The sequence below is a fragment of the Halorientalis brevis genome (assembly GCF_023077655.1).
In genome coordinates this window covers 1-55567 of record NZ_JALLGV010000001.1, presented here as the reverse complement: position 1 = coordinate 55567, position 55567 = coordinate 1, and the positions used below count along the sequence as shown (strand labels likewise).

The 55567-nt window shown below is 64.2% G+C and carries 57 protein-coding genes, 2 tRNA genes and 1 pseudogene (1 of these 60 cut by a window edge); 36 read left to right on the top strand and 24 right to left on the bottom strand.

Translation table 11 applies throughout. The annotated features are described in order from the left end of the window. Both MU553_RS00300 and MU553_RS00295 read left to right on the top strand, forming a co-directional pair. Window positions 1-137 carry the 3' end of a hypothetical protein gene (locus MU553_RS00300; protein WP_247372870.1) on the top strand. Its footprint begins 391 nt before the window's first position, so 137 of the gene's 528 nt are visible here — the last part of the coding sequence; its start codon lies off the left edge, out of view; the stop codon is at window positions 135-137. After that, the gene (locus MU553_RS00295) at window positions 137-1651 is read left to right on the top strand and encodes a sodium:solute symporter family transporter (RefSeq protein WP_247372867.1); all 1515 of its coding nucleotides are present in this window, start codon (window positions 137-139) and stop codon (window positions 1649-1651) included. Before MU553_RS00300 ends, MU553_RS00295 begins: the two co-directional genes overlap by 1 nt. 114 nt (window positions 1652-1765) lie before the next feature. Here the strand turns inward: MU553_RS00295 and MU553_RS00290 are convergent, their stop codons facing one another. After that, window positions 1766-2527: a helix-turn-helix domain-containing protein gene (locus tag MU553_RS00290; protein WP_247372863.1), complete on the bottom strand. Its 762-nt coding sequence runs from the start codon at window positions 2525-2527 to the stop codon at window positions 1766-1768. Between the two features lie 141 nt (window positions 2528-2668). Here MU553_RS00290 and MU553_RS00285 point away from each other — a divergent pair, with 141 nt between their 5' ends. The 6 genes from MU553_RS00285 to MU553_RS00260 all read left to right on the top strand — a co-directional run bounded on the left by MU553_RS00285 (window position 2669) and on the right by MU553_RS00260 (window position 8641). Then, complete coding sequence (locus MU553_RS00285) at window positions 2669-3403, top strand: ABC transporter ATP-binding protein (protein ID WP_247372860.1); 735 nt, start codon at window positions 2669-2671, stop codon at window positions 3401-3403. Between the two features lie 6 nt (window positions 3404-3409). Further along, the gene (locus MU553_RS00280) at window positions 3410-4819 is read left to right on the top strand and encodes a hypothetical protein (protein WP_247372848.1); all 1410 of its coding nucleotides are present in this window, start codon (window positions 3410-3412) and stop codon (window positions 4817-4819) included. A 149-nt stretch (window positions 4820-4968) separates the two neighbouring features. Then, a complete protein-coding gene (locus MU553_RS00275) occupies window positions 4969-6336 on the top strand; it encodes an ATP-binding response regulator (RefSeq protein ID WP_247372844.1) in 1368 nt (455 codons plus the stop codon). A 74-nt stretch (window positions 6337-6410) separates the two neighbouring features. Further along, a complete protein-coding gene (locus MU553_RS00270) occupies window positions 6411-7196 on the top strand; it encodes an HAD-IIA family hydrolase (RefSeq protein ID WP_247372822.1) in 786 nt (261 codons plus the stop codon). Between the two features lie 97 nt (window positions 7197-7293). Continuing rightward, window positions 7294-7890, top strand: a complete 597-nt coding sequence (locus MU553_RS00265; protein ID WP_247372809.1) for a DJ-1/PfpI family protein — start codon at window positions 7294-7296, stop codon at window positions 7888-7890. 67 nt (window positions 7891-7957) lie between these two features. Next, window positions 7958-8641, top strand: a complete 684-nt coding sequence (locus tag MU553_RS00260) for a lysophospholipase (RefSeq protein ID WP_247372806.1) — start codon at window positions 7958-7960, stop codon at window positions 8639-8641. 4 nt (window positions 8642-8645) lie between these two features. On the opposite strand, the gene rocF is transcribed toward MU553_RS00260, so the two are convergent. Together rocF and MU553_RS00250 are read right to left on the bottom strand one after the other, a co-directional pair. Continuing rightward, complete coding sequence (gene rocF, locus MU553_RS00255) at window positions 8646-9566, bottom strand: arginase (RefSeq protein WP_247372803.1); 921 nt, start codon at window positions 9564-9566, stop codon at window positions 8646-8648. A gap of 58 nt (window positions 9567-9624) precedes the next feature. Further along, on the bottom strand, window positions 9625-10545 hold the full coding sequence (locus MU553_RS00250) for an NAD-dependent epimerase/dehydratase family protein (RefSeq protein WP_247372763.1): 921 nt from the start codon (window positions 10543-10545) through the stop codon (window positions 9625-9627). Between the two features lie 158 nt (window positions 10546-10703). Here MU553_RS00250 and MU553_RS00245 point away from each other — a divergent pair, with 158 nt between their 5' ends. The 3 genes from MU553_RS00245 (at window position 10704) to MU553_RS00235 (ending at window position 13008) form a co-directional block, all read left to right on the top strand. Next, a complete protein-coding gene (locus MU553_RS00245) occupies window positions 10704-11237 on the top strand; it encodes an Rrf2 family transcriptional regulator (RefSeq protein ID WP_247372741.1) in 534 nt (177 codons plus the stop codon). A 211-nt stretch (window positions 11238-11448) separates the two neighbouring features. Continuing rightward, the gene (locus tag MU553_RS00240; RefSeq protein WP_247372716.1) at window positions 11449-12612 is read left to right on the top strand and encodes an NAD(P)/FAD-dependent oxidoreductase; all 1164 of its coding nucleotides are present in this window, start codon (window positions 11449-11451) and stop codon (window positions 12610-12612) included. Window positions 12613-12789: 177 nt separating this feature from the next. Continuing rightward, complete coding sequence (locus tag MU553_RS00235) at window positions 12790-13008, top strand: hypothetical protein (RefSeq protein WP_247372713.1); 219 nt, start codon at window positions 12790-12792, stop codon at window positions 13006-13008. Here the strand turns inward: MU553_RS00235 and MU553_RS00230 are convergent. From MU553_RS00230 to MU553_RS00215, 4 genes are all read right to left on the bottom strand, one after another. Next, complete coding sequence (locus MU553_RS00230; RefSeq protein ID WP_247372710.1) at window positions 12994-13839, bottom strand: nucleoside phosphorylase; 846 nt, start codon at window positions 13837-13839, stop codon at window positions 12994-12996. The two genes, MU553_RS00235 and MU553_RS00230, sit on opposite strands and share 15 nt — an antisense overlap. Then, window positions 13836-14225 carry a cytidine deaminase gene (cdd, locus tag MU553_RS00225; protein ID WP_247372707.1) on the bottom strand — a complete coding sequence of 130 codons (390 nt, stop codon included), beginning with the start codon at window positions 14223-14225 and terminating at the stop codon, window positions 13836-13838. Before cdd ends, MU553_RS00230 begins: the two co-directional genes overlap by 4 nt. 76 nt (window positions 14226-14301) lie before the next feature. Further along, window positions 14302-15660, bottom strand: coding sequence for a phosphohexomutase domain-containing protein (locus MU553_RS00220; RefSeq protein WP_247372688.1), 1359 nt, complete (start codon window positions 15658-15660; stop codon window positions 14302-14304). 65 nt (window positions 15661-15725) lie between these two features. Next, complete coding sequence (locus tag MU553_RS00215; protein ID WP_247372680.1) at window positions 15726-16166, bottom strand: DUF5793 family protein; 441 nt, start codon at window positions 16164-16166, stop codon at window positions 15726-15728. A gap of 110 nt (window positions 16167-16276) precedes the next feature. Between MU553_RS00215 and MU553_RS00210 the strand changes: the two genes are divergently transcribed. The 5 genes from MU553_RS00210 (at window position 16277) to MU553_RS00190 (ending at window position 22009) form a co-directional block, all read left to right on the top strand. Beyond that, window positions 16277-16864 (top strand): DUF7549 family protein, encoded by a 588-nt coding sequence (locus MU553_RS00210; RefSeq protein ID WP_247372672.1) that lies wholly within the window; start codon window positions 16277-16279, stop codon window positions 16862-16864. A 110-nt stretch (window positions 16865-16974) separates the two neighbouring features. Continuing rightward, window positions 16975-18603 carry a type II/IV secretion system ATPase subunit gene (locus tag MU553_RS00205; protein ID WP_247372669.1) on the top strand — a complete coding sequence of 543 codons (1629 nt, stop codon included), beginning with the start codon at window positions 16975-16977 and terminating at the stop codon, window positions 18601-18603. A 1-nt stretch (window position 18604) separates the two neighbouring features. Continuing rightward, on the top strand, window positions 18605-21025 hold the full coding sequence (locus MU553_RS00200; protein WP_247372666.1) for a type II secretion system F family protein: 2421 nt from the start codon (window positions 18605-18607) through the stop codon (window positions 21023-21025). A gap of 63 nt (window positions 21026-21088) precedes the next feature. Beyond that, window positions 21089-21760, top strand: a complete 672-nt coding sequence (locus tag MU553_RS00195; RefSeq protein ID WP_247372663.1) for a class I SAM-dependent methyltransferase — start codon at window positions 21089-21091, stop codon at window positions 21758-21760. A gap of 178 nt (window positions 21761-21938) precedes the next feature. After that, window positions 21939-22009: transfer RNA gene (locus MU553_RS00190), tRNA-Gly, on the top strand. Between the two features lie 118 nt (window positions 22010-22127). Here the strand turns inward: MU553_RS00190 and MU553_RS23710 are convergent. Both MU553_RS23710 and MU553_RS00180 read right to left on the bottom strand, forming a co-directional pair. Continuing rightward, on the bottom strand, window positions 22128-24287 hold the full coding sequence (locus MU553_RS23710; protein ID WP_247372660.1) for an acetyl-CoA hydrolase/transferase C-terminal domain-containing protein: 2160 nt from the start codon (window positions 24285-24287) through the stop codon (window positions 22128-22130). 157 nt (window positions 24288-24444) lie between these two features. Then, window positions 24445-24894 (bottom strand): hypothetical protein, encoded by a 450-nt coding sequence (locus MU553_RS00180; protein WP_247372657.1) that lies wholly within the window; start codon window positions 24892-24894, stop codon window positions 24445-24447. Between the two features lie 79 nt (window positions 24895-24973). Here MU553_RS00180 and pdhA point away from each other — a divergent pair, with 79 nt between their 5' ends. Further along, on the top strand, window positions 24974-26122 hold the full coding sequence (gene pdhA / locus MU553_RS00175) for a pyruvate dehydrogenase (acetyl-transferring) E1 component subunit alpha (protein ID WP_379814330.1): 1149 nt from the start codon (window positions 24974-24976) through the stop codon (window positions 26120-26122). A 4-nt stretch (window positions 26123-26126) separates the two neighbouring features. Here the strand turns inward: pdhA and MU553_RS00170 are convergent, their stop codons facing one another. Continuing rightward, window positions 26127-27419, bottom strand: coding sequence for an MFS transporter (locus MU553_RS00170; protein WP_247372632.1), 1293 nt, complete (start codon window positions 27417-27419; stop codon window positions 26127-26129). 118 nt (window positions 27420-27537) lie between these two features. Between MU553_RS00170 and MU553_RS00165 the strand changes: the two genes are divergently transcribed. Continuing rightward, window positions 27538-27828, top strand: coding sequence for a hypothetical protein (locus MU553_RS00165; protein WP_247372629.1), 291 nt, complete (start codon window positions 27538-27540; stop codon window positions 27826-27828). Window positions 27829-27834: 6 nt separating this feature from the next. Here the strand turns inward: MU553_RS00165 and MU553_RS00160 are convergent, their stop codons facing one another. Further along, window positions 27835-28653, bottom strand: a complete 819-nt coding sequence (locus tag MU553_RS00160) for an HD domain-containing protein (RefSeq protein ID WP_247372626.1) — start codon at window positions 28651-28653, stop codon at window positions 27835-27837. Between the two features lie 60 nt (window positions 28654-28713). After that, on the bottom strand, window positions 28714-29187 hold the full coding sequence (locus tag MU553_RS00155; protein ID WP_247372605.1) for a redoxin domain-containing protein: 474 nt from the start codon (window positions 29185-29187) through the stop codon (window positions 28714-28716). A gap of 320 nt (window positions 29188-29507) precedes the next feature. Between MU553_RS00155 and MU553_RS00150 the strand changes: the two genes are divergently transcribed. Then, window positions 29508-29813 carry a twin-arginine translocase TatA/TatE family subunit gene (locus MU553_RS00150; protein WP_247372581.1) on the top strand — a complete coding sequence of 102 codons (306 nt, stop codon included), beginning with the start codon at window positions 29508-29510 and terminating at the stop codon, window positions 29811-29813. A 99-nt stretch (window positions 29814-29912) separates the two neighbouring features. Here the strand turns inward: MU553_RS00150 and MU553_RS00145 are convergent, their stop codons facing one another. Then, a complete protein-coding gene (locus MU553_RS00145; RefSeq protein WP_247372578.1) occupies window positions 29913-30386 on the bottom strand; it encodes a cupin domain-containing protein in 474 nt (157 codons plus the stop codon). A gap of 79 nt (window positions 30387-30465) precedes the next feature. Here MU553_RS00145 and MU553_RS00140 point away from each other — a divergent pair. From MU553_RS00140 to MU553_RS00125, 4 genes are all read left to right on the top strand, one after another. Then, window positions 30466-30538 (top strand) — tRNA-Arg (locus MU553_RS00140). A gap of 440 nt (window positions 30539-30978) precedes the next feature. Beyond that, a complete protein-coding gene (locus MU553_RS00135) occupies window positions 30979-31887 on the top strand; it encodes a DMT family transporter (RefSeq protein WP_247372557.1) in 909 nt (302 codons plus the stop codon). Window positions 31888-32010: 123 nt separating this feature from the next. Then, window positions 32011-32481, top strand: a complete 471-nt coding sequence (locus MU553_RS00130; protein ID WP_247372554.1) for a hypothetical protein — start codon at window positions 32011-32013, stop codon at window positions 32479-32481. 314 nt (window positions 32482-32795) lie between these two features. Beyond that, window positions 32796-33494 (top strand): DUF6517 family protein, encoded by a 699-nt coding sequence (locus tag MU553_RS00125; RefSeq protein ID WP_247372551.1) that lies wholly within the window; start codon window positions 32796-32798, stop codon window positions 33492-33494. 8 nt (window positions 33495-33502) lie between these two features. On the opposite strand, the gene MU553_RS00120 is transcribed toward MU553_RS00125, so the two are convergent. Continuing rightward, window positions 33503-34495, bottom strand: a complete 993-nt coding sequence (locus tag MU553_RS00120; RefSeq protein ID WP_247372548.1) for an MBL fold metallo-hydrolase — start codon at window positions 34493-34495, stop codon at window positions 33503-33505. Then, window positions 34492-34815, bottom strand: coding sequence for a ubiquitin-like small modifier protein 1 (locus MU553_RS00115; RefSeq protein ID WP_247372545.1), 324 nt, complete (start codon window positions 34813-34815; stop codon window positions 34492-34494). Before MU553_RS00115 ends, MU553_RS00120 begins: the two co-directional genes overlap by 4 nt. A gap of 125 nt (window positions 34816-34940) precedes the next feature. Between MU553_RS00115 and MU553_RS00110 the strand changes: the two genes are divergently transcribed. Further along, window positions 34941-35828: a haloalkane dehalogenase gene (locus MU553_RS00110; RefSeq protein WP_247372526.1), complete on the top strand. Its 888-nt coding sequence runs from the start codon at window positions 34941-34943 to the stop codon at window positions 35826-35828. A 3-nt stretch (window positions 35829-35831) separates the two neighbouring features. Here the strand turns inward: MU553_RS00110 and MU553_RS00105 are convergent, their stop codons facing one another. Next, entirely contained in the window at window positions 35832-36404 is a 573-nt protein-coding gene (locus MU553_RS00105; protein WP_247372522.1) for a halocyanin domain-containing protein, read from the bottom strand. Between the two features lie 118 nt (window positions 36405-36522). Here MU553_RS00105 and MU553_RS00100 point away from each other — a divergent pair, with 118 nt between their 5' ends. Continuing rightward, window positions 36523-38049: a cryptochrome/photolyase family protein gene (locus tag MU553_RS00100; protein WP_247372518.1), complete on the top strand. Its 1527-nt coding sequence runs from the start codon at window positions 36523-36525 to the stop codon at window positions 38047-38049. Here MU553_RS00100 and MU553_RS00095 read toward each other — a convergent pair. The 3 genes from MU553_RS00095 to MU553_RS00085 form a co-directional block, all read right to left on the bottom strand. Then, a complete protein-coding gene (locus tag MU553_RS00095) occupies window positions 38046-38450 on the bottom strand; it encodes a helix-turn-helix domain-containing protein (RefSeq protein WP_247372514.1) in 405 nt (134 codons plus the stop codon). The genes MU553_RS00100 and MU553_RS00095 overlap by 4 nt on opposite strands. A gap of 91 nt (window positions 38451-38541) precedes the next feature. Beyond that, window positions 38542-39141 (bottom strand): DsrE/DsrF/DrsH-like family protein, encoded by a 600-nt coding sequence (locus MU553_RS00090; RefSeq protein WP_247372489.1) that lies wholly within the window; start codon window positions 39139-39141, stop codon window positions 38542-38544. Continuing rightward, window positions 39138-39395: a sulfurtransferase TusA family protein gene (locus MU553_RS00085; RefSeq protein WP_247372486.1), complete on the bottom strand. Its 258-nt coding sequence runs from the start codon at window positions 39393-39395 to the stop codon at window positions 39138-39140. Before MU553_RS00085 ends, MU553_RS00090 begins: the two co-directional genes overlap by 4 nt. 247 nt (window positions 39396-39642) lie before the next feature. On the opposite strand from MU553_RS00085, the gene MU553_RS00080 reads away from it, so the two are divergent. The 7 genes and pseudogenes from MU553_RS00080 to MU553_RS00050 all read left to right on the top strand — a co-directional run bounded on the left by MU553_RS00080 (window position 39643) and on the right by MU553_RS00050 (window position 45917). After that, the gene (locus MU553_RS00080; RefSeq protein WP_247372483.1) at window positions 39643-40116 is read left to right on the top strand and encodes a YeeE/YedE family protein; all 474 of its coding nucleotides are present in this window, start codon (window positions 39643-39645) and stop codon (window positions 40114-40116) included. Then, window positions 40113-40571 carry a YeeE/YedE family protein gene (locus MU553_RS00075; protein ID WP_247372462.1) on the top strand — a complete coding sequence of 153 codons (459 nt, stop codon included), beginning with the start codon at window positions 40113-40115 and terminating at the stop codon, window positions 40569-40571. The genes MU553_RS00080 and MU553_RS00075 overlap by 4 nt, the downstream gene beginning before the upstream one ends. Window positions 40572-40807: 236 nt before the next feature. Beyond that, window positions 40808-40951 (top strand): annotated as a pseudogene (locus tag MU553_RS00070) (DUF7512 family protein); the annotation flags it as partial. Between the two features lie 65 nt (window positions 40952-41016). Then, window positions 41017-42057, top strand: a complete 1041-nt coding sequence (locus MU553_RS00065; RefSeq protein ID WP_345893335.1) for a sulfite exporter TauE/SafE family protein — start codon at window positions 41017-41019, stop codon at window positions 42055-42057. Between the two features lie 126 nt (window positions 42058-42183). Then, window positions 42184-43377, top strand: a complete 1194-nt coding sequence (locus MU553_RS00060; protein ID WP_247372456.1) for an MBL fold metallo-hydrolase — start codon at window positions 42184-42186, stop codon at window positions 43375-43377. A 206-nt stretch (window positions 43378-43583) separates the two neighbouring features. Then, a complete protein-coding gene (locus MU553_RS00055; protein WP_247372453.1) occupies window positions 43584-44339 on the top strand; it encodes a DUF2270 domain-containing protein in 756 nt (251 codons plus the stop codon). A gap of 99 nt (window positions 44340-44438) precedes the next feature. After that, window positions 44439-45917, top strand: coding sequence for an AMP phosphorylase (locus MU553_RS00050; RefSeq protein WP_247372450.1), 1479 nt, complete (start codon window positions 44439-44441; stop codon window positions 45915-45917). 82 nt (window positions 45918-45999) lie between these two features. On the opposite strand, the gene MU553_RS00045 is transcribed toward MU553_RS00050, so the two are convergent. Continuing rightward, window positions 46000-48597, bottom strand: a complete 2598-nt coding sequence (locus MU553_RS00045; protein ID WP_247372426.1) for a heavy metal translocating P-type ATPase — start codon at window positions 48595-48597, stop codon at window positions 46000-46002. 194 nt (window positions 48598-48791) lie between these two features. Here MU553_RS00045 and MU553_RS00040 point away from each other — a divergent pair, with 194 nt between their 5' ends. Continuing rightward, window positions 48792-51482: a cation-translocating P-type ATPase gene (locus MU553_RS00040; RefSeq protein WP_247372404.1), complete on the top strand. Its 2691-nt coding sequence runs from the start codon at window positions 48792-48794 to the stop codon at window positions 51480-51482. Here the strand turns inward: MU553_RS00040 and MU553_RS00035 are convergent. From MU553_RS00035 to MU553_RS23705, 4 genes are all read right to left on the bottom strand, one after another. Next, complete coding sequence (locus MU553_RS00035; protein ID WP_247372401.1) at window positions 51460-52032, bottom strand: VIT1/CCC1 transporter family protein; 573 nt, start codon at window positions 52030-52032, stop codon at window positions 51460-51462. The two genes, MU553_RS00040 and MU553_RS00035, sit on opposite strands and share 23 nt — an antisense overlap. A 1-nt stretch (window position 52033) precedes the next feature. Then, entirely contained in the window at window positions 52034-52321 is a 288-nt protein-coding gene (locus MU553_RS00030) for a DUF211 domain-containing protein (RefSeq protein ID WP_247372380.1), read from the bottom strand. 70 nt (window positions 52322-52391) lie between these two features. After that, window positions 52392-52988: a winged helix-turn-helix transcriptional regulator gene (locus tag MU553_RS00025; protein ID WP_247372358.1), complete on the bottom strand. Its 597-nt coding sequence runs from the start codon at window positions 52986-52988 to the stop codon at window positions 52392-52394. A gap of 63 nt (window positions 52989-53051) precedes the next feature. After that, entirely contained in the window at window positions 53052-53252 is a 201-nt protein-coding gene (locus MU553_RS23705) for a hypothetical protein (RefSeq protein WP_247372344.1), read from the bottom strand. A 58-nt stretch (window positions 53253-53310) separates the two neighbouring features. Between MU553_RS23705 and MU553_RS00015 the strand changes: the two genes are divergently transcribed. From MU553_RS00015 to MU553_RS00005, 3 genes are all read left to right on the top strand, one after another. Continuing rightward, complete coding sequence (locus MU553_RS00015) at window positions 53311-53805, top strand: metal-dependent hydrolase (protein ID WP_247372329.1); 495 nt, start codon at window positions 53311-53313, stop codon at window positions 53803-53805. Window positions 53806-53994: 189 nt separating this feature from the next. Beyond that, window positions 53995-54165 (top strand): hypothetical protein, encoded by a 171-nt coding sequence (locus MU553_RS00010; RefSeq protein WP_247372313.1) that lies wholly within the window; start codon window positions 53995-53997, stop codon window positions 54163-54165. A gap of 56 nt (window positions 54166-54221) precedes the next feature. Further along, a complete protein-coding gene (locus MU553_RS00005; RefSeq protein ID WP_247372310.1) occupies window positions 54222-55046 on the top strand; it encodes a hypothetical protein in 825 nt (274 codons plus the stop codon). Window positions 55047-55567: the final 521 nt, after the last annotated feature.

Sequence of the window (55567 nt, the reverse complement as noted above, 5' to 3'; positions counted from 1 at the left end):
ACTACCTCCCGGAAGGCCGCTGGGACGAGTTCATCGAAGAAGTCGAGGAAGCGAAAGCTGCTCAGGCCGACGAGGGCGACGTGGTCGAGGACGCGCCGACGCCCGGTGAGGCGCCGGACGGGGAGGTGACCAGCTGATGGTCGACGTGCTCGTCGTCGGCTTCGTCGTGGCGTTCATCATCTCGGTGATGGGCGTCGGCCTGTACAGCCAGCGCCTGATCGAATCCTCCGACCAGTACTACGGCGCGACCAAACTCTTCGGAGCGGCCGTCATCACCCTCGCGAGTATGTCGGGCATCATGAGCGCGTTCGGGTTCGTCGGCGGCCCCGGACTGGTTTACAGCATGGGCACGTCCTCGCTGTGGATGACGTTCGCCGCCGGCATCGGGTTCGCGATGGCCTACTGGGTCATCGGGAAACGCGTCCGCGGCATGGCCGACGTGGCCGACATCGGGACGCTCGGCGACGTGGTGGACGTGCGGTTCGACAGCGGGGCGATCCGCGGCCTGCTCGCGATCACGATCTTCATGGCCTGCTGGGCGTACCTCGCCTCGCAGGTTGCCGGCGGTGGCTACGTCCTCGCCGAACTGCTCGGCGTGAGCGTGGAAGTCGCCGTCTGGTTGGTCTTCGGCCTGATGATCCTCTACATCACGGTCGGGGGCATGGCGTCCGCTCAACTCGCCGGCGCGTACACCGGCGCGGTGATGCTGATCGGTGTCGTCGGCGTCGTCTTCGGGTTCTTCCAGGTCGCCACCGGCATGGAGAACCTGACTGTGACCGTCGCCTCGGCTGGCGAGGTCACCGCCGGTGACGTGACCAAGGCGTTCACGCCGCAACTGCTCGACGGCTGGGGGCTCGCCAAGGGCTCCGCGCCCGGCCTGCTGCTGATCTGGCCCATCGCGTTCTCGATCGGCGTCATGGGCCAGCCCCAGGTCCTCCAGCGGATGTTCTCCATCGACGATCCCGAAGGCCTGCGCACGGTCGGCCTCATCAGCGGCGTCACCTACGCCGTCGGGAGCCTACTGTGGATGCTCATCGGCTTCGTCGCGCTGTTCATGGTCGCGAACGGTGACGTCGCGGCCTTCGCGAACCCCGACCTCGCGGTGTTCAAGTTCGTCAACCGGCTCCACATCGTCCTGCAGATGATCATCTACGCGGGCCTGGTCGCGGCCATCATGTCGACGGCCGGGTTCTTCATGTCGCTGGCGTCCGGCGCCATCGCTCGTGACCTGACCCGCGCGATGGGCATCGACCTCTCGGACGGCTCGGAGACCTGGGTCGGCCGCGTGACCGTCGTCGTCATCGGCGTCGGCTCCGTGCTCTTCGGGCTGTACGGCGGGGAACTCGTGGCCATCCTCGGCAGCTTCGGCTGGGGGACGTTCATGAGCGGGACGCTCCCGGCGGTCATCATCGGCCTCCTCTGGCAAGGGGCCAGCCGCGAGGGCGTCACTGCCGGCCTCGTGGTCTCGATCGCCCTGAACGTCGTTTTGCTGGCGTGGACACAGATGGGGAACGCGCTCCCGCTCGGCATCGACTTCTACTTCGTGGCCACGGCCGCGGCCATCGTGACCACGATCTTCGTCTCGCTGGTCACGAACGGCGCCAGCGGCGAGAACGTCCCCGAACACGTCAAACCGGTGTTCGACCTATGACGGAGGTGATCTAGGATGATCTGGCTCGTCGGCTTCGTCGCCATGGTCGTGGCGACGCTGATCGTCCTGTTCAGCAAAATCTGAGCCCGTCGGTCGAGTGGCCGCCAGCTGGCGTCACCGACCGAGATTCGAGACGAGGTCGTCGAACGGTGAGACGCCCTTCGAGTCCGGGCCGCCGTCGGCCTCGTCGACGAGTGCGATCAACTGTTCGAGGACTTTGCGCTGGCTTCGCCGGAGGTTCTTCGAGGTGGCGTTTTTCGAGATGTCGAACTCGTCGGCGAGCTCGCCGAGATTCGCACCGCGCGGCGTCTCGAAGTAACCAGCTTCCATCGCAGCGAGCAGCGTCTCCCGCTCACGGTCCGTGAGGTTCCACAGCCCCCTGAGCAGGTCGCGGATCGAATCGAGGTTCTGCATGATCTCGTGGTAGTCCACGATGTCGATGCTCGTCTGCCCGTCCACCTCGAACTCGTTGTTCCGCTCCAGCTCCGAGAGCGCGTCGTCGGCGTCTTCCGGCCAGTCGAAGCCGATGTTCCACAGCTCGCTCCCGTCCTCGATGACGAACGGCCCGGTGACGTACCCGTTGTTGTCGAGGATCGTGCTCATCGCCTCCGTTTCGTCGATCCGGGAGTGGATCTGTGCCGCCCCGGCCTTCTTCCCCAGGACGTTCATCTCCTCCAGGTTGTCCTCGCCTTGCAGCTGTTTGAGCGCCTGCGTCAGGTCCTCGTTCGACTGCCCGGTGACGAGCATCCGCGACTCCAGCGCGCGACGATCGTGTCTGAACTCCCAGTGTTGCGTGTAGAACGTCACGTCGTAATCGAACGTGGTCCGGATGTACGGACAGTCGTACTGGATCATATCGAGCTGGAGGGACTGCATACTCAGCGCTTTCTCATTTAAGCACAAAAGGTATATGGAAGGCCTCCAGTAAATGGTGATTTTTAAATAAGAACGATTGTCAAAACGGCCGATTCGAAACCCCACGAACACTTTTCTCGGTCGGATTCGACCCCACGGAGGATGACTGCCATCGAGACTGTCGGGCTGACCAAACGCTTTGGCGACCTCGAGGCACTCGCCGACCTTTCCCTGACTGTTCCGGAGGGAGAACTGTTCGCGCTCCTGGGGCCGAACGGCTCCGGGAAGACGACGACCATCGAGATCCTGACCGGGCAGCTCGAGCCGTCCGCTGGTACGGCCAGCGTCCTGGGTCACGACCCCGTCTCCGATCCGCTGGCCGTCCGTCGCGCCGTCGGTATCCTGCCGGAACGGGAGGATCCGCCGAGTTTCCTGACGCCGCGAGAGTATCTCGAGTTCGTCGGGACGGTCAGGAACCTCCCGGACGTCACGGAACAGATCGACGAGTGGGCGGAGCGATTCGAGTTCCGCGAGAAGCTCGATACGCTGGCGACCGACCTCTCGGAGGGTGAACGCCAGCGCGTCATGCTCGCCGCCGCGTTCGTCCACGAGCCCGATCTGGTGTTTATCGACGAACCCCTCGTGAATCTGGACCCGCTCATGCAGGAACAGATCAAGGGTCACTTCCGGGAGTACTGCGAGCGCGGGAACACGGTCTTTCTCTCGACGCACTTCATCGAGGTCGCCGACGAGCTGTGCACCCAGGTCGCGATCGTCAGCGACGGCCGACTCGTCGCAGAGTGCAATCCCCAGGAACTCGACGACGAGCGGCTGCTCGACGTGTTCCGCGCGGAAGTGGGCGCTACTGAACCGGCCACCCAGCAGGTGTCCGACTGACCAGCGATGTCGCTCACGCTCCAGCTGTTTCGGCGGATGCTTCGCGAGGAGTGGCGACTCCACGAGGAACTGTTCGGCGGCCGCCGGTTCGGCTCGTTCCCCGTCGTCGTCCTGGCGCTCGCAGCCGGCGGCTTCGAGTTACTCCGGATCACTGGTACTGACTTCGACGCCGTCGTCGCTGGCCTCCACGGCCTCGTCTTCTTCTTCGGGCTCCAGGTGGGAACTATCGGACTCGTCGGTCGCGACGCACTCCGGGACGTTCTCGGCGACGTGACGCTGCTCGTGTTCTCGGCCCGGACGCTGCCAGTGTCGTGGAACCGCCTGTTGACCGTCTTCCTGCTCAAGGACCTGGTGTACTACGCGGCGTTCTTCCTCGCACCACTCGGCGTCGCTGTCGTCCCGAGCGCACTTGGTGCGGGCGTCTCACTGGCTCAGATTGCGCTCGTCTGGGTCACGCTCGTCGGGGCGTTCGCCCTCGGCGTGACGCTGAGCCTGACGCTCGCCGGCCTCGCCACGCGGAGCAAACTCGCTGTCGTCGCGCCGGTAGCGGCGGTAGCGGCTGCCACCGTCGTAATCGGGATCGACGTCCTCGCGTACACGCCGCTCGTCGCGTATCGAGAGCCGTCGCTGCTCGCGGCTGTCCGCGGCTTCGCACCGGTGGTCGTGTTCGGGGTGCTGGGACCACTGCTCTTCCGCCCGGCAGCGAGTCGCGCGCAACGGACCGCGCCGGACCGGTTCACCCGGGTGCGGACACTCCTCGGCGACGACAGCGGGCTCACCACGAGGGCGCTGCTCGACGTCACGAGATCCAGCGGCTCGGCCTGGAAGGTGCTGTTCTCCATGGGCGTGCTCTTCGGCGTGACCGCGCTCTTGCTGGACCAGATCACCGCCGCGACCGGTCTCGAACCGTCACCGGGGATCGCCTTCGGGACGCTCCTGGGGCTCGGTGCGTTCACCACGTACAGCTGGGTGATGCAGTTCGACGACGCAACCGAGTACCTCCGCTATCCCGTCTCGATACAGGCCGTCTTCGCGGGCAAGCGTCGCGCGTACGTGCTCCTGTCGCTCCCGGCGGGATTGGTCTATCTGGCGGTCGCAGCGCTGTGGTACCGGCCGGTAGAACTGGCCGTCGGCGTCGTCGTGTTGCCACTGATCGCGACCTACGTCTACGGCGTGACGGCCTTCGTCGCTGGACTCTCGCCGACGGAGTTACTGTTCGATACCGTGTTGTTCCTGGGGTTCGGGACGGCGCTCGCCGTCGTGGCGATTCCACTGTTGGTCGCAGCGCTCGTCTATCCGACCGCACCGACTGCCACGACGGTCCTCGCGTTCTGTCTGTCGCTCGGCGCTGGTGCGATCGGCTGGTGGTTGGCAGCGCGCGCCGGGCCGCGATGGGAGCGACGGTTACGACATTGATCCTGGCGAATTATAGATAGAACAAACACATGTTTCGCAGACTATTTGGATGGGGAACGAGTTCGTGGGAGTAGTGGTACCGGTGCATCCCGTCTCCGTCACGATTCCGGTTGCGCGTCGAGTCGTCCGTTCCCATCAGGCTGGTGACTATGTCTGAGGACATCCGTCTCCTGATGGTCGACGACAGCGAGTTCTTCGCCGAGATGACGGCCCAGACGTTACGCGAGGAACACGGGATGACGACCTTCTGGGAGACGAGCGCGGAGGACGCGCTGGCGTTTCTCGACGACACGGAGATCGACTGCATCGTCAGCGACTACGAGATGCCAGGCGCCAACGGCCTCGAATTTCTCGAGATGGTCACCGAGCGACATGGCGACGTCCCGTTCATCCTTCTGACCGGCCGCGGAACCGAAGAGATCGCGTCCAGAGCGATCGCCGCCGGCGTGTCGGACTACATCCTCAAGCTCGAAGTCGTCGAAGACCAACAGTATCAACAGTTGGCAAACCGCGTCAGGAGTGCCGTCACCCAGCGGCGAGCACAGCGCCGCTACGAACTGCTCGTCAACAACACGCCGGACGCCGTGGCACAGGTCGCTGCCGACGGCGAGATCATCGCGGCCAACCCGGCGATGGCGGAGTTCGCGTCGGTCTCGCGCGAGGAACTCGTCGGCCGAGACATCGTCGAGCAACTGCCAGATGGCATCGGCAACCAGTGGCTGACCGTCGGTCAGACGGTGATCGAGGAACGAACCGCCCAGCGCACGGAGACGGAGTTCGACGGTCGGCACTTCCACAACATCTTCGCGCCGGTCGACATTCGGACCGAACGCGACACGTTTCAGCTCATCGCCAGGGACGTCACAGAGCGCGTCGAGCGCGAGCGGGAACTGGAACGGCAGAACGAACGGCTCGACGAGTTCGCCAGCATGGTCTCCCACGACCTGCGCAACCCCCTCGACGTCGCCGAGATGAACCTCTCCATGCTGGCCGAGCAGTTCGACGAGCGACCGGCCGAATTCGACCGGATCGAAGCGTCCCATCAGCGGATGGCGACGCTCATCGACGACGTGCTGACGCTGGCCCGGCAGGGCGCGACCGTCGAGGACCCGGAACCGACGCCCCTCGAACAGACCATCCAGCAAGTCTGGCCCTACGTCGAGTCGGGCGAGACCGACCTGGTCGTGGACGCGACGGGGACCATCGAGGCCGACGCCGGCCGTTTCCAGGAACTGCTGAGTAACATCTTTCGGAACGCCGTCGAACACGGCGACGCCGCGACGATCACCGTAAACACCCTCGAGGACGGTTTTTACGTCGCCGACGACGGGCGCGGCATCCCAGAGAGCGAGCGGGACAACGTGTTCGACACTGGATACTCGACAGCCGACGACGGGACCGGGTTCGGGCTGGCGATCGTCGAACAGATCGCCGACGCCCACGGCTGGACAGTGTCGGTGACTGCGAGCGACGAGGGCGGTGCCCGCTTCGAGATCACCGGCGTCACCTATCTCTGAGCCGGATCGCTCGTTTCCGATTCGGCCTGCCGCATCCGAGGACGTTATCACCGCTCCGTCCGCCTTGAAAGCCAATGAGCTACCGCGGCGCAGTTCTCGACCTCGACGGCACAGTGTACCGAGGCACCGATCCCCTCCCCGGCGCGGTCGAGGCTATCGATTCGTTTCGGGCTGCCGACCTCTCGCTGCTCTTTTTCTCCAACAACCCGACGAAGACGCGCCGAGAGTACGTGAACCGGCTCGGCGAGATGGGCATCGCGATCGACGTCGAGGAGGTCCTGTCGGCCGGCACCGTCACGACGGACTACCTCGCGACCGAACACGCCGACGACGACCTCTTTCTCATCGGGTCGCCGTCGCTGCGCGACCAGTTCGAGGCTGCTGACCTCTCGCTCGTCGCGGACGCCGAGGCGGCCGACGTCCTCGTCGCGTCCTGGGACGGCGAGTTCGACTACGGGTCGCTGACCGCCGGCCTCCGCGCGCTCCAGGACGACGAGACGACGTTCATCGGGTCAGATCCCGACCGCGTCGTTCCCTCCGGCGACGACAGCCTCATTCCGGGCTCGGGGGCGATCATCGGGGCCATCGAAGCGACTGCCGACCGCGCCGTCGACCGCGTGATGGGGAAACCGTCTCCCGAAGCGGTCGACGCAGCGACCGCGGCACTCGATCTCCCGCCCGAGGAGTGTCTGCTCGTCGGCGACCGGCTGGACACCGACGTCGCGCTCGGCGAACGCGCCGGCATGACGACCGTGCTCGTGCTCACCGGCATCACGGAGCGAGCGGACGTTGCCAGGAGCGAGTTCGCGCCGGACCACGTCGTCGACTCGCTCGCTGACGTGCCGGCGCTGCTGGAGTGACCGGCCGACGCTGCCACTCTCCCGCCCAGCCCGGGTGGCTTTATCACATTGGCAATCGATAGCACACACTGCGTTCCAGTGCGGACGCGTGTATATCATGAGCGGCAAGCGAATCCTACTGATAGCCGGCGACTTCGTCGAAGACTACGAGGTCATGGTACCGTTCCAGGCGCTCCAGGCGGTGGGCCACGAGGTCGACGCCGTCTGTCCCGAGAAAGAAGCCGGGGAGTCGTGCAAGACGGCGATCCACGACTTCCGCGGCGATCAGACGTACGTGGAGTCACGAGGACACGATTTCGAACTGAACGCCACGATGGCCGACGTCGAGCCGGCGGACTACGACGCGCTCGTGGTCCCTGGTGGACGCGCGCCCGAATATCTGCGCACGTACGACGAGGTGCTCGACGCCGTCCGCCACTTCTTCGACGAGGAGAAACCAGTGGCGGCGCTGTGTCACGGCCCGCAGATCCTGGCTGCCGCGGACGTCCTCGACGGCTACGAGATGACCTCGTATCCCGCAGTCCAGGCGGAAGTCGAGGCGGCCGGCTGTTCGTGGGTCGACGGCGTCACGCGAGACCGCAACCTCGTCACCGGGCAGGCCTGGCCGGATCACCCCGAGTGGATCGCGGAGTTCCTCGACGTGCTCGGCACCGACGTCGAACACTCCGAGCCCGCCGTGGCAGCCGACGACTGACTCGGTGCCGTCGCGATAGCGACCGAACACGTCAACGTTTTTCCCATACGAGCCGTCGCCGGAACCGATGAAGTTCGAGACGTTCGGCGAGGGACAGGACCTCCTGTTCCTGATGGGGTGGGGAAACAAGCTCGACGGCGACAACGAGCGGTGGTTCGTGGATCGGCTCGTCGAGGCCGGCTATCGCGTCCACGCGGGGCAGTTGCCGACGAACATCAGCGACTTCGAGGCGCAATATCTGGCGCCGACTCGTGAGTACCGTGACGAGCACGCACTGCAACTCGCACCCGTTCTCAGCCACAGTACCGGTGGCCTCGTCGCGGCGTCCCTCCGACCGAAGGCGGCGATCTACATGAGTCCGTGGTGGGGATTCTACGGTGGAAAGCTCAGGAAGACGCAACTGCGGATCGTCGCGGCGCTCCCGACCGACAGGCGGCTTCTTCCCATCGACTTCGGCCGCGAGGAACTCGGGTCGCTCGTGACGGAAGCACAGTGGCAGGACCTCCCGTCGAAGGTCAGTCCATCGTTCATCCGTGAGATTCGCGATGCGCAGGCGTCGATGCCCGAAATCAGTGCCGACGCGCGAGTGTTCTGCTCGCTCGCGGACACCGTCGTCGGACTGCAGGCGATCGGGTCTCGGGTCGAGCCGACACAGGTCACCCTCTACGACGGCAAACACGAACTGTTCTCGTCGGCCGGCCGCGAGGACAACACCGAGGCCGTCGTCGACGCGCTCGACGAGATCGCGTGACCCGTTAGAGAATGATCTTCCCGAAGGCGCTGGCGACCAGTTCGACGGCGAGTTCCGCGGTCTGATTGTGCTGGTCCAGGATCGGGTTCACCTCGACGAGTTCGAAGCCGCGGAGGCGGTCCGGCTGTGAGAGGTGCTTGGCGATCAGTTCCATCGCAGCGTGGGCTTCGCGGTAGGAGACGCCGCCACGGACGGGCGTGCCGACGCCGGGGGCTTCCGTGGGGTCGAGCCAGTCGAGGTCGAGACTGACGTGGACGCCGTCGGTGCCGTCCGTCGCGACGCCGATCGCTTCCTCGACGATTTCGGTCACGCCGCGGTCGTCGATGTCAGTCATCGTGTACGCTGAGACCTCGCTGTCACGGATTGCAGGGCGCTCCTGCTCGTCGATGTCGCGCAAGCCGACGAGTGCGACGTTCTCCTCGGAGACGTTCGGCGACGGTGCCCAGTCCGTCTCGGCGAACTCGCCGATGCCCAGGATCGCGGCGAGGCTCATGCCGTGGACGTTGCCGCTCGGCGTCGTCGTCGGCGTGTTGAAATCGCCGTGGGCGTCGAACCAGATGACGCCCGTCGATTCGTCGCGGGCGACGCCGCTCGCAGTCCCGATGGCGATGGAGTGGTCGCCGCCGAGGACGAGCGGGAGGTCGCCGGCGTCGACCGCATCGGCCACCTCGTGTGACAGTCGCGTGCAGACCGTCTCGGTCTCGGCCAGGAACTTCGCGTCGCCGGCCACTGGCGCACCGGCGTCCGGATCGGTCTCTTCCGGCCGTGGGACGTGAACGTCGCCCCAGTCGAGACACGTCGTTCCCATCGCTTCCAACTCCTCGGCCAACCCGGCGTAACGGATGGCGGACGGCCCCATGTCGACGCCGCGCCGGTCGGCACCGAGGTCCATCGGTGCGCCGATGATCCGTACGTTCCTGTCCATCACTATCGAGACTCTCGCGAACGTACAAAAGTCGCCTGTCCCGCGATCCGTCTCCGGCTCAGTTGGTGTACTGCGCGCAGACGCGCTCGATGCCCTCGGCGAAGTCGATCTGGGGCTCCCAGCCGGTCGCCTCGTGCATCTTCGAGGGGTCGGCACACGTGTCGTGGACGTAGACGTCCTCGGGGATCGGATTCTCGACGTACTCGGGGTCGATGTCCGTTCCGAGTTCGTCGTTGAGCATCTCGACGACCGTATTGAAACTGTACGCCTCGCCGGTGCCGAGGTTGTAGATGCCGGTCAACTCGTGGTCGGCGGCCAGTTCGAGTCCCCGAACGATGTCGCTGACGTGCGTGAAATCTCGCGTCTGTTCCCCGTCGCCGTACAGGACAGGTGCGTCGCCGTTCGCCATGTCGTCGGCGAACTGAGCGATGACGTTCGCGTACTCGCCTTTGTGTTCTTCGGCACCGCCGTAGCCCTGATACACCGAGAAAAAGCGCAGGCCGGCCATGTTCATGTCGTGATAGTTCGCGAAGTACTCGCCGTAGCGCTCGCGAGCGAGTTTCGACGCTTCGTATCCCGTGTTGACCGCGACCGGCATGTCCTCCGGGGACGGCTCGGTCCGGCTGCCGTAGATCGACGACGTCGAGGCGTACACGACCGTCTCACAGCCGTCTTCGCGGACTTGCTCGACCGTGTTGACGAACCCCTCGACGTTGACCCGGGCGCCCAGTTGCGGGTCCTCCTCGTGCATGTTCAGCGAGGAGAGGGCGGCGAGGTGAAAGCACACGTCTACGTCGGACGGGAGGTCGTCGTCCAGCACGCTCGCCTCGACGAACTCCACGTCCTCGTCGAGATTTGCCGGTGTTCCGAGATACCCGTCGTCCAGTGCGACCACGTCGTTGTCCGCCGCGAGGTGATTGGCGAGATTCGAACCGATAAATCCTGCCCCACCAGTGACGAGTACGCGTTTACCCTTCATACATCCGACACGCAACGGGATGAACTAATGTGTATCGCTTCCTCGTTTCGTCTGACCGCGATTCCGCCTGTTCGTCGGTCTGTTGTCGCATATTGGATACGTGGAACGATACTCATTTATCCGCCGGGTTTAAGGAAAACTACCACGAACGTTCCATCATGTCATCAATCGAACTCACCCCGAGCCAGAAGAACATCCTTCAGGAACTAGTCAACCTTTACAGAGAATCCGAGTCCGCCGTCAAAGGCGAAGACATCGCCGAGCAGGTAGATCGGAATCCGGGGACGATCCGTAACCAGATGCAGAGTCTCAAAGCGCTCCAACTCGTAGAGGGTGTACCTGGCCCAAAAGGTGGCTACAAGCCGACTGCGAACGCGTACGACGCATTGCAGGTCCAGGACATGGACCAAGCGGCCGACGTGCCGCTCGCGCACAACGGCGAACCGGTCGAGTCGGCGAACGTCGAGGAGATCGACCTGACGAGCGTCCACCATCCGGAAGAGTGCCGCGCGGAGATCAAGCTCCAGGGATCGATCTCCAACTTCCACGAGGACGACACGATGACCGTCGGTCCGACGCCGCTCTCCAAACTCCGGATCATCGGAACAGTCGAAGGGAAAGACGACACCAGCAACATTCTCATCCTGACCATCGACGACATGAAAGCACCCGTCGGCGAAGTCCAGAAGTAATCGATCGAGCCCAGAATCGGCCGCTCGACCGACTCACTGACACTCGTTATCGCACCTCTTTGACAGTGTTTGATTTGATACAGATTCACATGCGCTGTTCGGCGCGGCCGTAAATATCACCGGTTAGAGCCGGCCTTCCTTCGGTAACAACTGCCGATTGTTACGTCACGATTTCAAAGCCTTTGTATCAGGTGGCGCCAGAGTGGCACCTATGACAGAGAACGTAGTCGTACTCGGGTCGGGATACGCGGGTGCGGGTGCCATCAAGAGTCTCGAATCGGAGTTGGGGAACGAAGCGGATCTCACGTGGGTCTCGAACGTCGATTACCACCTCGTTCTCCACGAGTCCCACCGGTGCATCCGCGATCCCAGCATTCAGGAGAAGATCAGTATCCCCGTCGACGAGATCAAGGCGCCGAGCACCCGCTTCGTCCAGGGCGAGGTCGTCGACGTCGAGACCGACGAGCGGACCATCGAACTCGACGACGACTCGACCATCGACTACGACTACCTCCTCGTCGCGCTCGGCTCCCAGACCGCCTTCTTCGGGATCGACGGCCTCGAAGAGTACTCACACACGCTGAAGAGCCTCGACGACGCGCTGGGCATCCACGAGGACATCAAACAGGCCGCCCGGTCCGCCTCGCAGTCCGATCCCGCACAGATCGTCATCGGCGGTGCCGGCCTCTCCGGCATCCAGACGGCCGGTGAGGTCGCCGGCTTCCGCGAGGATCACCGCGCCCCCATCGACATCCACCTCGTCGAGGGTCTCGACGAAATCTTCCCCGGGAACGATCCCGAAGTGCAGGCCGCACTCCGCAAGCGCCTCGAAGACCGCGACGTCAACATCATGACCGGCGAGTTCATCGGCGAAGTGGACGAGGAGACCGTCTACATCGGCGACGACGTCGAACTCGACTACGACGTGCTGGTCTGGACCGGCGGGATCACCGGCCGCGACGCCGTCCAGGACGTCGACCTCGAGAAAGACGAGCGCAACCACCGCATCCACACGGAGATGAACTTCCAGACCGAGGACGAGCGGGTCTTCGCCATCGGTGACTGCGCCCTCATCGACCAGCCCGGCGAGAACCCCGCGCCGCCGACGGCCGAGGCTGCCTGGGAGGCCGCCGACCACATCGGGAAGAACATGGCCCGCCAGATGCGCGGCCAACCCCTCGAAGACTGGACGTTCAAGAGCAAGGGGACCGCCATCTCCGTCGGTCACGACGCCGTCGCCCACGACGTCATGATGATGCCGATGGACACCTTCGGCGGCTTCCTCGCCCGCAACCTGAAGAAAGCCATCGCCGCTCGCTGGATCGCGTCCATCACCGGCCCAGGCCGCGCGCTCAAGGCCTGGCCGGACATGTAGTACCTTTTTACTTCGAGGGGTTTCCTCGGCCGACTTCGTCGGCCTGCGGGAACCCCTCTCGCAAAAATCTACGCTAAAAACGGCCGACGGCTCACTTCGTTCGCCGTCGGTGAACCGCGCTCGCTACGCTCGCGCGGATGCTCGTGTTTATATTAGATTTGGTGCGGGGAAATTATCATGTACAATGAGCGCAGACGCTACCTGAAGGAGGCAGCCATCACCGCCGTGTGGGGACTGGTCCTCGGTGTCGTCTTCTTCATACTGTCCTCCGATCCACGAGCGACGTGGGTCGACGCACTCGTCGACATCGTTGGCCCTGCGACGGGACTCGGTGGTGGCACCCTCTTCGTACGGACCGCACAGCGCCACTACGAACGGGAATCAGTCGAGCCCTAATCCCGCGTGCCACTCTGCGGCTCCCGACTCGGTCACTCTGTCGTCCATCTTCGCCAGCAGATGCGTCGCCAGACTCGCAGTTTTCGCGGCCTTTCGCTCGCCTTCGGTCCGGAACTCGCCGGTCACGCGGTTCGCGTAGACGGTACAGACCGCCCCTGCACGGAGGCCGTAGAGGTTCGCCAGCGTGAGGATCGTGCTGGCCTCCATCTCGAAGTTCAAGACGTTCGCGGCCCGGAGTTCCTCGATCAGTTCGTCGCTGCCGCGGGCCTCGAACCCCTCGAAGCCGGGACGGCCTTGCCCTGCGTAGAACGAGTCCGTCGAGCAGGTCAGGCCGACGTGATAGTCGTAGCCGAGTCGTTCGGCTGCGGCGACGAGCGCGGCGACGACGGCGTGGTCGGCAACGGCCGGGTAGTCCTCGCGAACGTACTCGTCGCTGGTTCCCTCCTGCCGGACGGCTCCGCGCGTGATGACGAGGTCACCCACGCTGGCTTCCTCGCGGATGGCTCCACAGGAGCCGACGCGAATGAAGGTGTCAGCACCGACTCGTGCCAGTTCCTCGACGGCGATCGCGGCCGAGGGGCTGCCGATTCCCGTCGACGTTACTGAGATCGGCGTTCCCTCGTAGGTACCAGTCGCGGTCCGGTACTCGCGGTGCTCGGCGACGACCTCGGAGGCGTCCCAGCCACCGGTGATCTTCGGGAGGCGCTCCGGGTTCCCGGGCAGCAACACCGTCTCGGCCACGTCGTCGGGACCCACGTCGAGGTGGTACTGGGTCTCGTCGTTGGGGTCCTCGCTGTCCAATTCGTCGGCGGCAGTGGCGTCGTCGGTCATTGCCCGAGCATCTCCTTCGTGATCGTGTTCGGCAACAGTTCTCCGAGCGTGTACTCGACCGGTTCGTCGGCGTCGTCACAGACGATGGGGAACGACTCGTCGCAGAACTCCGCGAGCGTCTGGCGACACATTCCACACGGGGTGACGCCGTCGCGCTCGCTCGACGAGACGGCCAGCCGCTCGAACGACCGATGGCCGCGCTTGACGGCGTCCGCGATCGCTACCTCCTCGGCGTGCAGACTGTTGCTGTAGTTCGCGTTTTCGATGTTGCAGCCGGTGTACACGGTGCCGTCCGCGGTTTCAATGGCCGCACCGACGCGGTACTCAGAGTAGGGCACGTACGCGTCGTCCATCGCGTCGCGCGCCGCCTGGAGGAGTTCGTCCATGGCGGGACGTCGAGCGGCCGGGCCAAATAGTCTCGGCTGCGCCGAGGTGTCGGGGCGAGATCGAGTACCGTAGCGCCTACCCGGCGACCTCGTCGATCGTCCGTTCGATGACCGATCTCGCCTCGGCGACGAGGGCGTCCACCTCGTCGCTCTCGGCGTACATTCGAACGTACGGTTCCGTGCCGCTCGGGCGGACCAGCAGCCACGACGCGTCGTCCCACGCCAGTCGAACGCCGTAGTCGGTCGAGACGGCGGCGTCCGAGAACGCCTCGGGCAGCCGGGTTTCGAGCGTTTCCATGACTGCCGCCTTCGACTCGTCCGGACAGGCGAGGCTCTCTTTCCGGTAAGGCCGTTCGGTGACCGGCGCTCGCAACGCGTCGAGTCCCTCTGCCGCGACGAGCCGTGCGAACACCGCCGCACTGGCGACGCCGTCGATCCAGCCGCCCAGGTCTGGATGGACGTGTTTCCAGGGCTCTGCGGCGAAGACGACGTCCGTCTCCTCGTCGGCGTTCGCCTGGACCGCTGCGATCCCTTCGTGGAGCCCACCGAGGTGGACTCGCTCGACGCGCCCGCCTGCGGCCTGAACTCGCTCGTCGATGCGAGCCGAGGCGTTCGGCGTCGTGACGACGACCGGATCAGACCGCTCGCTCTGGCGGACGTACTGTTCCGCGAGGATTGCGAGGACAGTGTCTTCGTGGACGACGCTCCCGTCCGCTGCCACGACGACGATGCGGTCGGCGTCGCCGTCGTGACCGATGCCGAGTTCGAACTCGCCCGCCGACACGAATTCACGGAGGTCCGTGAGACTCTCGGGCGTCGGTTTGCTTTCCCGTCCCGGGAAGTGCCCGTCGACGTTCGCGTTCAACGCGACCACGTCGGCGCCGAGTGCCCGCAGGACCTGCGGGGTCGCGACGCTGGCCATCCCGTTTCCGCAGTCGACGGCGACGCGTACCCCATCGAGCGGTGCACCGAATCCACTGGCGTACTCGATGACGGCCTCACGGTACGCGTCGAGCACGTCGACCGTCGTCGACGTTCCCCACTCGTTCCAGGGCGCCGGTGCGGTTCCCTCGTCCACGCGATCCTCGATTCGCCCTTCCGCGACTGAATCGTACTCTCTCCCGTCGACGAACAGTTTGAGTCCGTTGTCCGTCGGCGGGTTGTGACTGGCGGTGACCATGATTCCGCGGCGCCCCCGCGAGGCGAAGGCGAGCGCCGGCGTCGGGAGCGGTCCGGCGCGGCGAACGGTCGCCCCGCCGCTTTCCAGACCCGCTTCGATCGCCGCGGCGAGTGCCGATCCCGTCTCTCTGCCGTCGCGTGCCACGACGAACTCCCGGTCGTCGACGGCTGCGGCCTGCCCGACCGCGAGCGCGAGCGCCGGCGTCACCGTCTCAGTGACGGCGCCCCGAATGCCTGCCGTGCCGAAAAGGTCCATACGGGGCCATCCAGTGGCATCTACTTAGGTGCTGGCGAAAGTGGTGATGCGATACCGCCAGCCAGCTAGAGCTCGACGCCACTCGGTATCAGCGAGTGGTGACGGAGGAGGCTGCCGTCCTGGTCGTACACGAGGAGCGTCCGCTTTTCGGCCTCGAACAGTTGCTCGCCGTTGCGCTCGATCAGAACGCTGTACCCTTTGTCCGTGTCGTTGGTGGCTTCGCCGTACGCCCGTGCAGCGTCGATGAGCGTGAGGATCTCCGTGGCGTCGGCGTTGACCTCGAGGACGAACTCGCCGGTCATCCGGTCGGCGATCGAAAAGACCCCACTGGCTCCGCTGTCGTCCACCGGCGTCTGAAATCGGAAGGCGACGTCCACTGCCGTCTCCGGTGTGAGGCGCGTTTCGAAGGCGTCGGACGGTCCGTTGTACTCGACGTGGACCGTCGGTTGGCCGTCGGCCGTGTCCTCGACGTTCCGGAGCCCGAGGGTGAAGTAATCGCGCCTCATTCCCACTCCAACATACGGTTTCCGGAGCAATGAACGTAACGCCCGGTTGTGAATTCACACCCCACCGCCGACTGGGGTAGGTTTTAGGGACGGCCGCTCGCAGGACGGATATGGTCTGGGTCAAGTCGGAACTCGCTGAGGAACTGGCGGTGGTCGCGGCCTGGCTGTCCGCCCTCATTCCGTGGTCGATCTCGGTATCGCTGGGCGAACTGGCAGGCGGCTCACTCGTCGAATTCCACTTCCCGTTCTTCCTCGTTCGCTTCCTGTTCGGTCTCGAGGTGCCTGCACCGAACCCGCTCGTCCTGTTGCCCTGGGAGGCCGTGGCGTTCTACGGCGACGCGCCCGGGCCATTGCCGTTCATGGTCTGGACCGTCGGCGCAGCCGTCGTGGCGCTGGCCGTGGTGCTGAGCGTCGGGATGTACGTCTTCGAGGCCCGGTTCCAGCGAGCGTCGCTCGACCCCGTCCGGGTGATGGGCGGGCTCTTGCTCGCCGCGGCGATCCTCCACACCGCCGCCAGCGCGCTCCTCCAGTTCGGCGCGCTCCCGGTCGACTCGGTCCCCTCGGACAGTTTCCCCGGCATTCTGATTCCGATCGGCGTCGTCTTCCAGTTCGCGTTCGCGTACGTCCTGTTGCGGGTCGACCGCGTCGACCGTTCGACCGCTGACGAACCGGGCGAGCGGGCTGACGAGCCGGCCTGACGACGGGTTGCAGACGACGATCTGGAAACGAGTGTCGATTTTAAGTAAGTGGGGTTGCAATCGGAGGATAAGACGGCTGTCCGCCCGACGTGGCGGGTGCCACCCTAGCGATGTCACGTGAGGATACAGGCGACGACGGGACCGACTTGGGCCGCATCGGCGAAATTCGGCACTGGCTGGGCCGAACGGCGGAACTGCTCCGCGGCTCGACGATCCCCGTCCAGAACTACGACCCGGACAAACACGGTCGCCTCCTCTCGTTCAGCGGACTCTCGGGGTACGAGGAAATAGACAGATACTGGCTCAACGCACCCTTCTCCTTCGTTTCGATCAACTACGACCACGACGACGACAAACACCTCTATCACGTCGTCGAACCGGACCTGGACGACCTGGAGGTCGAACTGCTCGATCGACTCTTCGACGACATCCGCGAGCCGCTGCTGTACCGCGACGAGGTCGCCGACGACCCCGAAGGTGCCCTCAGAGACGAACTCAAGCTCAGGCTCGAAGAGTACGGCGTCGACGTCGGCATCGAGACGTTCTACCGGCTGTACTACTACCTCCACCGGCGCTTTCACGGCTACGGGAAACTCGACCCCATCATGCACGACCCGCACGTCGAGGACATCTCCTGTGACGGCCCCGGGCTCCCCATCTTCGTCTACCACGACGACTACACGGACGTCGAGACGAACGTCAGCTACGGCGATCAGGAGCTGAACAACTTCGTCATCCAGTTGGCCCAGCGGTCGGGCCGGCACGTCAGCGTCTCGGACCCCGTGGTCTCGACGACCCTCCCGGACGGCTCGCGGATCGAACTCGCGCTCGGGGAAGAAGTGACGCCGCGCGGGTCGGCCTTCACCATCCGGATGTACGCCGACGAGCCGTTCACGCCGATCGACCTGCTGGAGTACGGGACGGCCAATCTCGACATGCTCGCCTTCCTCTGGCTCTGCATCGAGAACAACAAGTCGCTGCTGTTCGCCGGCGGGACTGCAGCCGGGAAGACCACGTCGATGAACGCCGTCTCCATGTTCATCCCGCCGCGGTCGAAGGTGCTGACCATCGAGGACACCCGCGAGTTGTCGCTGTACCACGACAACTGGCTCTCCTCGGTGACGCGAGAGCGGCTGGACGACGACGACATCACGATGTACGATCTGTTACGGTCGGCGCTCCGGCACCGGCCGGAGTACATCGTCGTTGGGGAGGTGCGTGGCGAGGAGGCCATCACGCTGTTCCAGGCGATGAACACCGGTCACACCACGTTCTCGACGATGCACGCAGACAGCGTCCAGACCGTCATCAACCGCCTGGAGAACGAGCCGATCAACGTCCCGCGGCCGATGGTCCAGTCGCTGGACGTGCTCTGCGTGCAGGTCCTCACGCGGACGCAGGGCGAACGCGTCCGGCGGATGCGGACGCTCGCGGAGATCGAAGGGATCGATCAGCGGACTGGCGAACTGGACTACTCGAACACGTACAACTGGAACGCGACGGCGGACACCTTCTCGGAAACGGGCAGCGCATTGCTCGACGACATCCGCGACGAACGGGGCTGGACCCAGTCGGAACTGCTGCAGGAAGTCAAAAACCGGAAGCGGTTCCTCCGGTATCTCCAGGACGAAGACGTCAACGACTACAGGCGGTTCACGGCGATGGTGAACAAGTACTACGCGGAACCCGAGGAGGTCATGGACCGAATCGACGCCACGGGAATCGAACTCCAGGGGTAACATGGTGTCTCCGCTGGCTCTCCTTCCGTTGCTCGTCGCCCTCGTACTGGTGAGCCTCATCGTCGTCGCCGGGACTAGCGCCGGTGCGAACCGACATTTCAAGCGAATCGCACGGGTGCTGTTCGGTCGGTTCGTCGACGAGTCCCACCTCGAACGAAAACGACTGTTGCAGTCGGCGTACGTGGCTGAAACCTACAACGTCTACGCGGCGAAATCCTACCTGTACGCCGTTCTCATCGCTATCGCCGGCGGTGTCATCGGCGCGTACGTGCTGGGCGGACTGGTCCTGGCCGTCCCGCTGATCGGGGACCTGGTCGCTGGCCTCCCCAACACCATGACCGCCGCGCTGGGGCAACCCTCCACGTGGTCGGTCGAACTCTCTGATTCGGGTTGGCTGGTTCTCATGATCGGTGGCGGACTCGTCTCGGGGATTCTCAGCGGCGTCGTCAGCTACTCGTTGCGGTGGCGACTGCTCGCGGGCAGAGCAGAAGCCCGTCGCCGGCGGATCAACGAGAGCCTTCCCCGGACCGTCGCGTTCCTCTACGCGCAGTCTCGGGGTGGCATGGCGTTTCCGGCGATCATGCGCACGCTCGCCACCAACCGGAACGTCTACGGGGAGACGGCGGCCGAGATCTCCGTCGCGGCTCGGGAGATGGACCTGTTCGGCACGGACATGATCTCCGCGATCAAGCGGATGGCCCACCGGACGCCGAGCGAGGATTTCAAGACGTTCAGCGAGAACCTCTCGAGCGTCCTCCAGAGCGGACAGAACCTCCCCAGTTTCCTCCACGACCAGTACGAACGCTACCAGGAGGAGGCCGAAGAACGCCAGGAAGAGATCCTGGAACTGCTCGCGACGATGGCCGAAGCGTACGTCACGGTGCTGGTCGCCGGGACCCTCTTTCTCATCACCGTCCTGCTCGTGTTCGGGCTCACGACCACCAGCACGCTGGGCATCCTCCAACTGCTCGGGTATCTGGCGATTCCCCTCGCCAACCTCGGGTTCATGGTCTTCCTGAACCAGCGCCTGGAACTGCTCGGCATCGGGAACGAGAGCGACGCGTCGGCACTGGACGAGACGGAACTGCTCGCTGACACTGACGTCTCTGCCCGCGACCTGCAGGCGACGGACGGCGGGACGACGCCGACGCTCGCCGACAACCTGGAACGCCTGGAACTGTACGACCGATTGGAACGGATCCAGCGCATCATCCGTCGGCCGCTGCAGGTGGTCTTCTGGAACCCGACGTCGATACTGTACGTGACTGTACCGCTGGCGCTGTGCGTGACCGTCGTTCGACTGCCGACGGCGTTCACGGGCATCGGTATCAACGTCCGTGCCCTGGACGACATCGTCATTCAGGCGCTCCTGTTCGTCCTCGGCACGTACGCCCTCGTCAGGTTCGTCTACAAGCGCCGAATCAACCGGATCGAGTCGGCCAGTCCGGAGTTCCTGGAACGGCTCGCGAGCCTCAACGAAGCCGGCATGTCCGTCGTCGAGAGCTTCGACCGCGTCAGAGGGAGCGATCTGGGAGCGCTCTCCGAAGAACTCGAGCGCATCTGGGCCGACATCACGCTGGGCGCGAACGTCGAGGACGCGCTCGTTCGGTTCGGCCGACGCGTCCAGACGACGCCGATCACCCGCGCCGTCACGCTCCTGAGTAACGCGATGCGCGCCAGCGGGAACATCGGCCGCGTGCTACGCATCGCGGCGACACAGGCCAGAGCCGATCTGCGGATGAAACGGCAGCGTCGCCGCCAGATGCTCACGTACCTGGTCGTCATCTACGTCTCGTTCCTGGTCTTTCTGGTCATCATCATCGCCGTCCAGGAGGTGTTAGTTCCGAGTCTCCCGGACAGCGTCCCGACGCCCGACAGCAACAACCGCCTCGGGGTGAACGCGGACCAGATCACGCGCTTCGGCGAGGTCAACAAGGCCGCGTACACGCTCGTCTTTTTCCACACGGCGTTGATCCAGGGCCTGCTGTCGGGACTGATCGGGGGCCAGATCGGTGAAGGGACCGTCAGGGACGGCGTCAAGCACGCGTTCGTCCTGCTCGGCGTCGCCTACGTCGCGTTCATCCTGCTGTCCTCGCCGGTCGCGTCCATCCAGTTCGAACAGCAGTTCGGCGGCGAAACGGTCACGGTCGACTCGGTGTCGCTCTCGGACGGCGGCTACGTCGTCCTGCACCTCTACACGCCCACCGGCGATGTGATCGGTCGCAGCCAGTATCTCGAACCCGGCACCCACGACGACGTCGAAATCAGGGTGAACCGGGAGTTACCGGACGACGTGACCGTCGTCGCGGTCCCGCACCTCGACACGAACGACAACCAGCAGTTCGACTACGCGGGCGGTGAGACGGATCGGATCTACCCACCCCGAATCGAGGCGGTGAAAGCCGAAGCCGAAATCCAGTGATCGCCGACCGTCCGGCGCGTCGCCGAGCGGAACGCACTTCATAGCGCGCTCGTAACCGCCGGTATGGACGACCAGCCGGGCCGCGACGGCGTGCGGGACACCTACGACCGCATCGCCCCGCACTTCTCGCAGACCCGTGAGTACCCCTGGCCGGAGGTCGAAACGTTCCTGGAGGGGATCGGCCCGGTCACCCAGGCGCTCGACGTCGGCTGCGGGAACGGCCGGCATTCGGAACTGCTCGCCAGCGACGCCGAGCGAGTGCTGGGTCTGGACGTGAGTCACGGTCTCCTGGACGAAGCGCGCACTCGCGTCGACGAAGCGGACGTAGGTGATGCGGTCGCCCTGGTACAGGGCGACGCGTCGACGCTGCCCCTGTGTGCCGAGACAGTCGACGTTGCGGTGTACGTGGCGACCCTGCACCACCTCCCAGAGCGTCAGCTTCGGGTCGCGAGCCTGGACGAACTCGCCCGCGTGCTCGCCGCGGACGGGCGGGCACTGGTCAGCACGTGGAGCACGGCGCACGATCGCTTCGACGCCGACGAGGGGTTCGATACGACCGTCGATTGGACGCTTCCGGGTGGTGAGTGTGTGCCTCGCTACTATCACATCTACGACCCCGAGGAGTTCCGCGCGGATCTGGCCGAGAGCGCCCTCGAACCGCTCGACGTGTACGTGTCCAGCGGGAACTGCTACGCCGAAGTCACCGCGCCCGAAAAGGGAAACATCCATAAATAGGGGCCAGGTAAGAGAAAACAAGCCTTCGTGGTGCGGTACGGAGGTGCGGAAAACCAAGTGAGCGCCTGTGTTGAGACGGACCGAGTCCGTCGATGCTCGGCGCGAGTGAGCAAAGCGAACGAAGCGCCGGTGTCTCACCGAGCGAAGTGAGGTGAGGCTCGGGGCGCAAACGAAGTGAGCGCCGGTGGTCTAGTGGTAGGACCTGAGCCTTCCAAGCTCATGGCCCGGGTTCAAATCCCGGCCGGCGCATTTTCCGAGCGAAGCGAGGTAAAATCGCCAGAGGGATTTGAACTACGCGAGACGATCGAAGCGAGTCTCGCCATCGAGTTCACAATCCCGGCCGGCGCAGCGCTGCAAAGAGAACTACTTAGATGAAGTCGCCCTCAGCGAGCGCGAAGACGACCACACGTTTGTAGAGGAATTCTTTGGGCGTCCACGCTCGGGACAGGTCCAGCCGTTCGAGATACGGCGCGGCCTCGTCGGGAACGGTCAGTGCCGTGCGAACGCTCCCGTAATCGTCGATCTCCGGTGGGAACGCACTGAAACTCTGCTGCAGATCGCGGAGCGCTTTGGTGAGCGTTCGCTCCTCCTCGGTGAGGGCGGTCCCGTACGGGAACGTCGGCAGCAGGTCGTCGAACGGTGCCAGCTGCTCCTCGATGGTCTCGGGGTAGTTGTTCCGGTACTGCTCGGGCACCGTCCAGTCTTCGGGGAGTTTGCCGGCCGATTTGGCCTGCTCGACGAGGTCGTCCTGGAACCGCGAGTCGGCGATCTGGATCATCTCTTTGATCACGTCGGCGTCGCACTTGTCGCGGAGGTCGGCCACGCCGTACTCGGTGACCACGATGTCGCGCAGGTGGCGCGGGACCGTTACGTGGCCGTAGTTCCAGACGATGTTGGACTCGGGGCCGTCGTCGCCGTCGTGGACCGCCCGAATCATGACGATCGAGCGGCCGCCGTCGAGTTCGTGGGCCATGTTGACGAAGTTGAACTGGCCGCCGACGCCGCTGACGACCTGGTTGTTTTCGAGGCCGTCCGAGGCGACGCCGCCAGTCACGGTCGCCTTCATACCGGTGTTGACGAACCGCGCGTCCGTGCGTTGCAACCGCTTGAGTTCCTCGTCCCCGTACAACTGATTGGTGAACGTCACGCTCTGCATGCTGATCTCGCGGCGACGGTCCTCGTCTATCGCCCTGATTCCCTCGTAGAACTCGTTCGACCCGAGGAAAAACGCCGCGTGGAGGACCGACCCGTTCGCGAGAGCGTCCCCCAGTGCGCGCTCCTCGATCGTCTCCCGAGCGGCCGGTTCGGAGAGGTCGGCCGGCACGGACGCGCCGTCGACGCGGATCTCGCCGTCGTCGTACTCGACGTCCTGGCGGAAGATCCCCCACTCTTTGAGGTAGTCGACGTGGTCCTGGGTCAGGTCCGCGTCGATCAGGCCGGCGGCGAGTAGTTCGTCGAGGGTCTCGCCGTCGATCCCGTCGCCGAGGCGGTCTTCGGCGACGAGCCGCTGGATGTCGACGTCGTCGTACACCGCGCGGCTCAGCACGCCGCTTTCGTACAGATGGAGGAAGGCCTCGACGAACATCTCCGTGGCACCGTACAGCCCCTCGTCGAGGGTATCGAAGCCGCCGTACTCGTCGACGAGGTCCGGACAGTCTTCGTGGACGCCGAGCGCGTCCAGGAGATCGCGATACGAGTCGTTCTCGTGGTGCCGCAACTCGGTGGCGTGGCCGATGGCGTCGCCGAGCGAGCCGATGCCGATCTGGAGCGTGCCGCCGTCGCTGAGCAGCGAACTGACCCGGAGACCGATCGCGTGGTCCTGCGGAGAGACGGGCATGTTCGGTGGGCCGAACAGCGGGAACTCGTACGCCTCGCCGTCGAGGACGGCGTCGAACGTCTCCTCGGGCACGGGCGCGTCGCCGTACATGAACGGCATGTTGCGGTTGACCTGGCCGACGATCATGACGTCGCGATCCTCGGTCCGTCGATGTTCGCGGAGTCGCTCGATCATGTCGCGAGTCAGGTCCGTGTTCGAACCGAGGTTGAAGTGCCGATCGCCCGCTACCTCGCCGACGCCGACCTGTTGGAGGAGGAGATTCACGTCGGCTCGCTCGGTCGCACGCAGCACGTGCGTGTAGTTCACGCTGTGGTGGTACTGCTGGGCAGCCGGATTACCCAGGTGTGCGCCGGGCTGATAGTAGAACTGATGGACCTCGACGTTGTCCGGGAGGTCACCCTCGCCTAACAGCCGTTCGTACTCGAGGTTCGGATAGTCGCCGAACACGCGGTCCGCGAGCGGTTCGACCAGTCGGCGCTCTAGCTCCGAATCCCAGTCGGGCTTCGAGAGGGTCAACGCTGTCCAGATCGTCAGCTCGATCTCGGGGTCGTTCACCGCACGCCTCGTCAACTCGTTGAGAACGTGGTTTGCCTTCCCCAACCCGAGCGGCGCCCCGACGACGATGTCGCCGTCCAACTGCTCGACGATCGCGTCGACGCAGGCCTCGACGTCGTCGTAATAGGTGGTCACAGATTGTGACCGTGGGTACGGAGACTGATATAACAACCGAAGCAACTGATTTTGCGATTGTCACTAACTCAGTGCAAGCGAACACGAGTGATCCGACGATAGCGGCTCCTCTCCGTGGAATCGCAGCGAACGGCCGACGTCTCGAAAACCGAGCGCCTCAGCGCTCGACGCGTTCCCACGTGTCCGAAGTGATCGTGGCGTCGTCGGCGTCGGGGTAGTAAATCGACAGTCTGCCGTCTTCTTCACTCGCTCTCAGATCCGGTGCGTTGTCGAACTCGCGGTCACGAACGGGCTGGGTCAACGGGCGGTCCCGTTTCGGGAACCCCTCCATTGACGCCGTCCCGAGTTGCGGCAGCGCAGGTCGGTCCTGCGCGTCTTCGTCGGCAACCTCGCCCGGCAGTCGATTGCGCCGATCGACCGACTCGTCGTCGATCCTGAAAGCCCGCCCGAAGTCGAGACCCGAGAACACAGAGAGACGGCGACGGACTCCAGCGACGAACGAGTGAGCGGCCCCGACCACGTTCGTCCAGAGGGACGCGCCCGCTGTCGATTCGTCCGCGTCCGAGGAATCGCCCTCGAAGGGCTGTTGGGTGGGCGTGTTACCCATACACACAGATAGGTGCGGCACTACAAAACGGTTGTGACCTGTCGGATATTCGTCTGCTATCGCCCCGAACAACAACGTTATGGTGGCAGTCTCCGTGCCGGTGGACACAGTGAGTGAGGAACGCACGGCCCTCGGTCAGGCGGCGGACGATCGGGTGCAGATACTCGACGCCGACGGTGCTGTACTGGACGACGCTGCGGTCCCCGACCTCGCAGACGACCAGTTCGTCTCGATGTATCGCGAGATGTGGCTCGCTCGCCACCTCGACGAACGGGCGATCAGCCTCCAGCGACAGGGTCGACTCGGAACGTACCCGTCGCTGGCTGGCCAAGAGGCGGCGCAGGTCGGCTCGACGCACGCGCTCGCCGACGAGGACTGGATCCTCTTCCAGTACCGCGAGCACGGCGCCGTCGTCACCAGAGGCCTCAGCCACGAGTACCTGCTCTACTGGATGGGCCACGAGAAAGGCAACGAGTGGCTGGCCGAGCGGAACGTGTTTCCACTCAACATCTCGATCGGGAGCCACCTTCCCCACGCGACGGGGATGGCGTGGGCGTCGAAACTAAAGGGCGAGGACCGGGCGTTCGTCTGTCACTTCGGCGACGGCGCGACCAGCGAAGGCGACTTCCACGAGGCCTGCAACTTCGCCGGCGTGTTCGACGTGCCAGCCATCTTCTTCTGTAACAACAACCAGTACGCTATCTCGATGGGCCGTGGGAGACAGACGGCGAGCGACACGATCGCTCAGAAGGCGTCAGCCTACGGGTTCGACGGCATCCAGGTCGACGGCATGGACCCGCTGGCCACCTACGAGGTGACGCGCCAGGCGGTCCAGAAGGCCAAAAACCCGGAGGAGGGTCAGATGCGGCCGACGCTCGTCGAGGCCATCATGTACCGCTTCGGCGCGCACACGACGGCGGACGATCCGTCAGTGTACCGCGACGACGAGGAAGTCGAACGGTGGAAGCGCTGGGACCCGCTCTCCAGGATGGAGGGGTTCCTTCGCAACCGCGGGCTCGTCGACGACGAGTCGCTCGACGCCATTCACGAGGAGTGTCGTGAGGTCGTCGCCAACATGATCGACGAGGCGATGACCTACGAACCGGACCCCGAGCAGTTCTTCGAGCACGCCTACGCAGAGCCGACGCCGCGCGTTCGCGAGCAACGCGCCGAGTTCCAGCGACTCCGCGAGCGTCACGGCGACGACGCGTTGCTCGAAGACGAGTAGACAGTCAGTCTGCCGTCGCTTTCGCCGTCTCCGGTGCTGGTTCGATTCTGTAGAGGAACACGAACACGATCGCACCGACAGTGATGAGCAGGCTGGCGGTCCAGAACGCGGTGAACACGTCCGTGGCATCCCAGAGGACGCCGACCGTGACGGGGCCGACCACCTGACCGATCTTCCACGCGATCGAGCGCAGCGACATGCTCCCGGCGACGGCCTCGAAGTGTTCCCCCTCTTCGACGAACAGCGCCATGCTCGCGGGAAGACGGATGCTGTCGGCGACGCCACAGACGGCGAAGGCGGCGAAAAGCGGGAAGAACGCGGGCGGCAAAGTGACCACCTGGCCGACGGCGGCGACTGTCACGGGCGGGAAGAGGCCCGCCGCGAACTCGGCCAGCGGGATGAGCGCGGTCCCGAGCGCGTAGATGAGTGCGCCGGCCAGGACGAACAGGTGTTTCCGGCCGATCCTGTCCGTGTAGTCGCCGACGACGCCTTGCGTGATCGTCTTCGTTAGCTTGCCGCCCGCGAGGATGCCGCCGACCAGGACTGGCGACATGCCGAAGTTCGTCCGGGCGTAGATCGGCAGGAAGATGAGCACTGCCATCTTCCCGAAACTGAGCCCCAGGCGGAAGATGACCAGCGCGCGAATCGCCGCACGGCTCAGTAACGACCTGAAGGTCTCGATGCCGTCGGTCTCGTCTGGGTCCGTTTTCCCACCCGGATTCTCTCTGAGGTAGAGCAGCACCATGACGCCCGAGGAGACGGTGACCGCAGCGAGGACGGCGTAGGTGAACGTGAATCCGTACACCGTCAGGAGGAGGCCGCCGACGAGATCGCCCGCGAGACTGGAGAACGCGCCGACCTGGTTGTACGTCCCGAGCCACCGGCCCCGGGTGTCGTCCGGACTGATCTGGCCGGTGACGGTCGTACCCGTGATCCAGAGGATGCTCGCGCCGACCCCCTGCACGACTCGCACGAGGAGGACGTGGGAGACGGTCGTCACCAGCGAGAATCCGACGAACGCGAGGACGTTGACGCCGAGACCGATCAGGAGGATTCGTTTCGCGTTCCCGGTGTCGATCTTCCGGCCGAGCGGGAGGACGATGAGCAACTGGGTGAACGCGAAGACGGTCCCGAACAGGCCCTCGACGAACCCTGTCGTCTGGAACTGGTCGGCGTACAGCGCCAGCGCGATGATGATGGTGGAGTAGGCCTGACTGCGCGCGAACGCGGTGCTGGCGATGGCGAGGAACTCGCGGTTTCCGAACAGCGAGAGTGCTCCGCGGCCGTCACCAGTCACGACATCGAAAGGCACGCAATCGACGCGATAAGGCGTTTCGTCTCGGTCGCTTGCTGAGTCGTGGTACCACCTCGCGTCCACGGACGACGTTTTTACGACTCGTCGTCAACTGCTTCGTATGAGTGAGCAACCGGCACCGTATCAGCACGTCCAGCCGACGGCGGAAGCCGACGTTCAGGACGGCGTGTATCGAGTCGTCGGGACGCCCGACGGTGAAGTGACCTTGCTTCGGGTGACGAACGCGGCTGGCCACCGACGACACACGGGCACGGTCGTTCAGGTGTCGTCGTCGACGTTCAAGACGGCGTTCGAGCCGGCATCGAATCCCGATTCGGGGTTCAGCCTCTCTGCCATCGTCGACCGCGTCGTGACGGGCGTCAAAGGGGTGTACTGGTTCGTCCGTCCCTGAGGACACTTACAGTTCGATTCGCTCGACCAGCTGGTCGGTTTCCTCGGGGGTGTTCAGCGCGATGATCCTGATCCTGTCTTCGAGGCCGGATTTGTGGAGTTTAGCCTTCAGGAGGTTGTCGACCTGGTAGACGCCGGCGGCGCTGCTCATCTCGATCTCGACCAACACGACGTGGTCGTCGCCGGGTTCGAGCGTGACGGTCTTGATCGCCTGACTCGAGACCGTGTCGATACCGCGACCGCCGCGTTCGTAAGGGATGCGCGACCGGCCGCGCTCCATGTCGAGCGCGTCGGCGATGCGCACGACGCCGGCCTCAAGAGTCAGGGGGTCTTCCTCGGTGTGGTGACAGAGGATCGCGTGGAGGACCTCCCCTTTGAGCCGAACGGTTTCGGCGGTATCGTAGTACCCCAGATCGGGGATGATGCGATCGAGCAGATCGGCAGCGAGCGGGATCGAGTAGTAGGGGTGTTCGTCACGGTGAACGACGTGTCCGATGTCGTGTAGCGTGGCGGCCAGGGCGATGATGACGGCCTCGTCGGCTTCGTCCAGTCCCTGTTCGAGCGCGCCGTTGAACTCGATGCCTTCGCCCTTGAGGAGGTCGTAGAGACACAACGCCCGGTTGCGGACGATTTTGACGTGTTTCGTCCCGTGATCGTTGTACTTCTTTCGCGTGACGGGATTGACGTTCTGGGCCTGGAGGTAGGCAGTGACCTCCTCGTCGTCGTCGAGATACGAGAGGACGGCGTTGACGCGCTCGTCGGGGAAGGCGTGGTCGGCGTCGGGGTCGTAGACGCGACCGTCGCCACCAGCGTCTGCAGCACTCATGGCTAAACGGACGGCAGCCACCGAAAAAAAGCTGCGGTGCGCTGGAATCGGCGCGGAGACTTACGCGTCGGCCGCTGCTTCCTCGACTTCGTCGTAGTCCGGTTCGACGCCGGGGTCGTCGCTGACCCACGCGTAGGTGACCTCGCCGTCGCTGTCGACGACGAAGACGGAGCGCTTGGCGACGTCGTGGACGCCGAGTTCGGCGAAGTCCATGCCGATGCCGTACGACTCGATGATCTCCTTGTCGGCGTCACTGATGAGATCGAAGTCGAGGTCGAGCTTGTCGCGGAACTCGTTGAGCGCGAAGGGCGAATCCACGCTGATGCCGTAGACGGTGGCACCGATGTCCTCGAAGTCCGTCAGCCGGTCGCGGAACTCCGTCATTTCGTGGGAGCACACGCTCGTGAACGCACCCGGGAAGAAGGCGAGAACGAGCGGCGCGTCGTCGAGGTTGTCCGAAAGCGTGAACTCCTCGATGTCGCCGTTGGCTAGCGGTGCAGTGAAATCGGGGGCAGAGTCGCCAACTGATACCATAGCATCCTGTCGTTGGGCCACCTCTCCAATTATACTGCCGGTAGTCACAATCCGTCGAGACGGTTCGAGTCAGAGACACGACCGTCTTCCGGACCACGGACAGTCGGCCGCGCCGTTCTAGCCGAGTACCAATCGCACCGCCGGCCTAGTTGACAGTTACTCACAACTGGGAATAGTTCGGTACTGACTGGGTACTGATTGTGCATAATTTGCTTCGTTTTCTTGCCCTTGCAGGCGCGTTTGAACCGGTTACGAACGGGTTTGCGATAGGTGCAAAGGCAAAAAGCCTATAATTGGCGTCCGGCTATGCTGATGTAGACATGACCGGTATTATCCCGTTGTTCCCGGGGATTCCCGGTGGGCCGGAACTCCTGGTTATCCTGCTCATCGCGATTCTCCTGTTCGGCGCGAACAAGATCCCAGAACTCGCACGCTCGTCGGGACAGGCGATCGGTGAATTCCAGAAGGGACGCGAGGAAGTCGAGGAGGAACTCAAAGAGATGCAGGAGAGCGATTCGACGCCCGGTGCCGACGACAACTCGACCACGACGTCCGCCGACGCCGAGACGGAACCGCAGGTCGAGAGCGAGGTCAGTTCCACGACCGACGAACCGAGCACCGAGTAATACCCTTTTCCGGCCTTTCCCCGGTTTCCACGACAGCTGCAACCACCAGCATAGCCGCCGTCTCGAACTACTCCCTCATCGGTGAGGGACACTCCGCTTTTAGAACGGCTCCGAGCCGCACTGCTGACAGGCGATCTCGAACTGTCCGTCGTCGGTCAGCGCCATGTCGTGGTCCGTCTCTTCGCCACACTCGCTGCAAAACAGGAGCGCTTCGAGTTCGTCCCAGTCGTGGTGCTTCCCCGGCGCGCCGATCGCGAACCCGCGGACCAGTTCGTCGCCCCTGTTGCCGCCTGTCTGATACTCACTGCGCGCAAATCGGATACAGCCGTGAGCCGCAACTTCGACCTCCTCGTCCGGAGTCTCGAACGTCGCCGTCCCGTCGAGAACGTAGAACAGTTCCTCCTGATCGTGATGGCGGTGCATGCCGCCGGAGAACGATTCCCCGGGTTCGAGTTCGAAGTAGTTGAAGGCGAACTCTTCAGTGTCGAGGGCGTCGGACACCGGCTTCCGGACGGAGTGTACTTTGAGCGGGTTGTTCTCGATTTTCACGTCGTCCAGGGAGACTTTCTCCATATCACGTGTATGTGGACAGAGGGATTTAGATGTTCTCGGAAAGGAAACTCCTTTTCCTGGCCCTGTCGTACAATCGATAGGGCGTGTGGCCTAGTGGACAGGGCGAGAGGTTCCTAACCTCTCGATCCCGGGTTCGAATCCCGGCACGCCCGTGCAGCGACGAACGAGCGAAACAAGTGAGGAGCGAACCGGAACCGGGATTCGCAACCCTGCCAGTCGCAGCGGCCGAGCGAAGCGAGGCCGACCGTCTGGCTCTGGTTCGCCGGCACGCCCGTCCATCTTTTTCTGCGTCGGGTGTCCTCGACCTACGGCCTGCGGCACCACTCCTTGAAAAACATGAGTGAAAAAGACCCGGCCACTCACTGCGTTCGTGACCGGTGAAACGGTTCGCTACGCTCACCGTATGCTAGTGGTCCAAACTCCAGCACGGTCGTTCACTTCGTACACTCGCGGGACCTCGACAAAGACACTAATCCGCGATATGCTGGACCGCGGTTGAGTACCGTTCAGGGAAACGAGACACTGAGGGATTCAGTGCAGCTTTTACAGACAAAATCGATACGCCCTCCAACACAGACACCTGACCTCAACTGTGACTCGGTACAGAAACGCTGCGGCATTTCTCCTCCTCGCCGTCCTCTGGGGCGCGTCGTATCCGGCGGTCAAAGCTGGGCTCGACGGGTTTCCGCCGCTCCTGTTCGCCGCACTCCGTTTCGACCTCGTCGGCGTGCTCGTTCTCGGCTACGCCGTCGCTCGAAACCAGCGGTGGCGACCGAGCCGTGCCGACCTGTCGAGCGTCGTCGCCGGAGGGACGCTCTTTATCGCCGTTCACAACGGGCTCCTGTTCATCGGGCAAGGCTACGTCACCTCTGCAGTCAGCGCCGTGGTGCTCAGCTCGATTCCGGTACTCTCGGCCGGCTTCGCTCGGCCGGTCCTCCCGAGCGAACGACTTCGACCCGTCGGTCTCGTGGGCGTACTGCTCGGGTTGGTTGGCGTCGTCGTCGTCGCCAATCCCGACCCGACCGCAGTGAGTTCCCCGGACCCGTTCGGTGTGGGGATTCTGTTGCTCTCAGCCTCGGCGTTCGCGCTCGGTGGCGTCGTCACCCGGTCGCTGCGGACGACGCTTCCGGTGGCGGCGTACCAGGGCTGGCTGATGCTTCTCGGCGGCGGAATGCTCCACGTCATGAGTCTCGCTCGTGGCGAACAACAGCAGGTTGACGTGAGCCTCTCGGTCGTCGTTGCGTTCGTTTACCTCGTCCCTTTCGCGGGCGCACTCGGCTACCTGCTGTACTTCGATTTGCTCGACCGGCTGGGTCCGATCGAGATCAACCTCGTGGGCTACGTCGCGCCGGTGTTCGCAGCGCTGGTCGGCTGGGCCGCTCTCGACGAGTCGCTCACCCCTTCCGTCGCGGTGGGTTTCGCGATCATCGTCGCCGGCTTCCTGCTGGTGAAACGTGACGCGATTCGCGCCGAATTGCGGAGCTATTCTGACCGGGACTGAAGCGGCAGTGATGAAGGAGACGCCTCGACGCCGCATCCCCGGCGATCGCAAAAACGACCTCTTTTTTGAGGGAGTATTTTAATAATATGTGGGAACAGACTGATATATAACAGGGGCAGGGAGATGGGTTCGATAGAGTACGTCAAAGAGAACGTTTTCGGGGTCGAGAAGAGCAGTTCGGCGGCGTTGAAACACGGCTCGCTGCTGGTCATGAACGCGGAACTGGTGTCGATGTTCCTGACGAGTTACGCCGTCGCGAACTTTCTGTTGATCGGAGCGGGGTTCATCACCGGCGTCCTCGCCCGTGGTGGGCCGCGCTCGGCGCTCTGGCACGGGACAGTCGCCGGGACCGTCGGCGGCTACGTCATCTCCCTCATCTTTGCGGGGCAGTACGGCGCGTTCGGCTACCGCGTGACGCCGATGCTGTCGATTACGACGGTGACCGAACTGTACTGGCTGTACGACCTGACGGCCTTCGTCGCGTTCTTCGGCATCGTCCTCTTCGTGGTGCTGGACGTGCTCGTCGGTGCGCTCGTCGCCGGCCTCCTCGTGGACCGCATTGGCTTGGCCAAACCCAGCGGCAGCGAAGCCTGACTCTCCGGATCTTCGGATCACTCGCAGATAATTTAGTGTCTGTACACGCGGAATAAATGTTAAGGCAGACCATCTGGGATATTAGTGTACTATGTCTGAAAGGGACCGATCAGAACCCGAGACGGAGCAGTCATCTACCGAGGACGAGCGGGAGTCGGACCGTCCGACGCCGGGTGGACTTCGCGGGATGGTGTGACGGTCTCCGTTCGAGCGTCGACTCACCCAGCTCGGGACGAACCATTGCTATCGACGACAAGTCACGTCCCCGAAAGAATATCAAGGTTTTTAGTACGGGATGTGCCCTGTGTCTCCGTATGGATAAGCGGATACTGGCTCTCGGTGGGCTGATTACGCTCCTCGCGTTGAGTGGTTGTGTCGGATTCATAACAGGCGAGTCGCTCGTGTTCGAGGCGTCGCCGGCAGCCGTTTCGAACAGTTCTGCAGCGGAGTCCGGGTTCACTCTCCAGCAGTACAACGAGACGAACCTCAATCAGACGGTGGCTGTGTTCGGGGTGGAGCGCGAGATCAGTCTGTCGTTCCACCAGGCGATCTACGCCAAACGGCTCCCGGGCAATCTGACGCGAGAAGACGTCGACCGGTCGACGCTCTCGAAGGAACCCCAGCCCAACCAGAGCCTCCAACCGACTGTCGTGACCGTCGTCTCGGTTCCGGACGCACAGGTTTTCGGCCAGTCGGTCAATCCGCTCGTTCAGCTTCCGAACGACGAACTCGTCGAGCGGTTCGGCGGCGGGTCCGACGGAAGCGTCTCGAACCTCGAGCAAGAGAGCGAGCGCTCCGTCCAGATGCTCGGGTCCGAGCCGACGCTGACTGTCTTCAACGGGACGACGCAAAGTGAGAACGGACAGATGGCGTCCCGAATCTCCGTCGTCAAGACCGCTCACGAAGGGGACGTGGTCGTTCTGATCAGTGTTCAGCCGCAGGACAACGCGGACGACGACGCCCTGGACGCGTTCATCGCGGACATGGAACACCCGACCGACGCCCCGAACTGAGGGCCGGTTCAGTACTCGTTCTCGCCGGGTTCCGGAAACAGCGTCTCGATTGCAGGGGCAGGTTCAGTGCGAACGTAGCCGTCCGTGGACCGTTCGACGACGTCGTGAGCGAGGAGGTGCTCGAGATGGGCGTGTGCTTCTCCCGGTCCGTGGAGGATGTGGATGGTCGAGAGATCGCCGAACAGTTCGGCACTCACTGCCCAGGGGTCGGCCGGACCGATCGCGTCGAGAGCGGCCAGCACTCGTTCGGTTCGCTCGCGGTGATGAGCGATGATCGCACGTGCTCGACTCGTGGGGTCCTGTATCTGGTGACGGTGACCTGGCCAGGCACGGTCGAACGCGCCAGTCGCGATGCGATCGAGCGTCCCGAGGTACTTTTCCAGCGCACGCTCGACGCGGATGTCCGCCCCGCCAACGTTGGGCGTGTATTCGGGAAGGAGGGCGTCACCGCTCAGGAGATCACGGGAGTCCGCAGTCTCACGGACGAACCCAGTGAGACCGCTGCTGTGACCCGGGAGGTGCATCGGTTCCAGCGTCTCCGAACCGGCCGCAATCGTCTCGCCCGGCTCGAGCGGCGTGACCGCAGGGGGATTGCCACTGATCGTCTCATCGCCGTCGAGGAAGGTTAGGAGTTCGTCACGGGGGCCGTCGGGAATGCCCCACTCCTCGAACAGGCGGTCACGCTGGTCTCGCATGGCCGCCAGCGCCTCTTCGTCTTGCTCGATCAGCGGCGCGTCGGCGGGATGCGCCAGGACCGTCGCACCGCACTCGGCCTGGAGGTCGCCAGCCAGCCCCGCGTGATCGGCGTGCCAGTGCGTGAGCAGTACCTGGTCGAGGTCTCGAACGGAGAGGCCTTCGTCGTCGAGTGCTCCTTCGAGTTGCGTGCGGGTCGCTGGCACCGCAACGCCAGTGTCGACGAGCGTCGTCGGTCCATCGCCGTCGAACAGATAGGCGTTGTTCTGGCCCTCGAAGAACGTGTTGTCGAGTTGAATCCGTTTCACGCCCACGCACCTCTGGCTTTGCCATGCACGTTGCTCGCACTGCCACCGGCGACGCCCGGCGCTATCCCGACCGTATCACCGTCCGAGAGCACCGTTGCCGGACCGTCGAGGGTCCGGACGTTCTCGTCGTTGACGAGGACGTTCACGTTGGCGCGTAACTCGCCTGAGCTATCGAACAGGAGTGGCCCGAGGTCGTCGAACTCGTCGGCGAGAGTAGTGAGCGCGTCACCGACGGTCGTCCCCTTCGTCACCTCTCGATGGAGCGACTTTTGCCCGATAGCGTCCCGGATCGTCGCGTAACAGGCAAACGTGATTTGCATGCCTATCCCCTCGGCCGGCTGACGCTTAAGCCCATCGCCGCGAATAAACGCTCGTTAGCGACAAGTGGAGCTGTGTTATTGTTGGTAACCGAAGGACTATCTTGGGTCACTCTCTGGTAAGTCCTATGGGCCTTGTTCGCACACCTGACGAACAGTTCGAGGACCTACCGGGGTATCAGTACGACGCGAACTACGTGGACGTCGGCGGGCCGGAGATGGCGTACGTCGACGAGCCAGGCGACGGCGACGAGACGTTCCTCTGTCTCCACGGGGAGCCGACGTGGTCGTACCTCTACCGGAAGATGATCCCGACGCTGTCCGAAGTCGGACGGGTGATCGCGCCCGACCTGATCGGCTTCGGACGGTCGGACAAGTGGGACGATCAGTCCGAGTACACGTACGATGCCATGTACGAGACGGTGGAGCGGTTCGTCACGGAACTCGATCTGCAGGACGTCACCCTGGTCTGTCAGGACTGGGGCGGCTTGCTCGGGTTGCCCGTGGCAGCGAACAATCCCGAGCGATTCGCTCGGCTGGTGCCGATGAACACTGGCCTCCCTGACGGGACCCAGACGATGCCCGACGTGTGGCACCAGTTCAAGGACATGACCAAGAACGCACCGGAGCTGGACGTCGGACAACTGATCGATGCCGGATGTCTGAACGACCTCGACGACGGAGTGAAGGCGGCCTATGCGGCTCCGTTCCCGGACGAGACGCACATGGCAGGGGCGCGGATTCTCCCGAACCGGGTACCGATAGAGCCGGACATGGCGGGAGCTGCAGTCATCGCCGACGCACGCGAGACCTTCGCCGAGTGGGACGAACCGGTGTTCGTCCTGTTTTCCGACTCTGATCCGATCACGCGGGGGTCACGAGACGATCTGCGCGACCTGTTCCCCACAGCGACCGAGCAGCCGGACACCTGGATCGAAGGCGGCGCTCACTTCCTGCAAGAGGACGAGGGAACGCAAGTGGCAGAGGCGATCGTGAAGTTCGTCGAGCGAACGTAACGCTCAGTACTCGACGATGACGGCGCCGCGCATGTTCAGTTCGTTCCCGTGGCTGGTACATTTGTACCGATAGAGCCCCGCCTGGTCGAACGTGTGCACGAACATCGTGCCGCCGCCTGATTCCGGTTCTCCGCTGGTGAACCCCCCGTCAATCTCCGTGACGTTGTGTTTCCCACCGTCGCCCGTCCAGAGCCACGTCACTTCCGTCCCTGTCGTGATGCGGATGGCAGGTGGATCGAACGAGAACCCGTCGAACCCGTCTTTGGCGTCAGCACCGACGCTCACCGTCACCCGGGGCTGGTCACGCTCGTCGAGGATCGTCCCGTCGTAAATTTGTGCGTGCTTGAGCCAGTTGTCGACTTTCTCCTCGGGATTTGCGACCGGTGTTCGCGTGGCCGTCGCTGTCGCAGTCTGGGGTTGCGGCTCCGCCGTCGTCTGAGTCTTCCCGTCGACACTCGTCGCGTTGGACGCCTTTCTGTCGTCGTTCGTGCTGTCGTTGGAGCACCCAGCGAGTCCACCCGTCGCCGCGACGACCATCCCCTGGAGAACCTGTCGCCGCAGAGGTTGCCACGTCATGATCTGATTAATAATATACAAATATAAAATACCTGACTCTCGTTCGACCAGCGTATTTGGTGGTTCCGTGCGTAGGTCGATCCATGCAGGTTTCACATGATCCCTCGGTGATGGCGTCGTGACTGTCCTCGCATTGGGCACTCAACTCACGCGCCAGGTCGGCCCGCTGGCCAACCACGACGGGCGCGTGCTCATGATCGAAGCGCGGGAGTTCGCGCGCCGGCACCCGTACCATCCCCACAAACTCACGCTCGTGTTCAGCGCGATGCGGCACTTCCGCGACGCGCTCGTAGCCGACGGCTACGAGGTCTCCTATCGTCAGGCGGAGACCTTCGGAGACGCCTTCGAGAGCCACTTCGACGACCGCCCGGACGACGAACTGGTCGTGATGCGACCGGCGAGTCACGGCGGTGGCGATCGGCTGCGTACGCTCGCGACCGAGGCCGGTGGCTCACTCCGGGTCGTGGAGAACGAGACGTTCCTCTGCTCGCCGGCGACCTTCGACGAGTGGGCGGGCGACGCGGAGCGGCTCCGACACGAGTCGTTCTATCGGTTCATGCGTCGGGAGACAGACTATCTCGTGGACGACGGTGAACCCGTCGGTGGCGAGTGGAACTGCGACGAGCAGAACCGAGAGACGCCGTCTGCGGACTACGAACCGCCCGCGCCACCGACTTTCGAACCCGACGAGACGACCAGAGCCGTCGGCGAGTGGGTCGCCGACGAGTTCGCGGGCGGCTACGACGAGCAGCCGTACGGCGGTGACTGGGCGGACCCCGAGCCGTTCAGGTGGCCGGTGACTCGCGACCAGGCGCTCGAAGCGCTCGATGCGTTCGTCGCCACGCGCCTCCCAACGTTCGGCCCCTATCAGGACGCGATGGTCGAAGACGAGTGGGCGATGAACCACAGCCTCCTGTCCGCGGCGCTCAACCTCGGCCTCCTCACGCCGGCCGAGGTCGTCGAGCGCGTGCTCGCGGCGTATCACGACCGATCGGTTCCGCTCAACAGCGTCGAGGGGTTCGTCAGGCAAGTCATCGGCTGGCGCGAGTTCGTGCGTCACGTCTATCGCCGAACGATGCCCGAGTTGGCACGGGCCAACCAACTCGACGAGTCCGAACCGCTGCCTACGTTCTACTGGACCGGCGAAACCGATATGGCGTGCCTCTCGGACGTGATCGACGGCGTCCGTGCCCGGGGGTACTCCCATCACATCGAGCGCCTGATGATACTCGCGAACTTCGCGCTCATCTATGGGGTGGAACCCGCACAGCTCAACCGCTGGTTCCACGCGGCGTACGTCGACGCCTACCACTGGGTGACCACGCCAAACGTCGTCGAGATGGGACTGTTCGGCGCTGGCGCGTTCGCGACGAAACCCTACGCGTCCTCTGCGAACTACGTCGACAAGATGAGCGACTACTGTTCGGGATGTCCGTACGCGAAGACGAAAACAACGGGCGAGAACGCGTGTCCGTTCAACGCGCTGTACTGGGACTTCCTCGACCGTAACGAGGCCCAGCTCCGAGCGAACCACCGGATGGGACTGATGTACCATCAACTCGACAACAAGGACGAGGGCGAGCGAACGGCGATCAGTGAGCGGGCAGCCGGAATTCGGAATCGGGCCGAGTCGGGCCGGCTCTAGTTCTCGACGGCCGATGGGGGTTCGACCTCGTCGGCGTACTTGCTCCGGAACTCCTGGATCAGCGTCCCGATCTGGGCGTACCAGTCGTTGAGGAGCCTCTGCATGTCGTCGGCGACTTCGTCCGGGTCCGTCGGATAGTACACGTGGTAGTACCCGCCCTGATCGTAGTTGATCTGCTCTTTTCCGATGAGGCCCGTCTGGAGGAGTCGCTGGATCGACCGATACGCCGTGGATCGCTCGCGCTCGACGCGGTCGGCGATCTCGTCGACAGTCAGCGCCTCGTCGCTGTTAGCGACCGTCTCGAAGCATTCTCTGTCGAGGTCCTTCAGGCCGTGAAGACACTCTAAGAGGCCTTCACACTGCATGTCCTGTCTCAGCATCTCGGCCATCGAGTCTGGCATACTTGCATATAATCAGCGTGTCACTAAAAGGGTTATGTAAAAACCGTGCAACACTATCGCGAAACTGGGGCGTGGGGTGTCGCGGAAAGGCTCAGACGAGAAGCTGGATGTCGGCGTCGGCCATCTCTTCGAGTGCCGAGGCGGCACCGACGCCCGTCGTGACGCCGTCGTAGAAGTCGTCTTCGTCGTAGTCCATCAGTTCGATGGTCATCTGGCAGGCCTGCATCTCGACGTCCATGGCGAAACAGGTGTCCAGCAACTCCTCGATGCTCGCCGTCTCGTTGTCGCTGATCTTCTTGCGCATCATCTTCGTCGTCACGCGGTCCATCCCGGGCAGCGAGGCGACCGCGTTCGGAACCGGCATGTTGGGGTTTCCGACGGCGCTGAGTTGGAGATCTTTCGAGCGCTCCTCGTGGAGGATGTCCAGGCCCCAGAACGTGTGGAAGACGGTAACGTCCCAGCCGAATGCAGCTGCCGTCGACGCGAGGATCAACGGCGGATACGCCATGTCGAGGGTCCCCTTCGTGGCAATGATGACCATCGACTTCTGGTCGTCGTCGGTGTCGGCTTCGACGGCCGCCAGTTTGTCCTCCAGCTCTTCGATGCGAGCCTGGAGTTCCTCGACGTCCGCGACGCCGTCGCCGGGATCGGGCCCGTCGCTCCCCTGTGACTCGTCCGCGTCAGTGCTCATTCTTCCACCTGGACGTAGTGAACGTAAAGGCCCTCACCGCCCTCGGAACGTTCCTCCTGTTCGATCAGCGACACGCCGTCCGTCCCGGACGCCCAGCCGTCGAGGTCGCTCATGCTCCCGGAGTCAGTAGCGACCACCTCCAGTACGTCGCCTGCGGATAGATCGTCCACTGCTTGCTTGGTTTTGACGACCGGCATCGGACAGGAAGCTCCCTTCACGTCGAGCGTTTCGGTGACATCTGTTTCGAGACTCATTGTTTGTCTGCATCGTACAATACTATAGTGGGTATTGATAATTGTGTCGGTTGTGGGCACTACTGCGACCGGGCGAGATCAGAATGGTGAAATTCAGCTCCCTCAGGGCCGCATTACTGGGATTTGGTATTGTATGAATGGCGAACTTCTATGCAAATCCTTTTGCATACGCAGCCAGTACAGACTGGTGACGCATGAATGGACATCGAACTGCAGTGGCAGTCCGGCCGGGAGGGGTAGATCCCCGATGATCGGTGCGGAACTGTTCCCGCACGGTATCGCACGGTATGCGATTGGCGGTGCATTGATCGGCGGTGGCGTGGCGTTCATCTATCTCGCGACGGGCATTATCGCCGGCGCCAGTACGTTCCTGGAGTCTACCCTCTCGTACGTTTCGGACGTCCCGCGATTCAACCGCGGGCCGTACCTGCTGTCCCGGGACTGGCGCGTTCTGTTCACGGTCAGTATCGCGCTCGGTGCGGCAGTGTACGCCGTCTTCTGGCAAGGTGAGCCGTGGACGACCGACGTGCAGTGGTGGCGACTTCTCGGTGGCGGCTTCCTCGTCGGCGTCGGGACGCGCCTGGGGAAGGGATGTACCTCCGGACACGGCGTCTGTGGCGTCGGCTCGATGTCCTCGACCTCGCTCGTGAACGTCGCGACGTTCATGGCCGTCGCCATCGGCACCGCCCAACTCATCCAGGCACTGGGGGTGTCGCCATGACGCGACACAAACCTAGTTTCTACCTGACGATCCTCGTTGGCGGCCTGATCTTCGGATTCGGCCTCGCATACAGCCACATGGCGCGCCCGGAGGTCGTGCTGAACTTCCTCCAGTTCGAGGATCTCGGACTGCTGTTCGTGATGGGCGGTGCGTCAGTCGTCTCCGGACTGGCCATCATGACTGCCTCGCGACTGCACGGTCGCGCACCGCTGACCGGTGACGAGTACGTCCGCCGTCTGAAGTCGTTCGATCGGAACGTCGTCGCAGGCGGCGTCATCTTCGGTGCCGGCTGGGGGATCTCTGGCATCTGTCCCGGCGCAGCGTACGCCAGTGTCGGCATCGGTAACTTCCCGATCCTCTGGGCCATCGGCGGGATGTTCCTCGGCGCGTACGTCCAGGGACGCGTGCGCGCTCGCATGGCCGAGACGAGTTCCAACCCGACCGCAGCCGACTAATCGCGTTTCTACTGATCGATTTCTCCGGGTCAGTACCGCGCGTGACGAGCGCACGCGCCGTTCTTCGTCCTACTCTCCCCGCCCGTAGCCACCCGTAACTTACACATCGGTATGGGTTCGTTACTGGGATATAGTATTGTACCCTCAGCCCAAAACCGTTATCTACCTACTTCGATTAGTCATACGTGTGCAGAACATCCAAATCCACACAAGACTGGTGACGCAGGTGAGTACGCATGTTCGGAATTGAAACGCTCGGTGGCAACACGCAAGCGGCCGTCCTCGTCGGTATCGTCCTCTTCGAGGCGATCGTGCTGTATCTCGGCTACGGCGGTCTCGAAAAGATACTCGGCCCGTCGTTCAAGCGAGTTCTGGAGGGGCACTGTGCGTTCGTGGACGTGCTGCTCAGGCGGTGTTCCGTCTCGGAGAACGGGGGTGCTGACAGATGATGGAAATCCTCGGGGTGAGCGTCGTGCTGCTCGGAACCTTCGCCGGATTCGGCCTCCTCATCGGCATCCTGTTCGGCTTCTTCGGGATGGGCGGGTCGTTCCTCGTGACCCCGGCGCTACTCGTCATGGGGTACGAAGCGAACGTCGCGGTCGGGTCCGGGCTCGCCTTCGTGTTCGGGACCTCAGTTATCGCGACGCTCAAGCACCGCGACCTCGGGCAGGTCGACTACAAGCTGGGTGTCCTGATGATCGCCGGGACGACTGCGGGGATCGAAGTCGGGAAACTCGGTCTGGAGTACCTCCAGCACATCGGATTAGCTGATTCGGTCGTCAGCGTCGCGTACGTACTGTTGCTCGGTGGCATCGGCGTGTTCGTCACGCGCGAAGCACTGAAATCTAGCAGCGGTGGCGGGCTCGAACACGACGTCGACGAGGACGCCGACCTCGAAGACGCCGACATTCCCGACATCGCCCAGAAGATACAGTCCTACCGCGTCCCGCCCATGATTTCCATCCGGGGCGGTTTCACCGTCTCGCTGTGGATGGTGTTGGCCGTCGCGTTCGCGACCGGTCTGCTGTCCGGGTTCCTCGGCGTCGGCGGCGGGTTCATCCGCATGCCCGCGCTGTTCTACCTGATCGGCGTGCCGGTGCCGGTCGCGGTGGGAACCGACCTCTTCGAGATCGTCTTCTCGGGCGGGATCGGGAGCTTCCTCTACGCCCAATCGGGAGCCGTCGACCTGAGCATCGTCGTTCCGCTGTTGGCGGGGAGCGCGCTCGGCGCACGGCTCGGTGCAGCGGCTACCAGTCTCGTCGACGAGGAGGACATCAAGGTGTACTTCGGCGTCATGCTGTTGCTCGGGGCGATCGCGGTCGCCGTGCGACAGATCGGCGGCGTCCTGGAGATGCCAGTGCTCGACAGCGTGAGCCTGGCCATCATCCTCGGTGCCGCGCTGCTGGTCAGCGGTGCCGTCTCCTACAGTGCAGTGCGAGAATTGCGCAAAGACGATCCGCGCGGTACCGTTGCCCCAGAACTCTAACACCCGTTTCGACCGCTTTCGACTACTTCTCCCAGAAGTCTCTCGTGTCCGAGCCCAATTGGGTTTAGAGTATTGCACAGGACACACAAGATATAAGGTGTCCCGATTCCAAAGAAGGAGTGTAACATGGATCCAGACGATCTCCCCACGCCTGATGCTGAAGTTGACGAGATGGAACCTCGCGAACTCAAGCGCCGTATCGACGACGGCGAGGACGTGACCGTTCTCGACGCCCGGATGCAGGGTGATTTCGACGAGTGGCACATCGAGGGTGACAACGTCGAGATCGCGAACGTGCCGTACTTCCACTTCCTCGAGGACGAGGTCGACGACGAGTTGTTGGAGCAGGTGCCCGAGGGCGACCCACTCGTCGTGCTCTGTGCGAAGGGTGGTGCCAGTGAGTTCGTCGCTGGCTCCCTGAAGGCAGCCGGCCGCGACGTCGTCCACCTCCACGGCGGCATGAACGAGTGGGCTCGCATCTACGAGCGCGTCGAGGTATCCGAGTACGACGGTCCCGGGACAGTCTACCAGTACCAGCGCCCGTCCAGCGGCTGTCTGGCCTACCTCGCTGTTGACGGCGACGAGGCTGCGATCGTCGACCCGCTCCGCGAGTTCACGGACCGGTATCTGGAAGACGCCGAGGAACTCGGCGCTGATCTCGTCTACGCCATCGACACCCACATCCACGCAGACCACATCAGCGGCGTGCGCGCGCTCGATGACGAGGGCGTGACCGGCGTCATCCCCGCTGCGTCCGAACAGCGCGGCGTCACGTACATCGACGACCTGGAGAACGCCGCGGATGGCGACGTGTTCGAGGTCGGTGACATCGATATCGAGACGGTCTACACGCCCGGCCACACCAGTGGGATGACCTCCTACCTCATCGGCGACAGCATTCTCACCACTGGCGACGGCCTGTTCACCGAGAGCGTCGCTCGTCCGGACCTCGAAGAGGGCGACGAAGGCGCCCCCGACGCAGCCCGCCAGCTCTACGAATCGCTCCAGGAGAAGGTCCTGACGCTGGACGACGACGTGCTCATCGGCGGTGCTCACTTCAGCGACGCCGCAGAGCCGGCTGCAGACGGCACGTACACGGCCCCGATCGGCCAGCTCGTCGACGAGATGGACGCACTCACGGTCGACGAAGACGAGTTCGTCGACATCGTCCTCGCGGACATGCCCCCGCGCCCGGCTAACTACGAGGCCATCATCGCGACGAACCTCGGGAAGCAGGAGGCGTCCGACGAAGAAGCCTTCGAGCTCGAACTGGGTCCGAACAACTGTGCTGCCAGCCAGGACGCACTCACGGGCGACTAACGCCACGACGACGTCACATCCTCACCTGTCCCACTGATCGGTTCTTCCGTTTCGCCCGCGCAATATTGCTTTCCTCATACACAACTGTTATCAGCTGTGGCTGATTACCCCAAGATACCGATGACTGAGTACGGTCCCGACCGTGAGCGGACTGGGACCGAACGTCGAACGCTTATTATGTACCATAGCCAGGGGCTAAGCAACAGATGCCCTCGGGAGATGACGTGAACGACGCGGACGGCGCGTCGACCGAGTCGGCTGATCGCCCGGAGACGGAGGGTCCTGATTCCCGAATCGGCGAGGGACTGCTCGACGTTGACATGGGCCCGAGCTCCGCGTTCGCGCACCTCTACCGTGGCGAACTCCACCGGATGAAGCTCTGGCGCGAACGCCTGGACAAGACCACGAACTGGGCGGTCCTCCTGATGGCCGCGATCCTCACCTGGGCGTTCTCCAGCGAGGCGAACCCCCATTACATCATCCTCGTCGGCCAGGCGGCGATTACGATGTTCCTGTTCATCGAAGCCCGTCGCTACAGGGCCTACGACGTCTGGCGTTCGCGGGTCCGACACCTCCAGCAGAACGTCTGGGCACCGGGACTCGATCCGGACGTCGAACTGACCGACGTGAGCTGGCGGAAAGAACTGGCCCGGGATTACCAACACCCGAAGCTGAAGATCTCGGCCGAAGAGGCGATCGCCCATCGCCTGCGACGCGTCTACTTCCCGCTGTTCACGGTTCTCGACGCTGCGTGGGTGCTTCGAGTAACGGCCTTCGCCGATCAACCCTGGCCCGCGAGTGCGTCCGTCGGCGCCTTCTCGGGCGTCGTCGTCACGGTGATCGTCGTCCTCACCTACGGACTGTCACTCTACCTGTGCTGTCGGCCCCGCACGTGGCACACGCGCGGTGAACTCCTCGAAGAGGACCTCCGGGCAGACAGATCCGACGACCGAGACATATGACCGAACCGCCACGAATCCAGCAGCGCTAGTCGGTGCTGGCGGTTGACGAGGTCGACGCCACCTCCCGATGCTTATGGGGACTCGCCATCAGCCTGAGACATGGACCTCTACGCGACGCCGATCGACATCGGGACTCGCGCCCCGACGGTGATACTGAATACCGCGGACGCCGCCGAGTTAGGCGTCCATCCGCTCGATCGCGTCGAAATACAGCACGACGGCAGCACAGTCGTTGGTATCGTCGAACTCACGGACGAACTCGTCGACGTGGGCGAACTCGCGGTGACGCGGCCGCTCGGGCACATCGACGGGGAGGTGACCGTCACGATCGCACCGAACCCGACGTCGGCCTCGTCCATCCGGAAGAAACTCGACGACATCGAACTCGAAGCCGACGAACTCGACGCCATCGTGACCGACATCAAGTGGGACCGACTCACCGACGCTGAACTGAGCGCGTTCGTGACGAGCATCTACACGAACGGTCTCTCCCGGGCGGAGATCGTCCACCTCACCGAGAGCATGGTCGCTGCCGGTGAGACGATGACCTGGGACAGCGGCCTCGTCGCCGACAAGCACTCGATCGGCGGCGTCGCCGGCAATCGCGTGACCCCGATCGTCGTCCCCATCGCCGCCGCGGCGGGCGTGACGATTCCCAAAACCTCCTCGCGCGCGGTCACCTCCGCCGCCGGGACCGCGGACACGATGGAAGTGTTCTGTGACGTCGAGCTGGACATCGACGAGATCAGAGACGTCATCGCGGAGACGAACGGCTGTATGGTGTGGGGCGGTGGGGTCAACCTCTCACCGGTCGACGACAAGATCATCCGCGTCGAGACGCCGCTCTCGCTCGACCCACCAGGACAGATGATCGCGTCGGTCCTCTCGAAGAAAAAGAGCGCCGGCTCCTCTCGCGTGGTCATCGACATCCCCTACGGCGAGGGCGCGAAGGTTCACAGCCTCGACGCCGCCCGCGAGATGGCCGAGGACTTCGACCGCGTCGGATCGGCGCTGGACATGACCGTCGACTGTGCCATCACGCGGGGCAGCCAGCCCATCGGCAGGGGCATCGGCTGCGGACTCGAAGCCCGCGACGTGCTTGACGTCCTGCAAGGCAACGGCCCGCAGGACCTCAGACTGAAGAGCATCAACTTAGCCGACATGCTCCTGTCGGCCTGTGACGTCGACGACACGGCCGCGGAGATTCTCGAAGACGGACGCGCCCTCGAGTCGTTCCGCGAGATCATCGCGGCACAGAACGGCGATCCGGACGTGACGAAAGACGACCTTCCGATCGGTGAGTACACGGCGACGATCGAAGCCCAGCGTAGCGGACTGGTCAGTAACGCCAACAACCGGCTGGTGAACGAGACCGCTCGCCGCGCGGGCGCGCCGAAGGACAAAGGCGCCGGCCTCACGCTCGCCGTCCGCGTCGGCGATGCAGTCGACGAATCCAGCGTGCTGTTCACCATCTACGCCCAGACGGAGGAGAAGCTCGACGAGGCGGTGCGTTTCGCCCGGCAGGAAGTGCCCGTCCGCGTGAGCGGCCCCGACGAAGCCCTCGTCGAGCGGTACTAGGCGCAGGCCGCTCAGCAGTTCGTAGTCCTCGTCCGGCGTGTACCGCCGTCTGCCGAGTCAGCCGAGGACACGCCTCCTCGGATTACCGCCACAACAGACTGTAATCCTCGTCCGGCGTGTACCGCCGGAACGCCAGGCTGTTCGCCAGCACCGAGACGCTGGAAAACGCCATCGCGCCGGCAGCTAACACGGGCTGGAGCAGGCCCAGCGACGCCAGCGGAATCATCGCGGTGTTGTACCCAAGCGCCCAGAACAGGTTCTGCTTGATCTTCGTCAGCGTGCCGTCGGAGATGCGGATCGCTTTCAGCACGTCCTGCGGGTCCGAGCGCATCAGGGTCACGTCGGCCGCTTCGATCGCCACGTCAGTGCCGCTCCCGATGGCACAGCCGACGAACGCAGCCGCCAGCGCAGGCGCGTCGTTGACGCCGTCGCCGACCATCATCGCCCGTTCTCCGTCCGCCTGGATCTCGTCGATGGCGTCGGCCTTGTCCTCGGGCAGCACCTCGGCGCTGACGTGTTCCGGAGGAATGCCGACCTGCTCGGCCACTGCCTCGGCCGTCCGCTCGTTGTCGCCCGTGATCATGTGGACGGTCAGCCCGCGGTCGTGCAGCGCGCTGACTGCCGCCTTCGCCGACTCCTTGACGGTGTCCGCGTCGGCGACGACGCCGACCAGTCGACCGTCGACGGCAACGAGCATCGCGGTCTTCCCCTCGGACTCCAGGCGCTTCATCGCGTCCGCGGCTGGGGCAGGGTCGATGCCGTTGTCGTCCAGCAGTTTTCGGTTCCCGACCAGGACTTCGCCGTGGCTCGTCGTCGCGCGGACCCCGTGCCCGGGGACGTTCTCGAAGTCGTCGGGGGATTCGGGGTCGAGTCCGCGCTCGCGTGCGCCGTCGACGATGGCTTCGGCGAGCGGGTGTTCGCTCCCGCGCTCGGCGCTCGCGGCGGCTTCGAGGACGAACTCCTCGTCGAGTTCGGCCGCCAGCACGCCGCCGTCAGGGCGCTTACCGCCGTCGGTCGCCGCGCCGTCCACGACCACCACGTCGGTCAACTGCATCTCGCCTTCAGTGAGCGTCCCCGTCTTGTCGAAGACCACTGTCTCGACGTCACGAACTCGCTCCAGGATATCACCGCCCTTGAACAGGACGCCGTTCTGCGCGCCGATGGAGGTCCCGACCATCGTCGCGGCGGGGGTCGCAAGTCCCAGCGCGCAGGGACAGGCGATCAGCACTGCGCTCGCGAAGACGATGACCGCGAACTCGAACGCCGAGACGGCACCCCCGGCAGCGGCGGGCCCGCCGACGACCAGGCCCCAGAGCGGCAGCGCGCCGACGAGTCCGGCGAGCGCTTCGGGGAACAGGTACCAGACCACGCCCCAGAACAGGGCGTTGGCAATGACTGCGGGGACGAAGTACGCGCTGATACGGTCGGCGACGTTCTGGATGTCCGGCTGGCGGCTCTGGGCGTCCTTGACCATCGAGACGATCTGCTGGATCGCGGTTTCGGATCCGACTTTCGTCGCCTCGACGGTGAGCACGCCGTTCTGGTTGACGGTCGAGCCGACCACCTCGTCGCCCTCGCCCTTGTCCACGGGGACGGACTCCCCGGTGACCATCGACTCGTCGACGGAACTCTCGCCGTCGACGACTACGCCGTCCGTCGGGATCTTCTCGCCCGGCCGGACCTTCATGCGGTCGCCGACGTCGACCTCTTCGACGGGTATCTCGCGCTCTTTCCCGTCCTCGATGACGGTGGCCGTCTCGGCCTGCATGGCCAGCAGTTCCCGGATGGCCTCGCCGGCCTGGCCCTTCGAGCGGGCTTCGAGGTAGTTCCCCAGCGTGATGAACGTGAGGATGAGCGCCGCCGAGTCGAAGTACAGTCCCTCGGTGGCGATGAGGCCCAGGAGTGCTGCCACGCTGTAGAGGTACGCCGTCGAGGACCCCATCGCGATGAGGACGTCCATGTTGGCGCGTCCGTTCTTGACCAGCGATTTGTAGGAGTTCTCGTAGAACTCCCGCCCCAGAATGACCTGGACGGGCGTCGCCAGCAGGAAGGCGACCCACCCCATCGGGATCGGGCCGATCGCGTGGGGAAGGGTCCCGGGAGAGAGCAACTCGACGGCCATCATCGCGACCAGCGGCAGGGAAAGGGCCGCACCGAACAGCGTCAGGCGCTTCTGGCGCGTTATCTCTTCGTTACGGGCCACGTCCTGGCGCGACTGACCGGACTCGCCCCCGCTGTCCGCGTCGCCGTCACCGTCGTCCGCTCGAACTGGTGAGTAGCCGGCGTCTTCGACCGCGTCGTAGAGGTCCGATCTGTCGACGTCAGCCGGATTGTACTCGACCCGGGCCTCGTCGGTCGCGAAGTTCACCGTCGCGTCGACGACGCCCGGTACGTTCAGCAACGCTTCTTCGCTGCTGTCGGCGCAGTTCGAACAGGACATGTCCGTGATGCCGAACGTCGCGGTCTCGCGGACGACGCCGTAGCCCGCGTCCTCGACGGCGTCGAAGATGTCGGCCAGCGAGACCTCGTCTGGATCGTACGTCACGCTCCCCTCGTCAGTGGCGTAGTTGGCGGTGACCTCCGAGACGCCCGCGAGGTCGCCGACGCGCTCTTCGATCGACCCCGCGCAGTTGGCACAGCTCATGCCCGTCAACTCCAGCCGCGATCGCCTCTCTGACATTCTTGCGTATACATACGTGTCCCCTACTCAAGCAGTTTGCTCCTTGCCTCCCGTCCCCAGAACGCCCAAAAATCTTCAAGTCATAACTGAGAATGGCGTGTGGGTTTTGATTCGAAACCGGTCACCGATCGAACCGTCGACCGGCCGTTGCCGGTATCAATTATTATTGCGACGGGACCTGATTAGCAACGTTAATGGGGTGGCACACTGAGTCGGTCGACGAGATTCAGGCGGAGTTAGAGACTGACGACGCGGGATTATCGAGCGAAGAAGCCCGGCGACGGCTCGACGAGTACGGCCCGAACGAGATCGAATCCGGTGAGACCGTCTCGCCACTCGCCGTGTTCGTCTCGCAGTTCCAGGACGCGCTCGTCTACCTGCTCGTCGTCGCCGCACTGCTGGCCGTTGGGGTCGGGTTCCTGCCGGGTCAGGACCCCGAGTACGTCGACGCCGGACTCATCCTGCTCATCCTCCTGGCGAACGGCGTCTTCGGCTTCGTGCAGGATTACCGGGCGCAGCGATCCATCGAAGCGCTCAGGGAACTCGCCTCGCCAGACGCGACGGTCATTCGAGACGGAGAGCGGCGAATCGTCGACGCGCGCGAGGTCGTCCCTGGCGACCGCATCGTCGTCGAACAGGGCGACGCGATTCCGGCCGACGCCCGCGTCGTCGAGGCCAACGGCCTGGAGACCAACGAGTCGGCGCTGACCGGCGAGAGTGCCACCGTCGGCAAAGATCCCGAGGTGCTTCCCGAGGACACGCCGCTCGCAGAGCGCGAGAACATGGTGTTCATGAACACGACGGCCGTCCGCGGTCGCGGTCAGGCGGTCGTGATCGAGACCGGAATGGACACGGAGGTCGGCGAAATCGCGACGCAACTTGGCGAGACCGAAGAAACCGAGACGACCTTTCAGAGCGAGATCGACCGCCTCGGCAAACAGATCGGGGTCGGCGTCGTCGCGCTCATCGGCCTCGTCGCCCTCATCCAGTTTCTCCTCACTGGAACGGACCCGATCACGGTACTGCTCGTCGCGGTGACGCTGGCCGTCGCAGCGGTTCCCGAAGGACTGCCGGCCGTCGTCACCTTCACGCTCGCGCTGGGCTCGCGGACGCTGCTGGACAAGAACGCGCTGGTTCGGCGGTTGCCGGTCGTCGAGAGTCTCGGCTCCGTTGACGTGATCCTCACCGACAAGACGGGCACGCTCACGGAGAACCGGATGATCGTCACGCGAGCGTACGCTGACGACGCCGTCTTCGAGACGGCGGCGACCGACGGTGGCCGCGCTTTCCAGGAGGAAGCCACCGGAAGCGCGCTCGAAGCCGTGCTCCGGTGTGGGGCCGTGTGCAACAACACCGAACCCGCCCCCGCCGACGCCGACGAAGACTACCACGGCGACCCAACAGAGATCGCCGTCTTCGAGGCGGCCAAACGAGCCGGCGTCGACGCGGATGCCGACCGCCTCCGTGAGATTCCCTTCTCGTCTGAACGACGGCGCATGACAGTCGTCGTCGACGAGGACGAGCCCACTGCATACATGAAAGGAGCCCCCGGGAAGGTGCTCGAACACTGTGACCGCCTGCTGGACGACGGTGAGGTCGTCCCGCTCACCGACGAGCGACGGGCGGCCATCCTCGAGCAAACGGAGCAGTTCGCCGGCGACGCGCTGCGCGTGCTCGGGTTCGCTCGCAAGTCGGTTGCAGACACCGATGCACCGGACGACGAGATCGAGTCCGGGCTAGTGTTCCTGGGCCTCCAGGGGATGATCGACCCACCGCGGGGCGAGGTCGCCGACGCCGTGGCGGACTGTCGGCGGGCCGGCATCCGGGTCATCATGGCGACCGGTGACAACCTCGCGACTGCCAGCGCCATCGGCGAGCAGGTCGGTTTCGACCCGGACGGCGCGATGACGGGGCACGAGTTCGCATCGCTCTCGGAAGACGAACAGACCGACACCGTCGAGGACGTGGAGGTGTTCGCCAGGGCGGAACCCAGACACAAGGTCAGCATCCTCTCGGCGCTCAGAGAGAACGGGCACGACGTGGCGATGACCGGCGATGGCGTCAACGACGCGCCCGCGCTCCAGGGCGCCGACGTGGGGATCGCCATGGGCCAGCGCGGGACCGACGTGGCGAAACAGGCCTCGGACATGATCCTGCAGGACGACAACTTCGTCACCATCCGCGACGCCGTCGAGGCGGGCCGCGGCATCTTCGACAACGTGCGGACCTTCGTCAACTACCTGCTCTCGGCCAACGCCGGCGAAGTGCTGGTGGTCTTTTTCGGCGTGCTGCTCGGCGGCCTGCTGTTCCCGGACCTGTTCGCCGGGAGCGAGGCAGTCGGTCTGGTACTCACCCCCGTGATGCTGCTGTGGGTGAACCTCGTGACCGACGGGCTGCCAGCGCTGGCGCTGGGCGCGGACCCGACGGCGCCGAACGTGATGGATCGCCCGCCACGTGGCAGGGGCGAGCCGATCATCGATCAACGGGTGCTCGCGTCGGTTCTCGGGATCGGGATCGTGATGACGATCGTCGGTCTGTCGCTCTTCTTCGCGCGGCTGTCGGCCACTGGGTCGCTCGTCCGCGCGCAGACGACGCTGTTTACGTTCCTCGTGTTGATCGAGTTGGCGCGCATTCAACTGATTCGTCGCCGCTACGGCAAGTCGCTGCGGTCGAACCCCTGGCTCGTCGGCGCCGTCGTGCTCACGCTCGCCCTGCAACTCCTGGTGCTCTACACGCCGCTGGCGGGTCTGTTCGACGTGGTCCCGCTGCCGCTGGATGAGTGGCTCTGGCTCGCTGGCGCGTTCGCGGCGTTCGTCGTCCTGAACTACCTGCTGGTCCTGGCACTCGACAGACTGCTCCCCGCTATCCGGGCAGGAGAACGTTGATGACAGTCACGACGACGCCAGCGAGCCCCATCCGGATTCCGGCGACGACCCAGGACTGGCCGGAGATGCTGCCCATGTAGGCGCCGAAAAAGAACAGCAGCAGGACGCCGAGCAGGACCGCCAGCGCCGTCGCTTGCAACATCGTGATGACTGCCGGTGCGAAGGCGTACGCGCTGATGGGAATGAGAATGCCCAGGAGCGGACCGATGCCACTCATCGTGGCGTGTTTCACTCTGTCGCGCTTGTTCTGGTCCGCGAGCCGCGTCTCGGTGAGATCGGTCAGCATCGCGCGCTCGACTTCCTGGCGCTCGATTCGCATTTCCGCTCGCTCGATCTCCCAGACGCTCCAGACGCCCGAGGTACTCAGACCGACGGCTGCGCCGACGCCCACCGCGACCACGGTCGCACCGTCCGGGACGCCCGAGAGGTACGAGCCGACGGCGACGCCGGTGCTCGTCAGCGTCCCGTCGAACCCGTTCGAGACGAAGTACCGACGCGAGATGGCGTCGAACAGCGAGCCGACTCGTTCGCGGAGTCGCGTTCCCACCATCTCAGTCCTGCGGCGTCTCGCCCGCTTCGACGAGCACGTCCCCGCAGGCGAACTCGTCGATGGAGTGGACGCTCGCTCCGAACTCGTCGACCGTGGACGTGACGGCGTCGTAGTCGATCCCCGCTCCCTCCACAGTCACTTTCACGTTCTCGACTTCGCGGTCGATCTCGACGAGCGTCACGTTCACGCCTTCGACGCCCTCAGCGTCGGCGACGCCGTCCGCAAGCGCTGGAATCGCCGGTTCGTGTGGTTTCAACACGTCGAGGACGAGCCGTCGGATGTGGGCCATACACTGGTGTTACCGCTGGCGGAGAAAAGGTCGGTGGGTTCCGGAAAACGGTCTCAGCCCAGACGTGCCGTCAGGAGTCGACCCCTTCACGGAGCTGTTCGTACTGTTCGACGAACCGCGACTGACAGGACGAGCAACAGAACTGATAGAGCGTCCCGTCGAGTTTCGTCGATTCCCCTTCCGCGGTGACTGTGTTGCCACACTCCGCACAGGACGGGGCGAGTTCCGCGTTCCCCAGGGACGGATTCCAGGACGTGTCTGCCAGGAGGTCGACGGTGTACTCCTCTATGACGGCCATCTCGACGGCGTCGTCGAGGAGCGACTGCACGTCCGCCTCTGGGGCCGTCGCGGTGAACACGACGTGCTCGTCGGCGGTCGTGAACACGTGTTCGACCGTCTCAGCGGTCGACAGCGACGACCGAACGGCGGCGGCGTTCCCCGGCTCGACCTGAACGTCCACGAGGACGGGAACCCCTTCGCGGAGCATCGACCGATCGACGTCGACAGTGAACCCGCGGATGAGGCCCAGTTCCTGGAGCCGATCGACGCGGTCGGAGACGGCCGGCGGTGAGAGGTCCACGCGTTCGGCGATGTCGCTGTACGGCCGTCTCCCGTCTTCGAGCAATAACCGCAGTATCTGCCGGTCAGTGTCGTCGATCCCCCGCATTTGTCTGGCCAGGTATACCAGCGGGGCTGGCAAAGCACTTGTGGCCATCCCCAATTCCGGCTCTCACTCTCGGTCCTCGCTTGCGATCCGGTTGTAGTAGAGCCACAGGAGCCCGTACCCCAGGACGCCGGCGGCGAACACGACGACCGGGATGAGAAACGGCCCGACCCGCTGGAACAGTTCGGCGAGCAGCAGTCCAACAGTGGTCACGTCTGGACACGCGTTCCGGAGCAGCGTGGCTCTGGCGATCCAGTCCGACGCCACTTGCGGGACTGACGTCGGTCTCCGAACCTTCATTCCGGAGTGGGACCAATCGCGGCGTGTGTATCGCGCTGGCCATCTCGGTGTGTCGCTGCTCGTGTACGCGCCCGTCGGAGTCGCGCTGGTCGTCGCCGGTCGGGCGGACCTCGCGATCCTCGGCGAGTTCTGCATGCTCTCGTTGGCGACGCTCCCGGACACTGATCATCGCCTCCCCTTTGTCTCACACCGTGGCCCGACCCACACCGTCGGCTTCGCCCTGCTCGTCGGCGCCGCACTGAGTACGCTCGGCTGGGCGGTCGGCGGCCAACCCGCGGCAGCGTCGACGAGTGAACTCGCCGTCTTCGGGTTCGCCATCGGGACCCTCTCCGTCTTCGCGCACTTACTCGGCGACGTCATCACCCCGATGGGCATCGCTCCGTTCTGGCCGGTCTGGAATCGCCGGTTCACGCTCGGGCTGACCCGCGCCGACAACGTGATCGCGAACTACGGACTCCTGGGACTGGGCGTGTTCGTCACTGCGGGACTGGTGGTCGTCGCGAGGCCCCTAATTCTATAGCCCCCGAGAATTAGTGCGTGTACACCCGACCACTTGCTGGCTCGTGATCACGAGCCCGGACTCCCCCAGAACCTCTTTCCCACCCACCCTTCCCGTCCCCCTCGTTTTCGCTGCGTTTCCGACGGCGTCGAGTCGGCTGATCCGGAATCGACCGGAGGGAATTACTGGTCAGGGCCCGGACTCTCAGACATGGAACGCGAGACGCTCCGGTGTCGGCTGTGCGGGGCACAGCTCACGCGCGGACTGCTCGTGACCGACAGCCGCAACTGCTGTCTGAACGCCACGCCGATCGCTGGGACCTGTCCCGAACACGGGCCCGTGGGTCCACACCACGCCGTGGAGGCGGAATGCGAATCGTGATCAGGAACTCGAAAACCGGGCACGACACAGTCGAGTGACGGTCATCGGAGAGAGCAATGGACGACATCTACGGGTACTCGCCGCGAGCCGTGAGCCGCGACCTGGCACTCATCAGTCTCGTCGCCGTCGTACTCGTCGTGATTCACGTCGCCGTCCCGCCCGGTGGACGAGCGCGATTCGCGTTCAACCACGATTCGCTCGACCCGGTGACAGTGGTGACGAGCCCGTTCGTACACGTCGACGACGCCCACCTCTTCGGGAACCTCGCGGGGTACGTCGCGTCGACGGTCGTGGCCTACGGCCTCTGTCTGAAGGCGCGAGAGCGCCGTTGGTTCCACCTGACCTTTGCGAGTTTCCTGGTGGTGCTCCCGGCCACGGTCAGTCTGACCAGTTACGCCATCCTGGGGTGGCTCTACCCGGCGATCGATCCGATCACGCGAGGGTTTTCCGGCGTCGGGGCCGCCTTCACAGGGTTCGTCCTCATCGCCGTGCTGGTCGTCGTTCGAACGGAGTACGGGTGGCTGACGGCGCAGTACCTCGGCCTGGCGGTATGGTTGTGGCTGCTGCTCGAACTGTTTCTCATCTACGGCGGTGACACGCTGGGGGTGGCGCTCGCAGTCGCCGGGCTCGGCTGGGCTTTCTGTGGCTGGGGGTTGATCGACGAACACGGCACGACTGACATCCGCGATGGCCTGCGCCGGGCGGCCGACGACGTTCTCACCGTCGGGGTGGTGGTCTGGTTGCTGACGCTGTTCGTCGTCGTTCTCTTCCCGGCCGAACCAGTCGGCGACGGGTCGGTCACGAACGTCTTCGCCCACGCCGCTGGCATGGGCTACGGCCTCGCCGGCTCAGGGTTGACGTATCGGTTGCTCCACCGCTGAGAACCGACCCGATGACCGTCGACGAACGGCAGTCACGTCCGACAACCCCGCCACTTCTGGTGAATTGCGTCCTAGTTCGACCAACGTGTGGGGTGATATCGTTTGACGGCCGAAAAGGTTTAGTATGGTACGCTATAACATGGTAGTCGAGCCCCGGTTCAGCGGGGTTCTCGGCGGGAACGACCGTCGCCAATCACTCGGGAATTGGCATCGCCACACGACTACGCGACGCTCCCGGTCACGGCTGGCCAGCCTATGCATGCATTTGCCGGGACATCGGCGAGTTCGCTCGCCGAAAGTCGACTTTTCATGCGCTCACGTCCGATAGTCACGACTGCCGTCACTTGGGACCAGTTTCCACGCTCACCGAGGAAATCGGAACGCAGGTAGCCGAAGTGAACTACCCTACCCTACTCGCTCACGGCTGACGCCGTTCGCTCCTTGAGGGTAGGGCTTCCTGTTTCCACGACGCGCTTTGCAGGAACAACCGCAGTTTCCGCAGGGAGCGCAGTCTCCACAGG

Excerpts from the sequence above, each read along its gene's own strand:
- MU553_RS00295 (WP_247372867.1), top strand. The coding sequence starts at position 137 with ATGGTCGACGTGCTCGTCGTCGGCTTCGTCGTGGCGTTCATCATCTCG.
- MU553_RS00290 (WP_247372863.1), bottom strand. The coding sequence starts at position 2,527 with ATGCAGTCCCTCCAGCTCGATATGATCCAGTACGACTGTCCGTACATC.
- MU553_RS00285 (WP_247372860.1), top strand. The coding sequence starts at position 2,669 with ATGACTGCCATCGAGACTGTCGGGCTGACCAAACGCTTTGGCGACCTC.
- MU553_RS00280 (WP_247372848.1), top strand. The coding sequence starts at position 3,410 with ATGTCGCTCACGCTCCAGCTGTTTCGGCGGATGCTTCGCGAGGAGTGG.
- MU553_RS00275 (WP_247372844.1), top strand. The coding sequence starts at position 4,969 with ATGTCTGAGGACATCCGTCTCCTGATGGTCGACGACAGCGAGTTCTTC.
- MU553_RS00270 (WP_247372822.1), top strand. The coding sequence starts at position 6,411 with ATGAGCTACCGCGGCGCAGTTCTCGACCTCGACGGCACAGTGTACCGA.
- MU553_RS00265 (WP_247372809.1), top strand. The coding sequence starts at position 7,294 with ATGAGCGGCAAGCGAATCCTACTGATAGCCGGCGACTTCGTCGAAGAC.
- MU553_RS00260 (WP_247372806.1), top strand. The coding sequence starts at position 7,958 with ATGAAGTTCGAGACGTTCGGCGAGGGACAGGACCTCCTGTTCCTGATG.
- rocF (WP_247372803.1), bottom strand. The coding sequence starts at position 9,566 with ATGGACAGGAACGTACGGATCATCGGCGCACCGATGGACCTCGGTGCC.
- MU553_RS00250 (WP_247372763.1), bottom strand. The coding sequence starts at position 10,545 with ATGAAGGGTAAACGCGTACTCGTCACTGGTGGGGCAGGATTTATCGGT.
- MU553_RS00245 (WP_247372741.1), top strand. The coding sequence starts at position 10,704 with ATGTCATCAATCGAACTCACCCCGAGCCAGAAGAACATCCTTCAGGAA.
- MU553_RS00240 (WP_247372716.1), top strand. The coding sequence starts at position 11,449 with ATGACAGAGAACGTAGTCGTACTCGGGTCGGGATACGCGGGTGCGGGT.
- MU553_RS00235 (WP_247372713.1), top strand. The coding sequence starts at position 12,790 with ATGTACAATGAGCGCAGACGCTACCTGAAGGAGGCAGCCATCACCGCC.
- MU553_RS00230 (WP_247372710.1), bottom strand. The coding sequence starts at position 13,839 with ATGACCGACGACGCCACTGCCGCCGACGAATTGGACAGCGAGGACCCC.
- cdd (WP_247372707.1), bottom strand. The coding sequence starts at position 14,225 with ATGGACGAACTCCTCCAGGCGGCGCGCGACGCGATGGACGACGCGTAC.
- MU553_RS00220 (WP_247372688.1), bottom strand. The coding sequence starts at position 15,660 with ATGGACCTTTTCGGCACGGCAGGCATTCGGGGCGCCGTCACTGAGACG.
- MU553_RS00215 (WP_247372680.1), bottom strand. The coding sequence starts at position 16,166 with ATGAGGCGCGATTACTTCACCCTCGGGCTCCGGAACGTCGAGGACACG.
- MU553_RS00210 (WP_247372672.1), top strand. The coding sequence starts at position 16,277 with ATGGTCTGGGTCAAGTCGGAACTCGCTGAGGAACTGGCGGTGGTCGCG.
- MU553_RS00205 (WP_247372669.1), top strand. The coding sequence starts at position 16,975 with ATGTCACGTGAGGATACAGGCGACGACGGGACCGACTTGGGCCGCATC.
- MU553_RS00200 (WP_247372666.1), top strand. The coding sequence starts at position 18,605 with ATGGTGTCTCCGCTGGCTCTCCTTCCGTTGCTCGTCGCCCTCGTACTG.
- MU553_RS00195 (WP_247372663.1), top strand. The coding sequence starts at position 21,089 with ATGGACGACCAGCCGGGCCGCGACGGCGTGCGGGACACCTACGACCGC.
- MU553_RS00180 (WP_247372657.1), bottom strand. The coding sequence starts at position 24,894 with ATGGGTAACACGCCCACCCAACAGCCCTTCGAGGGCGATTCCTCGGAC.
- pdhA (WP_379814330.1), top strand. The coding sequence starts at position 24,974 with ATGGTGGCAGTCTCCGTGCCGGTGGACACAGTGAGTGAGGAACGCACG.
- MU553_RS00165 (WP_247372629.1), top strand. The coding sequence starts at position 27,538 with ATGAGTGAGCAACCGGCACCGTATCAGCACGTCCAGCCGACGGCGGAA.
- MU553_RS00160 (WP_247372626.1), bottom strand. The coding sequence starts at position 28,653 with ATGAGTGCTGCAGACGCTGGTGGCGACGGTCGCGTCTACGACCCCGAC.
- MU553_RS00155 (WP_247372605.1), bottom strand. The coding sequence starts at position 29,187 with ATGGTATCAGTTGGCGACTCTGCCCCCGATTTCACTGCACCGCTAGCC.
- MU553_RS00150 (WP_247372581.1), top strand. The coding sequence starts at position 29,508 with ATGACCGGTATTATCCCGTTGTTCCCGGGGATTCCCGGTGGGCCGGAA.
- MU553_RS00145 (WP_247372578.1), bottom strand. The coding sequence starts at position 30,386 with ATGGAGAAAGTCTCCCTGGACGACGTGAAAATCGAGAACAACCCGCTC.
- MU553_RS00130 (WP_247372554.1), top strand. The coding sequence starts at position 32,011 with ATGGGTTCGATAGAGTACGTCAAAGAGAACGTTTTCGGGGTCGAGAAG.
- MU553_RS00125 (WP_247372551.1), top strand. The coding sequence starts at position 32,796 with ATGGATAAGCGGATACTGGCTCTCGGTGGGCTGATTACGCTCCTCGCG.
- MU553_RS00115 (WP_247372545.1), bottom strand. The coding sequence starts at position 34,815 with ATGCAAATCACGTTTGCCTGTTACGCGACGATCCGGGACGCTATCGGG.
- MU553_RS00110 (WP_247372526.1), top strand. The coding sequence starts at position 34,941 with ATGGGCCTTGTTCGCACACCTGACGAACAGTTCGAGGACCTACCGGGG.
- MU553_RS00105 (WP_247372522.1), bottom strand. The coding sequence starts at position 36,404 with ATGACGTGGCAACCTCTGCGGCGACAGGTTCTCCAGGGGATGGTCGTC.
- MU553_RS00095 (WP_247372514.1), bottom strand. The coding sequence starts at position 38,450 with ATGCCAGACTCGATGGCCGAGATGCTGAGACAGGACATGCAGTGTGAA.
- MU553_RS00090 (WP_247372489.1), bottom strand. The coding sequence starts at position 39,141 with ATGAGCACTGACGCGGACGAGTCACAGGGGAGCGACGGGCCCGATCCC.
- MU553_RS00085 (WP_247372486.1), bottom strand. The coding sequence starts at position 39,395 with ATGAGTCTCGAAACAGATGTCACCGAAACGCTCGACGTGAAGGGAGCT.
- MU553_RS00080 (WP_247372483.1), top strand. The coding sequence starts at position 39,643 with ATGATCGGTGCGGAACTGTTCCCGCACGGTATCGCACGGTATGCGATT.
- MU553_RS00075 (WP_247372462.1), top strand. The coding sequence starts at position 40,113 with ATGACGCGACACAAACCTAGTTTCTACCTGACGATCCTCGTTGGCGGC.
- MU553_RS00065 (WP_345893335.1), top strand. The coding sequence starts at position 41,017 with ATGATGGAAATCCTCGGGGTGAGCGTCGTGCTGCTCGGAACCTTCGCC.
- MU553_RS00060 (WP_247372456.1), top strand. The coding sequence starts at position 42,184 with ATGGATCCAGACGATCTCCCCACGCCTGATGCTGAAGTTGACGAGATG.
- MU553_RS00055 (WP_247372453.1), top strand. The coding sequence starts at position 43,584 with ATGCCCTCGGGAGATGACGTGAACGACGCGGACGGCGCGTCGACCGAG.
- MU553_RS00050 (WP_247372450.1), top strand. The coding sequence starts at position 44,439 with ATGGACCTCTACGCGACGCCGATCGACATCGGGACTCGCGCCCCGACG.
- MU553_RS00045 (WP_247372426.1), bottom strand. The coding sequence starts at position 48,597 with ATGTCAGAGAGGCGATCGCGGCTGGAGTTGACGGGCATGAGCTGTGCC.
- MU553_RS00040 (WP_247372404.1), top strand. The coding sequence starts at position 48,792 with ATGGGGTGGCACACTGAGTCGGTCGACGAGATTCAGGCGGAGTTAGAG.
- MU553_RS00035 (WP_247372401.1), bottom strand. The coding sequence starts at position 52,032 with ATGGTGGGAACGCGACTCCGCGAACGAGTCGGCTCGCTGTTCGACGCC.
- MU553_RS00030 (WP_247372380.1), bottom strand. The coding sequence starts at position 52,321 with ATGGCCCACATCCGACGGCTCGTCCTCGACGTGTTGAAACCACACGAA.
- MU553_RS00025 (WP_247372358.1), bottom strand. The coding sequence starts at position 52,988 with ATGCGGGGGATCGACGACACTGACCGGCAGATACTGCGGTTATTGCTC.
- MU553_RS00010 (WP_247372313.1), top strand. The coding sequence starts at position 53,995 with ATGGAACGCGAGACGCTCCGGTGTCGGCTGTGCGGGGCACAGCTCACG.
- MU553_RS00005 (WP_247372310.1), top strand. The coding sequence starts at position 54,222 with ATGGACGACATCTACGGGTACTCGCCGCGAGCCGTGAGCCGCGACCTG.